Here is a 43,098-nt window from a genome sequence, read left to right as displayed (position 1 = left end):
GGATTGAGCACGGGGACTGGCTCTCCCGGCATTTATTTTTCTAATTTGTTTCTTGCTCAATAAAAAATAAGTGCCGGGGTGCCTGTCCCCACAAACATGAAAGCAAGGATTTTTAACAACCAACATGTTTGTTTGAAATTTCCACTAAGCGCCTAATAAAGGATTACAAATTGTTATATTTTAATATTTTTAGAAGATGGCGGAATGTTGTTGGTCTCATGGCGTTTTTTTTGCTTTTTCCAGTAGATGCAAAGACAGCTGTTGACCATTTTCATCCTGATATGTTGAGCTATAGTATGCAGATTGCATCGTTAAGTGACAGGGAAAAGGCTGTGAGTTACTATCAAGACCTTGAGCAGAAGCTTCCAGATGATCTGGTGGATGAGCTTCGTTTAGAGTTCATAGACCCTTACTACAGTCTAAGGATGGGTTTTGAAAAGAAAGAATCCACCCTGCAGGGCCTGGCGGAAAAGGTGCAACCTTTTTTTCCACAGGCAATACTTATAAGGTGTGCACTTATCCAGGAGCGCATCATTATGGCTTCTGCCAGAGTTAATGAGATACATGAAAGTAAGCTTTCAGTGACGTCAGATGCGCCTGAATATCAGAAGCAGCCTGCCAGGGCAATAAGCGATTTAGATTTTGCACAGGCAGATAATCATGGCCAGTTACCAGCGCAGACAAGTTCTACATTGAGCGCGGATGATTTTTTCATGGCAGAGCTTTACAGGGCCCGTGACGATCTTACTCGCAGGAAGCGTCCCTATGCCGGATTGCTGGGCGGTTACTTTACTGACAAAAATGATCTGTCAGTTATGCATGGGGGGGCATTTGGAAGAGTTGTTGTGTTTGACGGTCTTGATTTTACGGCCCGGGTTATGACTGGCATGATCAGCCAGAGCAGTGACGGGCAGCGCCCCAGAACCCGGCTGCGACGCAGCAGTTTTATGCTGGGTATAAATGATTACTTTCTTACTCCTGAGCTTATAGTTTGGGCTTCAGCCATGCTGGAGTCATTTAACATGCGCGACCATGGTAATGCGCCTGAGGGCAGTCGGCTGGGTCTGGATAAAGATTATGTCGCAGGGGGGCATATTGGCGGCAAATATGTATTTGAAGGCGGATCAGAGCTTGGCATTGAAGGAAGCAGGCAAAGTATATGGGCTGAACATGATCTGACAAACCCCAGGCTTTTTAACAGAATTACCGACCTTTCTCAAATGCATCCGGATCTGATTTTAAACCAGTTCAGCGCATTTGCTGATCTGGTTACTCGTCCTGAACATCGCCTGCGGGCAGAAGCAGGGTTTGCCGATTACAGCGATAATAACTCCAGGGTTTGGGGCTATGCCCATTACCAGCTTCCTTTTCCAGGAAGCAGAGATGCTCGCTGGGCGGTAATCAGGCCAAATATTTATCTTGAAAGGGTAAGAAAAGACAATGAGGCCTATTTTTCTCCGCGTTCGCACGTGACAGCCGGGATCATGCTTCATGCCATTCACCAGTATGAAAGATTTGAAGTGGAGGCGGAAATTAATCCGCAGCTTCTCTGGACTAAAGATGAAGACAAAGACAGATCCACAGAAGCTGGTATACATGGTCTGCTTAGAATTTCCTTTTTTGTGACAGATGATTTAAGCCTTGGTCTTTCAGGTTTTGGCTACGCTGATACTGACGATTACTGGTTGGCCAGGGGTATTATGTTTGTTCGGTATGTTTTTTAATGATTACCTTTTGGACAGATACCTGGTCCCGAATGCCATATTCAGCAGCCGAAAGAGTTTTTTGTAAAAATCTACAACAATTGAACGCTGGAGCAGATTATAGTGATGTTCAATAAAATAATTGTGTCTGTCCTGGGGTTGGTGCTGTTACTTATAATCCAGGGCTGCGGTTCAGGCAATAAGCCTGAAGTCCGTTCATCATTTCTGCAGGAATCCTGGACCACCTACAAAGATACCTTTATTCATGAAGATGGTTATGTGTGGGATCGCTTCCGTGATGGGGAGAAGTTACCAGTGAAGGGCAGTCATATGCATTATTGAGGGCTGCACTGTTAGAGGATGAGAATGCTTTCGACCGTATATTCAACTGGACAGAAAATAATCTGCTCAGAGATGACGGCATGTATTCCTGGCGCTGGCATCCAGGTGATGAAAGCCGTCCAGGGTGGATTGTTGATGAGAATACAGCTACAGATGCGGACCAGGATATTGCGCTGGCCCTGATAATAGCTGCCAGAGCATTCGACAGGCCCGAGCTTCTTTCAAGAGCAGCACAAATAATTACAGCTATTCGCACAGGTACAGGAATAAAAGTTGGAGACAGCTGGTTTCTGTCAGCCGGCAACTGGGCCAATGACCAGCGTATCATGAATATATCCTATTTCATGCCTTATTCATATCCCCTGTTTCATGAACTTGATCCTTCGGGCAACTGGTTGGAAGTCAGGAGTACAGGGTATGAAATATTATCTGCCCTGCTCAGGATGTCTCCCTCAAATCTTTTTCCTGACTTTAATTTTATTGATAAAAATGGGCACGTCAGTCCAATAATAGATTTAGATGGTCTTGACAGTGACTTTTCCTTTGATGCCATGCGCATATACTGGAGAGTTGCTTTGGACTGTATTCTCAGCCCTCATCTTAGAGCCTGCTCTGATTCGGCCAGGATAAGCACTATCCATGATATCATTGCTGAACATGGGCAGGTTTTCTCCAGATATGATATTTTTACAGGAGAGCCTCTAAATGATCTAGTTTCACTTAGCTTTTACGGCAGCTTTCTGCCAGGGATGAGACTGCATCATCCGGTACTGGCTGAGTCCATACTCAACTCAGAGCTTTCCATGGAAAGAATTAGTCCCATCCTCAACGATCCTGACAGATACTATGACTTGAACTGGATATGGTTTGGCCTGGCAGCAGACAATGGTCTGATTAAAGACATGACTCCAGACCCGCAATGGGTCCGTCAGGCTGTGGTCCATAACTGATAATTATTATTTCGCGCTAAGCCCCTATGATCTTGTGTTATCAGCTTGCATCATTCCTGCCTGAAAAGCTTTGAGATTTATTTCTACAAACCGTTTTTTTGTCTTTTCTTCAATAATACGACAGAACAGATCAGGTTCCATAGGCAGAATTCCTGTTCCGGCAAGTGCCCCCAGCATGGCCATGTTCACTGCAAGGGGGGAGCCTGCCTCGGTGGCAATCTTCAGGGCGTCGAGCATTATAAGATTTTGGACCCGGCTGGCCAGCTTTTTTAAGGATTCAGGCATTTGCGGATACTGAGCCTGTCCCATGGCAACAGTAAAAGGCGGCAGCGGTACTGTATTGGTTATGACTATACTGCTGGAGCTGCATTTTGCAGCAGCCCGGATGGTCTCTGATGGTTCGAACCCCAGAAGCACATCAGCTTCTCCGTCTGCAATGCAATAGCCGGTTCCGTCTCCGAGAAGTACCATGGATTCAACTACTCCGCCGCGTTGGGCCATGCCGTGAAATTCCGACATACGCACGTCAATACCGGCAGCAACAGCTGTTTCTCCCAACACCCTGGCTGCCAGTATGTTACCCTGTCCACCAACGGCTACAATCATGACACGAATGGTTTTCATCAGGCTTACTCCTTTCTCGGTATGGGCAAAATTGCGTTTTCCGGGCAGATCTGAGCGCATAGGGCGCAACCTGTGCAGCGGTCGGCATCAATGCGAATCTCCTGGCCATCAAGCAGAAATGCCGGGCAGGCGATCTTTTCAGTACATAGACGATGCTTGCTGCACTTTTCAGTTTTGACGAAAAATGGCCGCTTCTTTTTGAATCCGGGCAGGGTTTTGTCATAAAGAGGACAGGCTGCCTTGGCCACCAGAACTGATACGCCCCGGTAATCAGCAAGTTCCTGAATGGCATCAACTGTTTTACGGAAATGGAACGGATTTACTGCAATGGTCTTTTCCACCCCAAGGCCTTTCACTGCAGCCTCAATGGAAACAGTCTTTTTGTGCAGATGCATGTGGGTTAAATCCACGCCCGGGTGGGGCTGGTGACCGGTCATGCCTGTGGTACCGTTATCAAGGACCACCAGCATAAAGTCATGATTATTGTAGACGGCATTGGCAAGGGGGGACAGACCGCTGTGAAAAAAGGTAGAATCGCCGATAAAGGCAACAACTTTTTTGCCCGTGGCCTGGGAAAAACCGCCGGCTGTGCCAACACCGGCACCCATGGCAATGAGAAAATCACCCATTTTCAGCGGGGGCAGAAGCCCCAATGTGTAGCAGCCGATGTCCGTAGGGTATATGGCTTCATCTCCAAAGACCTCCCTTACTGCTGCATAGGTTGCACGGTGAGGGCATCCCGGGCACAAGTTGGGTGGTCTTGCCGGAACCTCTGGCATGTCAGGAGTTTGAACAGGAGTACTGGGTACGAAATCAATTCCGAAAAATACGGAAATGGCCTTTTTGACGATGGTGGGGTTGAATTCGTACAATCTGGAGAAAAGGCCTTCCTCTTTGCCCTGGATGGGTATTGTCAGCCCTGCACGCTGGGCAGCGGCATGGACAGCCTGTTGCAACCATGGCTCTCCTTCTTCCGCTACCAGAACTTTTTCGCACCCGTTTAAAAAACTCTGGACAAGTGATTCAGGAAATGGATGGGAAAATCCAATGCGCAGAATGCGGACGCTGTCTGCAATATTTAGCTCATCAACTGCATCTTTTACATAACCGTAGCTGACACCGTTACAGATGATTCCCCATTTTCCTTCGCCCTGGCTTCGGTTCCAGCTACTCTGGTCAGCAATGGAGGCAGCCTTGTCCATTTTTTCAAGCAGCCGGGGATGCAGGTTGCGCGATACAGAAGGAATACATACCAGGTTGAAGGGATCCTTTTTGAAATCTCCCCTGGTTACGCGCTTGGTGAGTGGGCCCAGAGTGACCACACCGCTGCTGTGATTAATTCTCGTTGTGGTGCGCAAAATTACCGGCAGCTTGAGATCTTCAGACAGTCCAAAGGCATACCTGGTCATTTCCTTGGCTTCGGCAACAGTGGAAGGCTCCAGCATGGGCAACCCACTCAAGCCAGCATAAAAGCGGCTGTCCTGCTCATTCTGGCTGGAGAACATGAAAGGATCATCTGCTACAACAAGTACCAGTGATCCAGTGATTCCGGTATAAGCAAGAGTCATGAGGGCGTCCGAGGCCACGTTGAGGCCCACATGTTTCATGGAAACCATGGTTTTAAGTCCGCACATGGCAGCTCCAGCAGCCATTTCGAGAGAAACCTTTTCATTGACGCTGTACTCAAAATACAGGTCAGTCTCAAGGGATATCCGGAAAAATTGAAGGGCGATTTCAGAAGACGGAGTGCCTGGATAGGCCGCAGCAAAAGCGACTCCTGCTTCCAGGGCACCACGGGCTATGGCTTCATTTCCCAGCATGAGCATTTTTTTGTTTTCTTGTTCCAGCAGCAGCGGATGCATACTTTTTTCTCCTCAATTGAGATGCGCCTGCAGAAAATAATGCGTGCAGTTTTATGTTTTAAGTTTTAAGATTTAGGTTCTAACCTATAAGTTCAATATTGTCTGTTACTGGGCAGTCAAAAGTTATCATGCAACATCTTGGATTTATGGCAATTATTTCTCAAGGCAGTTATATTTTCAGCTTTTCCCAGGTAAGGATATAGGCAATAACAATACCGGCAACAAACCCCACAGCCAGGTTGGAAGCAAGAGTAATACTGACTACGAGTATGGAAACAAACATTTCTTTGCGGGTCTTGATGTCTAAGATAGTCAGGGCAAGCTGAGTGCCGGCAAAAATAAGCAACACTCCAAGAACTGACAGGGGGATTAAGTTTATCACCGCAAGCATGCCAGATCCAAGAGAAAGAGCAAGAATCAGGAATATGCTTCCTATAATCAGATTTGAACCACCTGTCCGAGCTCCAAAGCGATATCTTGAAGCAAGGCCGCCGGCACCGTGACACATGGCCATGCCTCCGAATAAAAAGCTTGCAAGGTTGGCAAATGCCATGCTTAATGTCAGGCTGCGAGGAGAAACTCTATTGCTTTGTTTTGGAAAATACTGCGTATATAAATCATTGGTAGCTATAACGGCATTGCCGAGTGTCATGGGCACCTGAGGCATGACCAGCATGAGCAGGGCAAAAGAATAGTCAGGCCCGGATGGAAGGCCATAAGGAAAGAATGCGGGTAGATGAAATCCGGGAATAAGTTCTGCAAATCCCTGTCTGGTCCCGAGCAGCAGTCCTATCAAAATTCCAGTTCCAAGAACAACCAGGGCAGCAGGTAAACGCTTGTTATCCAGCAAAAAAAGAGTCAATATACCGAGAATGATGCCAATGGCTAATCCCAGAGGTAGTGGTCCAATATTCTGAATGGTTAGATATGGTTCAGCTGCCTGACTGAGTTCTTGAAACGCACTGGTGCCCACCATGAGCTTAACCCCCTGGCTGACCAGTAAAAGCCCGGTGGAAAGCTGAACCCCTCTGATGACTGCCTTGGGAACATATTTACTGATTAATGAGATAAGACCAGTGGCGCCAAAAAATAAAAGCATTACAAAGGTCAGCAGGCATGAGGCCTGAATTTCAGTTGCAGTCACTCCTGTAGCTATGGCATAGGCAGCTATGACTTTCATGGGCTCTACAGGACAGGTCAGACGGAAATATAGTCCTGAAAAAAAATAAAAAAAAGCAACTGAGAAGAAAATTGCAGCAGGACTAAGGCCGTTGATGAGAATCATTCCTATAGCCAGGGGAAGTAAAGTTCCCAAGTCGCCAAGAGAACCTGCCATTTCCATGCGGTTGAACCGATGTGGCTGTAAAGAAGGGCTTTGTAAAGAGTCCCTGCCTGGTAATACTGATTCATTAAGTGACATAGGTTGTAAATTATCCGATTTAGAAAAATTGTCAACAGATTTACAAGTAACTAAAACAAAATTAACAATAAATTCAGGGCGTTATGGCTTTACCATGCTGATTGCTTCGGTCGCTCAGGCTCCCTTGTAGGTGACAGGTTTTCAGCAACCACTTCCCTGACATCTCAGGTGTCATTGCGAGCGAGTCTTTTTGCCCCGTTGAACATACGCAGTGTAGGCGCAGCCATTCAACTGGGGCGAGCGCGGCAATCCTTGTTGCGAGCAAGGCCAAGCAATCTCGCGTTAAGGTTATTACACCTTTTTTTGTGGCTTCAGCCACACTTTGAAGAAGCGGCTGGAGCCGCAAGAACTAAACGATCCCAGGCTGGAGCCTGGGAACGAGGGGGATAAGTTACTCACAGGTTAGGTCCCGGTCCGCCCAGGTGAGGAGCTTCTAAGTAACTAAAACAAAATTATCAACAAAATCAGACGTTTACAGTTTTCATATTTTTACGATTTTTGCTTATGATTGATGCACATTTGCCAGAAAAGTTCCGTCAAAGATAAGAGCTTTGCGCCTGGCACAGCTTCCTGCCCGGAGGCTTACAGCCCGGAGGGGGACTGTCCCAATTTCCAAATATGGGACTGTTCTTCAAGGTGGAGGCGGCTTCCAGCCGCCTGGAATTACATAGCCTGCAGGATGCAGGCTCCACTTTAAAGACAGTTACTCACAAGTTCGGTCCCGGGCCGCCCGGGTGAGGAGCTTACAAGTAACTACAACTTTTATTTGCCTGTCACTACAATTTGATAAAGATGTGACTGATTTGTAACATTTTTGATATATTTGATAAATTGCAGCTGTTAAGCGCGTTTATAGCTCATATAAACATTTTTATAAGAGCTCCACCTGGGTTGTCCGGAACTTTGCCCTTGAGCAACTTTACTTGGCGGTTTTTACTGCTTAAGCTCGCCAGAAGTGACTTTTATCAGTGGCCGAGGCAATAAGTAATAAAAATATCGCTGTAGTGGCAGTAATTACGGCAAAGCATGCCATTGACTTAATCAGGAAGTGTATATGCAAACAAACAAAGTGCTGGTCATAGAGGATGAAGAGGACATTCAAAATCTGTTGCTTTTGAATCTTGAGGCAGCAGGGTATAAAGTCTTTGTCACAGACAATGGATACGACGGCCTGAGGATAGCTCAGGAAGAAATGCCTCAGGTCATTCTGCTGGATCTGATGCTTCCCCATATGGATGGTCTTGAGATTTGTCGTCGGCTCAAGAGCAGTGCCAAGCTGAAGCATATCAGGGTGATCATGGTCACAGCCAAAGGTGAGGAAGTTGACAGGATTGTCGGTTTTGAACTGGGGGCTGATGATTATGTTGTTAAGCCGTTCAGTATCAGGGAACTGCTTTTAAGGGTCAAGGCCATAATCAGGCGGGATGAGGTAGAAGAAGAGAAATCCAGTAAACAAATCTGGAAGCATGAGGGGCTTGAGTTTGACTTTGCAGCCATGCAATTCAAGCTTGACGGACAGAGTATCAACCTGACCGCTACTGAACTGAAGCTGCTGGCCGAGTTTATTCAGAATCAGGGGAAGGTTTTATCCAGGGAGCGTCTGTTGAACAATGTATGGGGATATGAATTTGAAGGTTACAACAGAACAGTGGACACTCACATCCGAAGACTAAGGGTCAAGCTTGGAAAGTATTCGGATATTATCCACACCTCCAGAGGGTTGGGATACAAGTTTGATCCTGAGTCGTGATAATTGGTGTGGTAAATGAAAAACAGGTATTCCCTTAAAATCAAGCTTATTATTTCCTTTTGGGTGGCCTTGATCATAGCGCTGGCCATTCCATCCTATTATTTCATGAATACTGTTGAAAAGGAAATAAAAAAAGAGACCATAATAAGTGCCAGGGACAGAATGTCTATTCTTGTGTGGGCATTATCGGGAAGGGAATACCACGACCTCAGCCAGCTTGACCGGGTCATAAGGGAAGTCACCCAGTCTGGTCAGGACAGGATAACAGTTATTGACAGCCAGGGTGTGGTTCTTGTGGACTCCATGGTTGATTTTGATGATATGGGCAGTGTAGAAAATCATGCTTCAAGGCAGGAGTTCAGGGCATCAATGCGTGAGGGTTCAGGCTATAGCGTCAGGCTCAGCTCCACTGTTGATCGCTATCTGATATACTATGCTCGAAAGATTGAGCTTGATCCCTTTGGAACTGTAGTACTCCGGCTGGCCACACCTTCTGCCACCATGGATTCATTTTTTGAAAGAGTGAGTACCGGCCTCTGGCAGATGATGCTTTTGTCACTGCTTTTTACAGGACTTCTTGTATTTATCCTGGTCAGACGACTGACCCTTAAGCTGCAGCCCATGATCAGTCTGGCCCAGTCTATTGGGAAAGGCCACTATGAAAAGAGAATAACCTCATCTCCGGGACGTGAGTTTGATCCTCTAATGGAAGCAATCAATGAAATGGCGCAGAGCATAGAAAATAATATTGAGATTGTATCATCACAGAAGACTGAGCTGGAAACCATACTCAATGGAGTTAAAGACAGTCTCGTGGCCTTGGACAATACTGGACGGATAATGAGTTTTAACCAGGCTTTCAAGGATAATTTCAATCACTTCAGTCATTTTTTCGGCAAAAGGCCCCTTGAGGTATTTCATGACAGCAGACTTCAGGAGTATTCTGAAGAAGTCATTTCAAGCGATATTATTCGCAATAAGAGCCTGGAGGTTATGTTCAAGGACAGATGTTATGACGTAAATATTGTTTCTCCGGAGGACCGCAGACGTATCGGCGCAGTTCTGGTGTTTCATGATATTACCAATATTAAAAGGCTGGAAAGTATTCGCAAGGACTTTGTGGCCAATGCCTCCCACGAGCTTCGCACTCCCCTGACTTCCATCAAGGGCTATACAGAGACCCTTATTGATAATAAAGAGCTTATGGCAACAAAGGGCAGGGATTTTCTGGAAGTTATCATTAAGAATACCAACAACATGATCAGACTTCTTGATGATATTCTGCAGCTGTCCAAGATTGAGTCTGAGCCTGAGAAGATTGTTGTCAGCGATACCCCTTTGCACCCGGTGGTTGAAAAGGCCTGGTATAACTGCAGTCATTACATTCAGGATAAAAAGGTCAACTTCAGTATGGAGCTTGAGGACATCTGCCTGACAGTTAAAGGAGAGAGCGAATATCTGGGGCATGTTTTTCAGAACCTTTTTGAAAACAGCATTAAGTTTGTTCCTGATGAGGGAGAAATCAGGGTTTTGTGCCGTTTGCATGACAAGATGGTCCACATCGGGGTTCAGGATAATGGGCCAGGCATTCCCAGGGATGAGCAGAAGAGGGTTTTTGAGCGGTTTTACCGGGTTAAAAAATTCAAGAACCAGGTTAAAGGTACTGGACTGGGACTGGCCATCTGCAGGAATATATTAATGAATCTGGGCGGGGAGATATGGGTGGAAAGCCCGGTTAAGGGAACCAATTCCGGATGCATAATCTGGTTTTCCCTGCGCAGGGCCGATGCTGACGTATAAAAAAAATATTAAACTGTTGTAACTGTTCAGCAAAATAGAATATGAAGACCTGGACCCCGGATCCGTCATCCCGGACTCGATCCGGGACCGGGGTGACGGTTAAATCAGATCCTTGCCCCTTTCCGTCATTCCGGAGAAAGCCGGAATCCAGGATATTTTAATAGCCTTATAGCAAATGTGGTTAACAGTTACCAAATGTTAACCATTAACTGATAACTCTTAACTCTCAAGGTAATAATCAGGAGACAGTATGGCTCACTTACTTGAAGAATTAGATCGGCTGAACATGAAGATTATGCAAATGGTGGTTCAGACAGAACAGGCCCTTAGCAAAACCGTCAATGCTTTTTCCCGGATGGATTCTGATATGGCCCAGCAGGTTGTGGATAATGATAAAAAAATCAATGAACTGGAAGTTCAAGTTTATGATTTGTGCTTAAGGCTTCTGGCCTTAGAGCAGCCTGTGGCCAAAGACCTGCGTTTTATTCTTGGCTGCATGCGCGTTTGTCAGGATCTGGAAAGAATTGGTGATGAATCAGCCAACATATCTGATGCAACTATTTATCTCAGCCTTAATCCACCCATGGAATTTTATGATAAGATTCTGCTTATGGGCCAGAAAAGCTATGATATGCTTCAGGAGGCCATTATTGCGTTTTCATCACCTGATGTGGAAAGGGCTGTAGATGTATGCAGGATGGATTTTGAGGTGGATGAACTGAACTCAGCAGTACTTAAAGAAATTATCCAGTATATGTCTCAGAAAAGTGACACCATTGAGCCATGCGTGCAGACCATAAATATTGCCCGCCGGTTTGAGAGAATTGCTGACATGGCCACAAACATAGCTGAAACAACCATGTTTATTGTCAAGGGAACCAGCCTTAAGCATTCATGCCAGTTTGATGATCGGGTGTGATTAATGTTATTGAGATATAAGTAAATAAAAGTCATTATTTACTGCATACGGCATATGCCTGTTCATTAATCCTGGATTCCGGATCCCGTTTCAAGCTTCGCCAGAAATGACGGAAAAGGGCAACTATCTGATTTAACCGTCACCCCGGAGTCCAGGTTTTCTTATTGATCTTGCTGAACAGTTTCAAATGTTTTATCGAATTTTTCCAGTGAACATGTGAAAGCCTGGCCATCAAGATACCTGCATATCCAGTTTTTTAAAACCAACCATTTCAGTTTGAGGTATGGCGATATTCTCAATAAGTTTATAGCCGCATTCAGCAAGGTAATCTTCAAGGGTGCCCATTCGGTTCATTTCTTCAAACTGAACTTCAACAACCTCCCTTAAGTTGTCCTGAGCTTCCTGCCTGGTCCTGCCTTGGGATACAAAGTCCAGTTCCGGACACTTGGCCAGGTACCAGTCATTTTTTCCATATTTGAATTGAGAGCTGCAGTCTCATGTTTTGGCCTCACAATAATTAAATTATCCTTTTTGTATAAAATCTTCATCGGAAACCGGGGAACTGACAACACCCGACGATGGAAAAAAACGTTTTCTATTCAAGGCTGACAGTCTGTGCAGCTTAGTGAACAGGTACTAAAATTTAACTTTGTTTGATAAGGCCTGTCAATTGGTCATCTAATGACCATTAGCAGCTTGTTGTTGCGCTGAAAAAAATGGCATGATATGGCACAAAAGCACGCAATCTGGTAGCCGAAGACAACATAGTAAACAAGCAGGTGGCCCTGGGCAGTCTCAAAAAAAATGGGCTTGCGTGCTGATGCCGTAAAGATTTCATTACAAGAATTGGACATGACAGTGAGATGGCCAGTGAGATCATGAGCATTTACCTGGAATCCATACCCAAAAACATAGAAGCGCTCAAAAAATTTATTGAACAGGGTCAAAAAGAAGGAGCAACCCGGGAGGCTCATTCCATCAAGGGCAATTCAGGTAATGTCAGCTGTCTGGCCATGGCTGAGATTGCTGGAATGCTGGAAAAAGCCGGTCATAGCGGGAACCTCAAGCATATGAAGCAACATATGCCCGAACTTGAAAGGCAGTTTGAAATATGTATGGCGGAGATAAAAAAACAATGCCGCCGAAAGATTAACCAGAGGCTCAACAAATTACCACCCCCGGAAAACTATGAATAGATATATCTACATCCAGGCTCTGGCAGGGGCTTTGCTCGCCGCAGGCATACTTACAATTGTCTCTGTACTTTTTTTTAGAGAAATAAAACCCGAGTTCCCTGTTCATGCGGTCATGATTATTGAAGGTCTTTTAACCTTGCTGACTGGTTCTGCTTTGCTTGCTGTAGCATGCTTTGCAAAAAAGTGGACCAAGGCTGGGCAGGATAGAATATGGACGATGCTGACTTTGGGGATCGGGTTGATTTTTGTTTATTCGGCAGCAGACGTTGCAGACAATTTTCTGGTTGTTCATCATGGTGATGGGCTGCTGGAACTTTATAAAGAGATTTCCTTGCTGGTTGGGGCCACAGTTCTGGTGAGTGGATCTTTTATCTGGATCAGGGATCTGCTGCGAACCCGGGAGAGTCTTTTGATCAGAGAGCAGAAGCTCAAAGATAGCGAGTCAAAATTCAGGACATTGTTTGATTTGTATCCGGATGCAACACTGCTTATCGACGCTGAAACACAGCTTCCTGAATATTATAATCATGTGGCTCATGAGCAGCTGGGTTATACTGCTGAGGAGTTTTCGCGAATAAAGATCGCAGATTATGAGGCCCTGGAAACTCCTGATGATATTGCCCGGCATATTGAAAATATCTCAAAGCACGGACGTGATGACTTTGAAACCCTGCACCGCTGCAAAGACGGCAGTCTAATTGATGTTAACGTCACGGTCATCCTGCTGCAGATGGAATCCAGGCCCTATCTTTTGTGTGTTTTCAGAAATATTTCAGATAAAAAGCAAGTTATCCGATCCCTGGAGGAGAGTGAGCAGCTCTTCCGGGATGTTGCCGACGCTGCAGGGGAATACATCTGGGAGATTGACCCCAGCGGCACTTACAGCTTTTTGACATCCAGAGTGGAGGAAGTCCTTGGCCGCAGTGTGGATGAAATACTTGGCAGTTCACCTTTTGAGTTTATGCCCTCTGAAGAGGCATCCAGAGTTGAAAAAATGCTGGCTGGATGGGCTGAAAAAGGTGAGTCATGGCAGGGCCTGGAGCACATGTCTGTTCGGCCTGACGGCAGAATAGTCTGGCAGCGGGTAAGTGGTATGCCCATAAAGAATTCAGACGGTGAGCTTACAGGTTTCAGGGGAACGGGACTGGATATAACTGCTGAAAAAGAAGCCATGCAGGTCCAGCAGCAGTTGTCCGAACGGTTGCGTCTCGCTACTGAAGCGGCGGATCTCGGTATATGGGACCTTAGAATGGCTGACGGATTTTTGGAATGGGATGAGGGTATGTTTCGTATTTACAGGATTCCCAGTGAAGAATTTAATAATTCTCTGGAAGACTGGACCAATGCCCTTTTGCCTGAATACCGGGAAAAGGCAGAGCAGGATTTTAATGCAGGCATTGCCGGCCAGGGTGCTTATCGATCTGAGTTCATGATCCGGAGAAAAGACGGCGATATCCGGCATATAAGGGCTATGGCTCAGGCTATCCATGACGAAAAGGGCAATCCGGTGCGGGTGGTTGGCATCAATGAGGATGTGACGGAGCACAAGCTGGCTGAAGAGCGTCTTCATGAACAGGAACGCCTTTACCGGGGACTTGTGGAATCCCAGCAGGATCTTATTGTCCGTGTAGACAGCCAGGGTAATTTTACCTACGTCAATGATGCATACTGTAATAAATTCGGCAAGGTTAGAGAAGATCTGCTGGGAAAATCTTTTACCCCTCTGGTACATGATGATGACATTGAGCCCACCATGGAAGCCATGAAAGACCTTTACCAATCACCCTACAGGACCTATCTGGAGCAGCGCGCCAAAACCGTTGACGGCTGGAGATGGCTGGCCTGGGAGGACAGCTCAGTCCAGGATGATGACGGAAACGTGATCGAAATCCAGGGAGTGGGCCGGGATATAACTGATCTCAAGGAGGCCCAGATCAAGGCTGAATCAGCCAGCCTGGCCAAGAGCGAGTTTCTGGCCAATATGAGCCACGAAATCCGTACTCCCATGAATGCTGTCATTGGTCTAAGCCAGTTGCTTCTGCAGACCTCCCTAAATGACCGGCAGCGAGATTCTCTTATTAAAATCAGCAATTCTTCGCGGATGCTGCTGGGCATTATCAACGATATTTTAGATTACTCCAAGATTGAGGCTGGTAAGCTGGAGCTGGACATACACACTTTCAGGCTGGATGAGCTCCTGGACCAGATGAAGACCTTGTTCGGTTCCACTGCAGAGGACAAAGGGCTGGAGCTTGTATTCAATATTCCTCCGGATGTCCCCAGGGTACTTAAGGGAGATTCATTGCGTCTGGGCCAGGTCTTTACCAACATTCTGGGCAATGCTGTCAAGTTTACGGAAAAAGGACATGTGGAACTGGCTGTTCAGGAGACAGAAGACAGGGGGCAGGAGACAGGAGACAGGAGTCAGGAGTCAGGGGACAGGAGGCAGAGGTCAGAGGTCAGAGATCAGATGTCAGAGGGCAGAAGTCAGGATCTGGGACAGGGGGCAGGGGACAGGGGGCAGGAGTTAGAATCTGAAACAGTTCGGCTGCTCTTTGAGGTCAAGGACACCGGTATCGGTATGGATGAGGAACAGGTTAAGAAGCTTTTCCAGGCATTTTCCCAGGCTGATACTTCCACTACCCGCAAGTATGGGGGCACGGGCCTGGGCTTGGTCATCAGCCGCAATCTTGTGCAGCGTATGGGAGGGGAACTTAAGGTTGAGTCCGTACCGGGCCAGGGAAGCAGGTTTTATTTTGAGATTGAACTGCCCCTGACCCCGGATACTGAAAAAATTGATGAGTGCGCGGGATTTGACGGGAACAGGGTATTGGTGGTGGACGACCATGAAGCAGCAAGGAGCGTTCTTCGAAATATTCTGGAAAGCTGCATGTTTCAGGTAAATGAGGCTCATGATGGAAGATCAGCATTAGATGCTGTGCTGTCCGCAGATAAAGCAGGCGATCCTTATGACTTTGTTTTTATGGACTGGAAGATGCCTGGCGAGCTGGACGGGATTCAGGCTGCCCGGGAGATTGAAAGGCTGCATGCTCAGGGAGTGCTGAAAGGCGGTAAACCCCCTTTTATAATTGTCAGTGCTTACCAGCGTGATGAGATGCCGGATCAGAATGCGGAGTGTTTCAATTGTTATTTGAGTAAGCCGGTGACTGCATCATCTATTTTTAATGCCATTGCAGAAGCTGCTGGTCAAGCTCCATCACATACCAGTCATTCTCATGAGTTAACAATACCTTCTTTTGAGGGGTACTCTGTTCTCATTGCTGAAGATAATTCCTTGAACCAGGAAGTGGCCTTGCAGATGTTGGAAAAGACAGGGGCTGCCCTGAGCCTGGCCAACAACGGTGCTGAGGCTTTGGAAATGGTTAAGGCCGGCAGCTTTGATCTGGTCTTGATGGATCTGCAGATGCCGGTCATGGATGGCTATGAAGCTACAAGAAAAATACTTGAGTTCTTCCCGGATTTGCCGGTTATTGCCTTGTCCGCGGCTGTAATGGAGGAGGACAGAAAAAAATCTGAGCAAGCCGGAATGAGGGCTCATCTGCCCAAACCCATAGACAGCACCCAGCTTTATCGTACAATGGCAAAATGGCTCCAGGCTGGCGAGGCTGTCAAGGTCCAAAAGGTTGTGCCTGAGCATAGATCATCTCTTTTGCCAGGGTCCCTGGAAGGTTTCGACCTGGAGCAGGGGCTTAAAGCATCAGATGGGGACTCCCGTTTCTATCACAAGATGCTGCATCGTTTCAGGGAAATGCTGGCCGGAGAGTTTGCCTGCATTGATGAAGAGCTGGATAAAAGTCAATCCGGGGATGCTCCCAGGCTTGTGCATACCCTCAAGGGTTTGGCTGGAACAATGGGGGCTGTACGTATAGCTGAAGCTGCTGTTTCCATTGATCTGGCTTTTAAGGAAAACAGGACGGTAACCCCGGAAATGCGCCTGGAATTGTCCCAGGCCATGGAACAGGGTCGGACCCAGTTAAACGGCCTGGAAAAAAAATCCAGTCAGTCCAGGGAGGTGGATTATGAACAGGGTATAGCTGCCATGTCCAGCATGCTGCAAATGCTTAAAAAAAGCGAGATGATTGAGGACGATCTTCTGGAAACGGTAACATCCTTCCTGCAGGGAATAGTTGGTGAGCAGGAGGTTACCGAGCTTACCGGTCTTGTGGAAAATTTTGAGCATGATGCTGCTGCACAGAAGTTGCTGGAGCTGGCTTCAGGGATCAACCGCAATCTTTGGCGGTAAAGCCATGCAACATAAGGGCATCAACCATATCTTCCAGTGATATAGTCTTCAGTCTCCTTTTCTCCGGGATTGGTGAACAAAGTTATGGTGTCCCTGTATTCAATAAGCTTGCCCAGATACATATATGCTGTGTAATCTGATACACGCGCTGCCTGCTGCATGTTATGGGTAACTATGACAATGCTGTAATTTTCTTTGAGCTGAAAAATCAGTTCTTCAATTTTGGCTGTGGAAATAGGATCCAGGGCAGAGCAGGGTTCATCAAGCAGGATTACTTCCGGCTCAATGGCAATGGCTCTGGCAATGACCAGCCTCTGCTGCTGACCCCCTGACAGACCCAGCGCATTCTGATTTAGCCTGTCTTTGACTTCATCCCATAATGCTGCACCTTTCAAAGATTTTTCCACCACTTCAGCAAGCACCTTCTTGTTGCTCACGCCTTGCAGCCTTAGTCCATAAGCAATATTTTCAAATATAGACTTGGGAAAGGGATTGGGCTTCTGGAATACCATGCCCACTCTTCTGCGCAGCTCTGCCACATCAACCATGGGGTCATAAATATTATTGCCATCAAGAAGAATTTTTCCTTCAACCCGGCAGATGTCAATGAGGTCGTTAAGTCTGTTGAAGCAGCGTAAAAGTGTGGACTTGCCACATCCGCTGGGGCCTATAAAGGCAGTAACTCTTTTGGCAGGAATCTTCATCTGAATAGATTTCAACGCTTGCTCCTGACCGTAAAAAAGTTTCAAGTCTTCAACTTCAATGCAAATGTTTTCCTTATCAAGGTTCATATCCTGGCGGGAATCATTTTGGGCAAACATGCCGTTGGTCACTGCATGATTGGAGGCCATAGAAGTTTTGGTCATTTATATCTCCATATTTTGTATCAGTTTAGCTGTGCCTGACTTTGAGGTTAAACTAATCGCCCTGGCTTTTGTATTTTTCCCGCAGATAGTTTCTGATGGTGATGGCAGTAAGGTTCAGGACCACTATTATGAAGACCAGGACCAGTGAAGTTGCATAGACCAGAGGCCTTGCAGCTTCTACATTGGGACTTTGAAAGCCGACATCAAAGATATGAAAACCCAGGTGCATAAATTTTCTTTCAAGGTGAATAAAGGGAAAGATACTATCCACAGGCAGGCTTGGTGCAAGCTTGACTACACCCACCAGCATGAGTGGAGCTACTTCTCCGGCAGCCCTGGCAACAGCAAGGATCAATCCGGTCATCATGGCTGGAGTTGCCAGGGGAATCACTGTTCTCCAAAGAGTTTCGGCCTTGGTAGCCCCGAGAGCCAGGCTGCCTTCACGAATGGATCTGGGTATTCTGGTCAATCCTTCCTCAGTGGCTACGATTACTACAGGCAGGGTCAGCAGGGCAAGGGTCAGGGATGACCACAAAAGCCCTGGCGTGCCAAAAGTAGGTGCGGGCAGAGCTTCAGGATAAAATATCTGATCAATATTTCCTCCAAGGAAGTAGATAAAAAAGCCCAGTCCGAAAACACCGAAAACTATTGATGGAACGCCTGCCAGATTGTTTACAGATATCCTGATTATTCTCACAAATGTTCCCTGTTTGGCGTATTCGCGCAGATAAATGGCAGCTAAAACGCCCAGAGGGGTCACAACAATGGACATGATAATAACCATGATTACAGTGCCGAAAATGGCTGGAAAGATCCCCCCTTCAGTATTTGCTTCCCTGGGGAATCCCGTAATGAAGTTCCAGAAATTGGAAATATAGTGTCTGGTCTTTTCCAAAAAGCTCATGTCGTTGGGGCGGAAGGCACTGACAATCAAGGACATGCTAATGTCAACCATTCTGCCTTCCATGGTCTCTGCTGTAAGGGAATCCCTGCGCATTTGATCAGCAAGCTCCAGACGTTTGGAGTTCAGTTGATCATATTCATGGGACAATCTTTCTCTTTCCAGCTGCAGCTCATTCCAGGCTTCTTCTCTGGCCTCATCATCCATGGAGGTATCAAGCTCAAGTCTTCGTTCTCCCAGCCTGACCCTTTCCATGAGCCTGTTGATTCTTCCTATTTCAAAGCGCTCAATATGCTCAATCTGATCAAACAGGCTTGAAGCGCGTGCTGCCCTTGGGTACAGCTCTTTCCAGGCATCCTCGCCTTCTGCTATGACCTTCCCGTTTTCCTTGATGTTCATCAGGTAACCGATAAAATCTCCCCACTCTCGTCTTTCAAGAACAAGTACATTTTTGGGATATTTCCATTCAGTCATCAAAGGCTGAGCAAACCACTGAAAGTCACGTCCATGCACGTCTCTGTTGCCGACCTTGAACAGATGTCTTTCAGCAAGTTCCGGATATTCAGGGATGTTGAAGCCTGCTTCGCGCATCAATTGCGCTGCAACTGTTTCAGATCTTCTGAGCTTGCCAAGAATGCGAATCTTTTCATCTTCACTTTGCTGGTAGTACGCTTCAATTACAGGCTTGGGCCAGAAGTGACCAAGGCCTCTGCTGGCTATAAGCAGCAACAGCCCAAAAACCATGATCATGCTTATGGACACCATTCCTGCGGTAAGCCATATCCAGGGATTTCCTGATTTAAACCATTCTTTGATAAACATAAGTTATTTCCTGATTAAAGGGAGCTGTATTTTTTTCGAAGTCTCTGTCTGACAATCTCCGCAGCAGTGTTCAGGATAAACGTCAGAATAAACAGAACAAGGGCCGATAAAAAGAGAATGCGGTAGTGGGTCCCGCCCACAGCTGTTTCTGTAAGTTCCACAGCAATGTTCGCTGAAAGGGTGCGCATACCTTCGAAAATATTGAAGTTTGTGACCGGACTGTTGCCAGTGGCCATAAGCACGATCATGGTTTCGCCCACAGCTCGTCCAAACCCGATCATGACTGCGGAAAAAATACCTGGGCTGGCAGTCAGCAGAACCACCTTGGTTACTGTTTGCCAGCGAGTAGCGCCCAGCGCCAGAGATCCTTCGGTCAAATGCTTGGGGACACTGAATATGGCATCTTCAGCAATGGAAAAGATGGTAGGAATGACTGCGAAACCCATGGCCAGGCCGACAACCAAAGCATTTCGCTGGTCATAGGTTATGCCTACATCCGTCAGCCATTGTCTGGCGCTGCCGTTGAAAAACCATAATTCAATATAAGGGCTCATGAATATACAAAACCAGCCCATGAAAATTATTATTGGTATAAGGAATGCTGCTTCCCAGCCTGATGTTATTCTTTTACGTATCCGGGCAGGTATTTTAGACCATAGAAAAGCAAAGGCCAGAATGGCCAGGGGCATGAAAATTATGATTGAAAATATGGCTGGAAGATGATTTTCCACAAATGGGGCCAGCCAGAGACCAGCAAGGAATCCCAGAATGACTGTGGGCAATGCCTCCATGATTTCAATGGATGGTTTGACCAGTCTTCTCATTCTGGAGGTCATAAAGTAAGCTGTATAGATTGCCCCCATGATGGCCAGGGGCATGGCCAGAAGCATGGCATAAAAGGCAGCCTTTATGGTCCCCAGCGTCAAGGGGACCTGACTGAACTTGGGTTCAAAGTCATCGGTTGCAGATGATGACTGCCAGATGTAATCAGGTTTTGACCTTCCTTCATACCATACTTTCTGCCACAAGGCCTTCATAGAGACTTCAGGATGAGCATTAAACACGTGAAGCAGGTTTATCTGATCACTCTTGTCTTTTGCAAAAATCAGGCGCTGTACTGGAGACAGGGCAATGTTTGTAATGGGGCTGTCAGATATATTCTGCATAAATACAGTACGGTGGGAGGCTGGATAGTGACCAGCCAGATTACCACTTGCATCGGCAGTATAAAAACCCTTGCGATAGTATTCTGAAGTGAAGGCGGTAACTGCAGAAGGATGAGGTTCAAAGTCTCTGATTCTTTTAAGTCTGTTTATATTGTCATCATCCCTGACAACAAAGTACTGACTTATAGTGCCATCAGATCTGCCAACAATTATGGAAGTGGTACCAAGGACAAAGCCAGCGGTGGTAATTTGTACACTCTGGTCTGGAACTGCCGGCAGCGACTGGACCAGCTTATAGTCTGCAGGACGGGTTATGTTGTAAAAGTGAATGTATCCTCGAGAATCAATGGTATAAAGACTGAAATGATTGGCTGATATCAGAAGATGTTCAATGTTTTCTTTAGATTTTCCTAAAGGAAATTTTTGGATTTCAACTTCAGTCTCACCGGTCATGAAAGACACTCTCGTAGCAAATTTGATGAGCAGCAGCCGGTTGTCTTCAGTGGTTGCAGCCACTGCAGTCCCTCGACTTCCTCTCTGGACCCCGATTGATGTCAGTGGTCCTCTGTTTTCATCAACAACAAAAGGTTCCTCACCGTAGGGAAAAAGAACATGTGGAGTAATGGTCCTGATTCCTTCTGAGTGTCTGGCTTGAAAATCATGCTCCAAAACCATAGCAGTGCCATCACTTAGTCCGATTACTTTAATGTTGGTCCGGGGTTCTCCAGCTGCATGACTGGTGATGGTTACATCCTGTGGAAGATTGAGCGAAACTGTTTTGATGTGAGTTCCATCCCATAGATCGAAAAAAATGACTCTTCCATCGCTGTGATAGCTGACTCCAATTTCATGGTACCGATCCATGTCCATAAACATCAGTTGGCTATTTCTTGCTGGTGAGTAAAAGCTTGTTTCCGGTTCAACCGATGAACCTTTGAGCATGGGCAGGACTTCAATGAACAGGAATATAAAGATTAAGGCCAGGGCAATGATGACATTTACACCGCCGATGCTGACTCCAAATTTGGATATAAAATCTTTAACAGCTCTATACTTACGGAGTTTGTTTCTTCTTTCTTCACCAGGAAGATAGGTTTTGGAATGGTTTTTTTCAGTCATTTAATTGTCCTGAATATATCTTGTCGTGAGGGTTGCCTTACCTGTTAAAATAACTTTAACCACATAGATCACAGAAAACACAGAAGATCATAATCGGGAAAAGGGGAGTCACTATTTCTGTGCTTTTTGTGACGTTTGTGGTTGAAACGGGTAATGCTCCCTGTGGTTGCAACTGAAATAATATCAGCAGCAAACCATAAGTCAGGATTGCTGCTGATAATTTTAGTCTAAACTACAGGCCAAGCTGCTCACGAACATTTTTGGCAACTGACTCAGGCAGAGGAAGAAAGCCATCTCGAACAACTACGTCCTGACCCTGCTTTGAAAGAACCATCCTCAGAAACTCTCTCTCAACAGGTGGCAGGTCTCTTTCAGGATGCTTGTTGACGTAAACAAAAAGATATCTGGCCAGTGGATAATTGCCTGAAGCTGCATTTTCGCCAGTTGCTTCATAGCAGGTGCCGCCGTGCTCAGGAGCCAGGGCAACGACTTTTACCCCGGATGTTCTGTATCCGATTCCAGAGTATCCAATGCCATTAATGGATTCGCTAACACCCTGAACAACAGAAGCAGAACCTGGCTGCTCATTGATTGACGGACTGAAATCTCCGTCACAAAGAGCGTGCTGCCTGAAGAATCCATATGTGCCTGAAACTGCGTTACGGCTGTAAAGTGTAAAGTCCCGGTTAGCCCATGCGCCAGTCAGACCTACCTGACCCCAGCGGGTGATGCTTTCGCCAAGACCACACCGACGTGTATCAGAGAAAATGGCATCAACTTCAGGAATGGAAAGACATTCAATGGGATTGTCTCTGTTTACGAATACAGCAATGGTGTCAATACCAACTGGAACCATGGTGGGAGGGTAACCGTAGCGGTTTTCAAAGGCTTCAATTTCTGAAGCTCTCATTTCACGGCTCATGGGTCCAAAGTTTACAGTTGCTTCAGTCAAAGCTGGCGGTGCAGTTCCTGATCCGGCACCTTGAATTTCAATGTTAACATTAGGATAAAAACCTCTGAATGTTTCAGCCCATAAGGTCATAAGGTTGTTCAAAGTGTCTGAACCCATACTGGCCAAGTTTCCGGATACGCCGCTTGTAGGCTTATATTCAGGCAATTTGGGGTCAACCTGGGCTGTGGCGCTGCCTGCGAAAAGCATGGACAGCAAAAGTGTGAGAAAAACAAACTTTTTCATAATAAAATCCTCCGTTAAAACGATTTAATTGGATGACAAAACATATCTGTCGTTGACATGAACAGTGTATATAAATCCTCTGTTACAGATTTATGACACAAATATGTCTTTTCAACGAAGGGTGATGAATGAATGGTGATGAACTGGGAATGATGAGGTGTTCAGAGTTGATGTCAGGCGCATACTAACTTACTCCTGAAACCCTGTCATAAAAAACTGGAAAGAAAGTGTTCCGGTCAGGATCCAGGCTGAGCGATAGGCAATGGGACTGTCCTGGTTTTCAGCAAAGTACTTCTGCATGCTGGGTGCGGAAGTATCACGCATCAGGGAATGGAGATAGTTGCATGGCGCTAACTCCCTTTGTTACGCCACATGCCCCTGTTTGTTCTTCGGGCATCTTCTTCAAGACCGAACCAGTACATGCATATTTCATGGCGGCAATAGTCTCTTGAAACAGCTGCAAGTCCATTTCTGATCAGCTCCTCGCTGAAATTTCGTCCATGAACAGATGAGTGGACATTGGCAATCAGTCTTCCTCGCTGGTCTTCCCTGAAAGGAATAATTATCACCTGGTCCTGATTAATCATTTCAGCCACAAGCCTGACGGATTCACGATAAGAGGTATTATTTTCGGGTGGACCTTCAACTCCATACAACCTGATGATTATTTTTTCTCCGTGGGGTGATAATACAGTCAGAGTATGGGGATTGACGACCTCCTGCACATGGGCCTGCCAGTTTTCTATCAGCAGGTAGGAAGGCAGTGAGCCTTTGTCTTGTCTCGCTGGTTGTGATGAAAAGAAAAAACCTTTGGCCAGGTAAGCCACAATGAGCAAAATGATCACCAAAAGCAGAAACTTGTTTCCTCGTTTCATTCTGCTGATTGACAGAGGGTTGGATAGTCTGGTCATGATCACTACTCTTTTAGAATTTGATAACACTCTTGAGCTGCTTTATAAAAATTTACTCCGCCGGAGAGTTCATACACATGACAATGTGAAAACAGGTCAAGATATTTTTCCCTGTCAGGTTCGAGATATTCAGCAGGGTCTACACTCAGATAAAAAAGACCGGGCGATTTCATTACAGCACTTAGAAGTTCCTGTCTTTGTCGGAGGTCAATTTTTTTACACTTGAATGGTTCGTCAGTATGATGCCAGTTAAGAAGAACTAACGCCTTTACATTGGAAGTCAGATTAAACTTATCTGGTCCGAAACACTGATCAATAAAAACGTCATATTTTTGTTCCAGATCCCATATGTCTTCAGATTTGATTTTCTGGAACTGATTTATTTCCTCAATGGATAAAATGCCGGTTAAACTGGGATTGTTGAGGATGGTGCCGGGATTGACTCTTGGCAATTTGGCCACACCGTACATTTTTAGTTCTGCACCCTTTTTTTCTACCATGAGCCGGTCATTGCTTATGAAGGTCAAATCTTTATTCATAAGATGTAAAGCAAGGGTTGACTTGCCCATGCCTGAAAACCCCGCCAGAATCAGTCCGCTTCCATTTTTGCATACAGCTGCAGCGTGACACAACAGACAGCCCTGATCCAGTTTCCATTGGATAAACCTGTTGTTGACAAAGTTTATTACCTGATTGTCATTGACTGAGCATGGGCCAAGAGCCAGGTTTAGCCTGTCATTAAAATAGAAAACCATTCCTGATATTGTTTTTCTGACCACCCTGCCGTTACCAACATGGCAATACTCTTCCTTGATTTTCTCCTTGCCAGGCTCGGGCTCCTTTAATGTAAGCTGGAGCCGGGTATCAACGCAAGGGCATTCAACAGCCTTGACAATAAAATCAGGCGCTGTCTTTTCCTGACTTGAGAATGGCTGAAAGTAATGGTCCAGTTTTTCCAGAAGTGGACCGGAATTGGTCTGGACTTCTATAAGGCAGTCATCAAGTCTTACCCTGATATTTTTATTAAGTTCTTGTTTATCAAGAATTTCCTGTACGATATGCTTAAATGTGCAATTGTCTGTCATGCTGTTTCCTGTTAAATAGTTAACTATTCCTTTGTACTTATGCTTGTGCTTCAAGCAGTTTCCTGTCGTCTCGGTTCCGGGCGGTTAGTGGCTTGGCGGAAATTTCAAACAAACATGTTGTTTCATTTTCAAAGAAAGCCAAGAGGTTTTGCCCACGGAACACATGGAAGGACACGGAAAGTGTCTCTTTTCTTTATTCAGTGTTTTTCCGAGTATTCCGTGGGCAGTCTCTTTTGCCCGGAAACCTTATTCTTCAGTCTTCAGCCTCCAGTCTGAAAAGAACGGTTATCGCCCCAACTTAAAGATCCTTGTTTAAACTGGGTTGCGGGTACAATCCGCTAATTTATACACATCATGTTACAGCTGTATGACCGAAAAGGATAATGTTGAACTCTGGGCGCTATTCAATGAGGCCGGGATTGAGTCCTGGGCTGGTATTATGATTTTTTGGGCTCGCGTGAAAATTTCATGTTAGGCTTGAGTAATCGTTCATCTTTTCCCAGCCATGCATAGACAAGAAGACAGGGTTCACGATCACCCACAGTGATTCGGTGCTGATGGCCTGAGCGGTTGAGGATAAGTGAGCCTGGCGCAAAAACAGCTGCATCGTTTTCCGACCAGGCTCCAGCCACCGAGATATAACTTTCTTCAATTTCATGATGGGCATGCTGTGGATAGACCGTGCCTGGCGCAAACAAAACCAGTCCAATTATGATGTTGCTGGACGGAACCGGGCCAGAGGGGCTGACAATTTCAGTAAATGCGTAGCATTGAGACAGCTTGCGAGGAATTTTGTCGTATCCATATTCCCATGTGAACAATGGTGCAACACGTCCGATGGTTTGCGCCATTTGGGTTAGAGGTCCCCTTGCTCCGATCTCTAAAGCGCGAGGCAGATGAATTGTTACGGGTTTGCTTTCAGGATTTTTAAGAAGAAGATGTTCATCTGCTTCAATAATTCTGGATAATCGTTTGCGCACCTGGTGCTGGTGTGAACGGATCATTTTGCTGCCGCCCGCGGAACTGCGCCGATACACTTCATCCACATCTCTCAGAAGATACAGAAGGTCAGCCTTGTGGCTCAGTCTAAGAGGTGTGTAATTGTCTTGATTACAATGCATATGTTATTTGCAGGTAGTTTTGTGGCCGATATCAGAGCCGTTGGTTTCCTCAGGGTAATATGGCGATATATCCTGATCAGTATTGTTCAACAAGAAAATTTTATTTACATGATTAGTGGAGTGCTTTGCAAGTGGTGGGAGTCATTACTGCTTTTTCATTTTAAAAATCCTAATCCTGGATTTGGTCCAGCTGTGAAGCAGCCAGACAATAGCTGATAAACATTAGTCATGTGCAAAAAAGCGGACCTGGAATGTGCTGAGATAAATTGGGGCAATCCAGAAGCCAGGGACATCCTCTGTGTCAAGCTGTCACAATTGGGTTTTACTTAGAAGCTCCTCACCTGGACGGACCAGGACCGAACTTGTGAGTAACTTTACGAGTCTGTCACTTTTCTGAAAATTGAGACAGTCCCCGCGAGGTGCTACAAACAAGACTGATGCTGCATTGGTTCCTGGTAGAAATTTGATTTAATGATAAAATTTACACAGCGAGGGACAGTCCCCCTCCGGGCTGTAAGCCTCCGGGCAGGAAGCTGTGCCAGGCGCAAAGTTCCCATCTTTGACAGAAATTTTCTGGCAAATGTTCATGTATCATAGGCAAAAATCGTAAAAATGTGAAAACTGTAACCGTTTGATTTTATTTGAAAAACGACTTTAGTTGCTTGTAATCTCTCCACCCGGGCGGACCAGGTCCGAACTTGTGAGTAATTTTACTTTTTCATCAACTCGTTATGCTCCCTTTAAGCATCATCCTGTTGTTCATTTTGGGAGATTGCAAGCCTGGATGTGACATATTATGTGACGCTAAAATGAATCGTGCCACATAAACCATTGCAAGTATCGTGATTTGTGAGTAAATTTACCATCACGGAAAAGAGCATGCCGAGATATATTCCCACAGGTGAACTTGATGCAATTTTTCATGAGGTTTCAATGCATCCAGCTGGAACTACCTTTTAAGTAACTAAAATCGTATATACAATAAAATCAGGGCATTAAGCTTTTGCCATACAGATTGCTTCGGTCGCTTAGGCTCCTTCGTAGGTGACATGTTTTCAGCAACTACATTCCTGACATCTCATGTGTCATTGCGAGCGAGTCTTCGAGCGCGGCAATCTCAAACGTGTTGAGGCTGATTTTTTAGTTACTCACAAGTTCGGTCCCGGTCCCCCAGGTGAGGAGCTTACAAGCAACTATAATTTTATGTCAATTTACATATGAACGGAGAAGATAAATTGGTTTCTCGCAGTACAATGTATTCGGCGGACGATAAGCCAGGATGGGGGCTGTCTTTTATTCTTGGCCTTACTCATGTTTCACTTATTTTTGACGGGATAATCTTCCTGCCTAATATGATCGGCAAGGCCACCAGTACCCCTTCTGATCAGGTGGCCTTTGTTACTTTTGCTACATTGATAGTGGCAGCCCTGGGAACATTGTTTCAGGCTTTAAGAGTTGGGAAAATCGGCTGCGGGTTTGTATTGTTCATGGGATCTTATTCAGCCTTTCTGGCCTGCACACTCATGGCTGTTCAAATGGGAGGCCTGGAACTTATGGCTACCATGACCCTTCTTTGTGCCCCAGTAGTGATCTTTTATTCTTATTTTCTTCGTTTTCTGCGCCATATTGTAACACCCCCAGTTGGTGGAGTGCTGATTATTCTCGTTGCCTTAAGCCTGATGCCCATAGCCATAGACCTCTGGCAGGGGGGAGGTCCAAGTATGCCGCATTTCGGTACTTATCGCAACTACCTGGCCGGCCTGATTACCATGGCGGTTCTTGTTTTATTAATGTTGTTCGGAAATAACACCATCAGGTTATGGACTCCCATCCTGGGCATTGGAGCTGGTTGCCTGACAGCATGGTTTATGGGACTTTTTACTTTTGAACAATTTCACAGTTCTCCCTTATTTGGTTTTCCCCGAGGTGAATGGCCCGGGCTGACCCTGAACTTTGAATGGACATACCTTCCTCTTGCGGGTGCTTTTTTCATGGCTGCTCTTGTAAGTGCCATGGAAGGTACAGGAAATATCATGCTTCTTCAGCAGCTATCCATTAAAAAATTCAGAAAGGTTGACTATTCCCGAATTCAGGGAGGGTTGTACTGCGATGGTTTATGCAAAGGCCTTTCAGGAATCGCAGGTGGAACTCCTGTGGCCACTTTTTGTGATAATTTGCCCCTGATAAAAATGACCAGGGTTGCTGCCACAAGGGTTGGGATAATGGGGGCAGCTATTTTGATCTGTCTTGCTTTTATGCCCAAGGTATCAGGCTTTTTCTTAGATATTCCCCATGCTGTTATAGGCGGCGTGCTTGTAGTAATATGCGCCATGCTTTTTTATTCCGGTCTGGAACTGGTCATGCGCTCAGGGCTTACTTTTCAAATGGGTATGGTTCTGGGACTATCTCTTTGCGCAGGTCTTGTGGCTGAGACAAGGAACTTTTTCCCGGATATTATGCCGGTAAACCTTGCTCCTATTTTGCAGAATGGTGTGGCTATGGGTGGTTTTACAGCTATTTTTCTCAGTACCATTCTTTACCTTTTTCCCAAGCCTGGAATTACTTTTCAGATACTGCCAACACAAGATCGAATGAAAGAGTTGATGAGCAGAGTAAAGATGCTTAAAAACAGACTGAAACTTGATGACAACACCTATAACCGCCTTCGCCTGTCATGCGAAGAAAGTTTTATTTATCTGACAAGTTTTGTTGATGAGAATCAAAAGAAATGTCTGTTCAACATCAGAAAAAAAGAAGAAGGTATCTTTGTTGAGATCATATATGGAGAAGAGGTTGAAGATGTGGATCAGGCAGTGCGACCTTTTAATGTCATGAGTGCAAACAATCATGAGTTGTCTAAGCTTGGCCTGCTTATTTTATCCAAAACAGCCAGTGATATTCAGCATATACACATTTCTGGATTTACATATATATCCTTTGTTGTCGAATTTGATGCAGCATAGCTGCTGAGCAGGAGGAAATTGTAAGCGTCCCACCCGGGTGCCCCGGGACCGAACCTGTGAGTAACTGCATTTAAAGTGGAGCCTGCATCCTGCAGGCTATTAAAGTCCAGGCGGCTGGAAGCCGCCTCCACACTGAAGAACGGAATATGCGATGCTTCGCAACACTGTAAAACCTTCCGTGCCTTTCAGTATGTTCCGTTGGCAAAGGCTCCTGGCTTTCTTTGAAAATGAAACAACATGCTGGTTTGAAATTTCCAATAAGTGCCTAAAGCACTCTTTGCATTCTCAGGAGTCAAGCAGACATGAAGACCATAAACTTTTACTTTCTCAGAAACTTTGTTCTTGAACACAGGCAGTCAAAAATGCATGCAGAGGTGATACTGTGACTCTGCTTACTCTGCAAAGCGCCCTTGGCCTGCCGGCTTTTATCCTGATTGCCCTTGCCCTGTCTGAAAATCGCCGGGCAGTCAGTTTTCGTCTAATAGCAACCGGGATTGGTCTGCAACTGGGTTTGGCCCTGATCCTGCTGAAGATTCCAGTGTTCACCGACTTTTTTCTAATTTTAAACAAGGCAGTGGAGGCTCTGGAAAGCGGTACTCGGGCCGGAACCACCTTTGTCTTTGGTTATCTTGGCGGCGGTGATCTGCCTTTTGAAGAGCCATATGGAGGAGCCTCCTATATCTTTGCCTTTCGGGCCCTGCCTGTGATTATTGTTACCGGAGCTTTGACAGCCCTTCTTTATCACTGGAAAGTCATCCCTGTTCTGGTCAGGGCCTTTTCTGCCATGCTTAGAAAGACCCTGAACATTGGGGGAGCCCTGGGAGTTGGCACTGCAGCCAATGTTTTTGCCGGTATGGTTGAATCACCGCTTTTTATCCGGCCATATGTTGCATCATTAACCCGCAGTGAGCTTTTTGCCCTGATGACCTGCGGTATGGCCACCATTGCCGGAACCGTGCTTGTCCTTTATGCCGGGATTGTGGGAGCTGTTGTGCCTGGGGCCCTTGGGCATATTATGGCTGCATCCCTCATCAGTGCTCCAGCCGCAATCCTGATTTCAGGAATCATGATTCCTGAAACAAAACCTCAAACCATGGGCGAAGTAGTGCCCCCGGTGGAGACAGTTTCATCCATGGATGCAGTGGTCAAAGGAACCGGATTCGGACTGCATATGTACCTGCACATTGTAGCTTTGCTGATTGTTCTTGTAGCACTGGTCAGTATGTTTAACGCAGGCTTAGGGACGTTGCCTGATTTTCGCGGGGAATCCCTGACTTTACAGGGTATCATGGGATACGTGATGATGCCTCTGGTCTGGCTGGCCGGTATACCCTGGAACGAAGCCCACACCGCCGGAGGGCTGATGGGCGTGAAAGTGGTTCTAAACGAACTCCTGGCATACTTAGAAATGGCTGCGCTGCCGGAAGGGACATTATCCCAGCGCAGTACCCTTATAATGACCTATGCCATGTGCGGATTTGCCAACATAGGCAGTCTCGGCATCCTCATTGGAGGACTGATCAGCATTGCCCCGGAACGCAGCAGGGAAATCACAGCTCTGGGGCCACGCTCCATCCTTTCAGGCGTACTGGCCACCCTGATGACCGGGTCTGTGGTGGGTATTCTGTATTAATCTCTTGTCCCGGTAGATGTTCAAATGAAGAATAATTTGTCACTGTTTCTTTCCGGTCCTGGTAGATAATAATCAGCTGGAGCTGCCATCCAAATTATATGCTGGCCCTGGAGTCCCAGCCGCATGTTGTAGTTTAAGCGCTTATTGATGAACTGAAACTTTTGTTTTGCATGTCACTTAATTGTTGTTAATTTTACATAAAAGGAGTACTAAAATACCAGCTGTTGTCAGGGTATGGTTTTTGCCGCTACGGAGGGGTTTCCGTGAATGTAAAATGAAAGCTGGCCGCAGAGAAATTCATGTCTGCTGCTGTGAGTAATCAGAACCTGACTGGCTTAAGGAATAAAATAGATGGACAGCATACTACCAGCCTTGATTTCGCTGGCTCAGAATACGGCTCTGCTTCTGGCAACTGCACTGCTTATCGATATTTTCGGTACAAAATGGCGAACTGATTCAACCTATTTCCAGCAGGCTGCAGCAGGCCTTACTCTAAGCATGATCTGCATTCTGGTAATGCTTACTCCCTGGACGTTAATCCCCGGGGTGGTATTTGATACCCGTTCCATCCTTATTGGCGTGTCAGGTCTTTTTTTTGGGGCAATACCCACGGCCATTACCATGGTCATGGCCTCCTTATTCAGGATCTTTCAGAGTGGTGCCGGGATGTGGACAGGAGTGATGGTCATCATGACATCCGGTCTTATCGGTCTCGCCTGGAGGAGCAGGCGCAAAGATGCACTGCATCTGATTTCTCTCAAAGAACTGATTTTTTTTGGTCTGGTCATACATATAGTCATGCTGGGCATGATGCTGACTCTGCCAGGAGGTATTTCCGGAGTGGTCATCTCCAGCGTGGCCCTGCCAGTGCTGTTAATATATCCTCTCGGAACAGCATTGCTTGGAACTTTGATAGTCAGGAGGCTTTCCAGGGAAAAATTCAGTCAGCAGCTTCAGGAGTCTGAGGAAAAATACAAAAATTATATTGAAAAAGCACCATACGGAGTTTTCATAGTCAATGACAGCGGACAGTGTGTTGACGCCAATCCGGCAGCCTGCCGCATGACGGGCTATTCCAAACAGCAACTGCTGGGTATGAGTGTTAATGATTTTATTCCGTCTCCTGCTTCGCGCGAAAATGACAGCCGAAGTTTTGCTTCTCTGAAATCCACAGGCTCTAAGGACACTGAGCTGACCCTCCGGACCAGGGACGGGCGGGACATAAGTGTGGCCATGAGGACTGCTTCCCTGCCCGGCGCTGGCTTAGACGGAGCTTTGGTATTTGTGAGGGATATTTCGGCACGCAAGGAAGCGCAGGAACATATCAGGCGCGAATCTGATGTCAACCAGGGGCTTGCTGAGATTGCCAGAGCTATTACTTTGCCGGAAGCAACCATTGCCAGTCTGTCACAGGAAGTACACAAGCATGCCTTGAAACTTACATCCAGTGCTTATGGTTTTGTATCTTCCATTGACCCTGAAAGCGGTGACAATGTTGGTCATACTTTGTCCTTTATGATGGGCAAAGAACTGTGTCAGGTTGAAAGTGAGCGCATCTCCTTTCCCAAGGGTTCTGATGGATATAACGGGCTTCACGGTCACGCGCTGAATACTCATAAACCTTTTTTCACCAATAAGCCTGCAGAGCATCCCTCTTCAAGAGGCCTTCCTGACGGACATGTTCCAGTGAACAGGTTTCTGGCAGTACCGGCAGTTTTTAATGGAGAGCTTTTTGGCCAGATTGCCCTTGCCAATGCCGAGCGAGAATATAGTGACGCAGATATGAGGGTGGTGGAAGCTCTGGCTGATCTTTTTGCTACGGCTGTTTACAGGATGCGCTCTGTTCAGGATATCATTGAAGCCAGAGATGCAGCCCAGGCAGCCAGTGAGGCCAAGGATGAATTCATGGCCAATATGAGCCATGAAATCAGGACTCCACTCAACGGCATAATGGGTATGATGCAGCTCCTTGAAATGACGGAGCTGGCTGAAAACCAGAAGGAATATGTGGACTTAAGCATAAAATCAGGAGACAGGCTTACTAAATTGTTGTCGGATATTCTGGATATGTCAGCTCTTGAGTCGGGAAAAATTGAAATCCTCGAAGAAGAATTTGTTTTATGCAGTCTTGGGCATGAAATGGTTGATCTGTTTTCAGCAGTCTGCCGGGAAAGAAATATTATTTTTGATTATCTTCCATGTTCAGATGTACCTGATGTGCTCATTGGTGATGAGGCGAGAGTCAGACAGATACTTTATAATATTGTGAGTAATGCTGTTAAGTTTTCTGATCAGGGCCGGATTACCTTAGAGATGGGAATGGTTCGGTCTAAAGACAAAAATCTGGTGAACATGTATTTTTGTGTCAGTGATACAGGAATGGGTATGGATGAAGAAACAGTTGATGAATTGTTCAAACCTTTTGCCCAGGCTGATTCATCGTTTACGAGGAAGAGTCAGGGCCCTGGTCTGGGCCTGGCCATAGTTTGCCGTCTGGTGGAACTGATGCAGGGCAGCATCTCTGTAGAAAGCGTTCCTGGTCAGGGAAGCGTTTTTGAGATTGTCCTGCCTTTGAGTGCCAAACAGGCTGATAAGGAACTTATTTCGTAACTTCTAAAAAACTCCGGGCAGTATTCCTGGATACCGGCTTCTGCCGGTATGACATCACAATGCTATGATCTGTTCTCATTCGTCATTCCGGCGAAAGCAGGAATCCAGGTCTTTTCTTGGGTTACGATTGCCGGAGTTTTTGAGAAGTTACCTTATTTCGCAAAATATTCAACATACAGATTAATCCAAAGATGATTACTCCTGCCAGGTTTTCCATCAAAAGCGCTTTGCTGGCTGCTTTTTTCTTTATCGCACTGATAATGAGTGTGGTCATTGTCATTTCTTTTTACAGCAGCCGCAACTCTGTCAATGAGGTGGCACTGCATCTGCGCCTGGAAATTGTTTCTCATATTGAAGAACATATTCGTAATTTTCTGCATCTGCCCCATGAAATTAACAGCATCAATGTCAGAGCCATGCAGGATGGCCGGGTAGATTTGGAAGATATGAATTATCTCGCTGGAAGATTTGCTGAGCAGATCAGTATGTTTCCCTTAGTTTCCAGCGTATATTTCGGCAATATTCATGGCGGTCTGATCAACAGCGGCAGAGAATTCCCTGGTGATGAGAGATACATGATTATGACAGAGGGCTTTGAGGCTGGTGAGTTTCGCAAGTATCTGCTGGACAGCAAAGGCGAACCCCTTGGAAGACCTCAGATTATTTCCAGCTTTGATGCCCGGACAAGGCCATGGTTTATGAAGGCCGTTGCAGCAGGCGGACCTGTGTGGAGTGATGCGTACATCCTTTTTACCGGTCAGGATATGGCTCTGGCAGCCAGTCAGCCAGTATATGATCAAGGAGGTGAGCTGTCAGGGGTTGTTGCTGTGGATGTTTTTCTGTCCAATATTTCTGTTTTTCTCCAGAAAATTGGGGTGGGGAAAACAGGGAAGGCTTTTATTCTGGAACATTCCGGTCTTCTAATTGCTTCTTCTGAAAATGAACCCATGATTAAACGAAAGTCTGATGAACAGGTATACCAGAGGATACATGGGCTGGAGTCATCCAATCCGATTATTCAGAGTGCTGTTGGCAAGCTGCTGGATGAAAAGGGCGAGATCAGGGCTGTGGAGCACAAAGAAATTTTAGAGTTCTACCTGGAAGGCAAAAAGATTTTTCTGCATGTCTTGCCTCTGAAGGATAAGCGGGGCATTGACTGGCTTATTGTGGTGGCGGTTCCTGAAGAGGATTTTATGTCCAGCGTGACTGCGGGCAACAGGTTTTCACAGGTGGTCATGGTCTTGAGTCTGCTGCTTGCCCTTATGTCCGGTGCCCTAGTAACCCACGGGATAATAAGGCCTATAAGAATGCTGGATCTGGCAGCAGGAAAGATAGCCTCTGGAGCCGGGCATAAGAGGATTATGGAAAGTTCGTATTTTGTGGAGATTAGCAATCTGATAGCTTCTTTCAACATCATGGTCATGAAACTGCAAGTCAGTCTGGATAAGATGGAATATGAACTTATGGAGCGCAGACAGATTGAAGCAGCACTGCGCGAAGCCCATGACCGGCTGCTTATTGTCATGGATAGTGTGGATGCCATGATTTATATTGCAGATCTTCAGACTTATGAAATTCTTTTTGTCAACAGTTATGGGTGCAGGGTGTGGGGAGAAAATATTGAAGGTACAAAGTGCTGGCAGAGTATTCAGCAGGGACAGGATGGTCCATGTTCTTTCTGCACAAACCCGAAGCTTCTCAATGCAGATGGCACTCCTTCCGGAATATATCGCTGGGAATTCAGAAGCACGTTCAATGACAAGTGGTATGAGTGCCATGACCGGGCAATCAAATGGACTGATGGGCGAATGGTCAGGATGGAACTGGCCAGAGATATTACCGAGCGAAAGCTGGCTGAAGAAAACATCAGCAAAGCTAAGCATGAGCTGGAAAAGGCTGCTCAGGAAAAAGACAGGTTCTATTCCATCCTGGCCCACGACCTCAGGTCACCTCTGGCAGGGGTGATCAGCCTGTCAGAAATGCTGTCCGACAGCGTGGACGATTTGTCTGAAAAGGATATCCGGTTCGCTGCAAAGGAAATGCATAAAAGCCTGAGCAATATTCATGCACTGCTGGATGACCTTCTTGAATGGTCGCAGTTAAGCCAGGGGCTTATGGAGTACGCTCCAGAGCGTCTGAATCTGCTTGATCTTGCGGTTTCATGTTTGAGTACAGTTAAAGACTGGGCTGAACGCAAGGATATTCAAATCAGCATAGATGTGCCTGAATCTGTTGAGATCTATGCTGATGAATCCATGATGAAGGCTGTCATTCGCAACCTTGCATCCAATGCTGTTAAGTTCACTCAGCGTCACGGAAGCATTGCAGTGTCATTTTCTATTAATGATGATCAGCAGGGTACTTTATTTGTCAAAGATGATGGGGTGGGAATAGCGCCAGAACATCTGGAACAGGTTTTTTCTCTTGGCAAAGTCAGAAAAACTTTTGGCACAGAAGGTGAAAAAGGAACCGGACTTGGCCTTGTAATGTGCCGGGATCTTGTTGAAAAGCATGGCAGCAGGCTGAAGATTGAAAGTGAACCCGGAAAAGGAACTACAGTGTCATTTTTGTTGAATCTATTCCAACCACGCCCAACCCTTCGTTGAAAAAGAGGGGAGCATTTCGTGCCATATACCTATTGATTGTTCCTCGCGGGGACAGTCCCATTGGCCACCCTGATGACCGGGTCTGTGGTGGGTATTCTGTATTGAAAATGTTAAAGCCAGGATAATTCTGGGTAGCTATCCTAAGGGGCGCAAGCCGGCTTTGGGGTTGTCTGTTTGCCGGCAATCAACAGAGCACGTCCTGAATAAATGTGTTAAAGGAGATTGAAATCTATGAGATACTTAATCAACACGAAAAGTTTTGTTTTCATGAAAGCTTTGTTTACATTATGTTGTTGCGTTTTAGTTGTGCTTTATTCCATGTGCGTAATGGCCCAAGACAAAAGAACACTGATCATTGGAGCTGCTTCTGATATCCATACCCTGGACCCTGCAGTTTCAATGGACAATTCCGACTGGAGGCAAACTTATCCCGCTTATGACCGGCTGGTCAGATATGAAGTGGTTAAAGGCCAGGGCACAACCCGGGCGGAGCCCTTTGCAGCCAGAGCATGGTCAGTCTCAGGAGACGGTTTGACCTGGAACTTTTACATTCGTCCTGGAATCAGTTTTGCTGATGGTACAGCTCTTGATGCTGAAGCGGTACGTTTTTCCCTGCAGAGAGCCCTGGACATTGGCAAGGGACCAGCTCAAAATTTTAATGTCATAGAATCGATGCGCGTCATTGATCCATTAACTCTGGAGATTAAATTGGCACGGCCCTTTGGACCTTTTCTGCAGACCATGGCCACCAATGCAGCGTCAATAATAAATCCAGCAGTGCTTGAACATGATGCCCGCAACGATCTGGGACAGGACTGGCTCAGAACCAACACCGATGGCAGCGGCCCCTTTTCCCTGAAAGAATTGGTTCCTGGGAAGTATGCTGTTCTGCAGGCCGTTAAAGATTATTGGGATGGTACGCCATGGCTGGATCAAGTGGTTGTTAAGTTTATCCCGGACCCTGATGAACGAATGGCAGCCCTTGAGAGCGGCCGCATTCATATTGCTGAAAATCTGCTCATGGAGCAGTTGATCCGTTTAGAGGATAACCAGGACATTAAAGTGCACCGTTACCCGTCCCAGCTGGTGGAGTATGTCTATATCAATACTCAACGTCCCCATCTCAGTGATCCCCGGGTACGCCGCGCCTTAAATTTTGCAGTGGACTACCAGGCAATTATTGAAAATGTTATTCACGGCAATGCTGTCCAGATGAAAGGCCCCATTCCCCAAGGCATGTGGGGACATAATCCTTATGCTTATCAGTATGAATACAACCCACAAAAAGCTGCTGACCTGCTCAGTGAAGCTGGTGTTGAAGATTTGAGGCTGACATTAAAATATTCTGAGCGCCGCTCCGAATGGAAAGAGATTGCTAAAGAACTGCAGACCAGTTTTTCCCGGGCAGGAATAATATTGGAACTTGAATTTGTACCCAACCCGGTCTTGCGGGAACAATTAGACAAGGGAGATTTTGATCTGTGTCTCGGGGTCTGGAGTCCAGACTTTGCTGATCCTTACATGTTCATGAATTTCTGGTTTGATTCAACATACTGGGGTCTGCCGGGAAACAGGAGTTTTTACAAAAATGTGGTCGTAGATGAGCTTTTGCGCCACGCTGCAGAAAGTTCAAGTGTGGCTGGTCGGACCAAACTTTACTCCAGGGTCCAGGATATTGTCATTTCAGATGCACCGTATATTTTTCTGCACCAGATTGAGGCTGCTGTTGCCATGCACAAAAGCGTCCAGGGCTTTGTCTACAATCCCATGCTGGAGTCAATATACAATATTGAATCAATCTGGATAAAATGAGTGCCGGGTGCCTGTCCCCGATGACCGAGGCAATAATTAACACAAAGTGTCGCTGCAGTGTTAAAAGAGTTGCTGAAAACAATGTAAAGATAACAGTGACTTAGCTCGTTTCGTGCAATTTAAAGGGCACGGATGGTACGGCCTCATTTTAAGTTATTTATCTTATCAGAAAGTTATCCGAATGTGGAGGGCTTTTTTTATGCATTTTGGAGTTGAGAATATTCATAAAATCCACTTAGCACCTTGTCCAGTTTTTGGGGGGAACTTCAGAGGTACACATGAGTCAAGATCAACAAGGTCAACAACATGGTGAACAGTTACATTACAATTTTTCATCATCATGACTGTCCAAAGTATTAGCGGAAGCTGAGTTTCAGCAGCCTGGTGGACTGTAGCTCCTTATCATATATTAAGGTATGATCTCATGCACTATCAGCAACTTTAAACACAGGGAGAAAGACTATGAAAAAGACCTTTATTAAAAGCGCTGGCTTAACGGCACTGACAATGATACTTGCAGCTTTCATGCTGGCGGGAACCGTTCAAGCTCAGTTGTTTGTTGACAATAAGGATCAAACCGTCACCGACACAAGAACCGGACTTATCTGGACCAAAAGCGCTGATCCCCTTGCCGGGCTTGGCAAGCTTGACTGGCAGGAAGCCATGTTCCAGGCAAAAGCTTTCAATCTTGCAGGGCATACTAACTGGCGGGTGCCCACCAAGGAAGAATTTAGTGCCTTTGTTCCTTCTTTTTTTTCTGATCAGCAGGAAGCTGTTCAAATGGCTGAAACATTTGTTGATCTGCCTGCAGAACCGCGCAGTTACTGGACAAGTACTCTGGCTTTTAACCATGAACAGGCCTACCTATATCGATACAATTTAACAGTAGAGCGTGATAAACACTCAACCAGAATCACCATTGGCATGTCCAGCCTGACGGCACCGCAAGACCAGAAAATGGGCACAGCCTGGCTGGTTCGGGATGGACATCCTGAGAACCCGACTACCCGTGAAAGAGCAGACTTTTTATTTGACTGGCTTGAAGCCATGTTTCCTGAAATCCTTTATACTGCCCCCCAGCCAACTCAGGAAGCAGGGGATGATTTTTACAGATACTACCAGGAAGCTGATGTATCCATCAAAACATTTAACAATAACTTATACTTCACTGATAACCTTGGAGTATCTCATGACCTGGGCAGCTTTATGTACTGGGTAGGCTATTCCAAAGCAGAGACAATTTTTAACTGGCTTGAGTCTCAGCCCTCCCTGGAAGAATTAATGTCTCCTGCACCTCAGGCAACCCAGGTAGAGGAGGATACATTCTTAAGAATGTATCCTGATACAGGCTTTATTGTTTATACTAAACAGGGAAGGCTCAGATATACAACTGACAACTATGCCACGTCTTATGATGTTGGAAGTGTTAATGACTGGCTGAAACTTGTTAATTAATTAGCAGCATACTGAACTGATTGTCCAAAACAGCAGGCCGCCCATGACCAGTAAACCCGTCATGGACGGCCTGTTTTATCTTTTCTTCAGCCGCTCCTTAAGCCCAAAATTTCCACACCCTCTTTCAAAAATCCAACCCCTTCTTATCCTGCATCCCGCCAACCCTCAGATCAAAAACCACCCCCCTCATCCTTTCCGGAGGCAGCACACCGTCCAGCAAAGCCTGATTCTTAACCGTAGTGATGGGGTTGCCTTTAGCAACGGTGCTAGGGCAATGAAGGTGGTCGGGAGTAGTTTTTTACATTTCTTAACCCCAGTTTCCGCATGTTTAGGCTGAATTCTATGTTATTTCAGAATGTTACCTTATTTCCGGCTTATTTTTTCGGCACTACTTTTATTACGTCATTTTTTTTCTCGGCTTTGTTGGAATGCTGCTTATCCCAAGTGCAGAATAAACTTTTTGTTGTTCAATGATCGGGCTAGTACAGTTTCTGACTGAGATAACACATCCTTCATCGTTAGCCCATGTTTCCGCATGTTTTAGCGGAATAAAGCATAGTTTGTCTGTCTCTTATATTGCGAGTTTATTGGCTATGCACTAAGGGCCTTGCCCCAATTGTTGCTGGCTATTGTCAGCCTGATGGCCCTATGCGGCTCAGCAGCCTGGATGCTGACCGTCTGGGCCGGTGTGGACCCTTTGACCGCCTACCTCGCTACCAGTCCTGGAGGATTGGACTCGGTGGCAATTATAGCTGCTGACAGTGGCAGTGATATTGCTTTTGTGCTTTCCCTGCAGACTTTGCGCCTGTTTGCTGTTGTGCTCATCGGACCGGTGATTGCCCGGCTGATCTGCCGGATCAGCAGATGCAATGTCCAAGAATCTGGATCTTAATCTTATTTTAATCCCATTGCCCGGTCCATCTCCTTGCCAACGTACTGTGCCAGTTCATTTGAAAAGTCTGAATGCAGCTGCAGAGTGTTCATGTCCATTGGGGCTGGCAGACGGATGAGTCGCAGCATGTCCCCGTCTTCCGCAGCATGGGGCCACACTCCGGCAAAAAAGAAACCAGCAGCTTCAGCCAACTCACAAAGATCAGCTGTAGATGGCTGGGAAAGAGGAAGGTCCAGATTAACTGCTTCAGCACCGGCAATGTTTAGAAGGTCTTCAGTTGCCCGCCTGATCTCCGGCCATTGCCGCTCATCTGCCGCCTTGACCCGTACCACGCCCTTTAGCAGGCCGCGATCAAAGGATACAGTGTAAAACCCCTCCTGCCTCTGTTCAAGCCCCTGATCCGAGCTTGTCAAGTCTTTGGCTGAAGCAGGATAACGGCCCAGATTCTCATAAATAAGTCTAATGATGCGCTGGTGCCTTTTGGGGACATAGGCTACAGCAGGGGGGGCTTCTTTTAAATATAAAAAGCAGTGCAGAAACGATTCACGGGGACGGGGACCATCTTCCAGTGCCATAGCCTTAAACTGGCGCGGAGGGCATGAGCCCAGGTCCAGGCCACAGGGGCATCCGCCGCTTTTGATTATTTTGCGCTGGCTTACGGGGTGACTGGTGACTGAGTTAAAGGAAAGGCCGAACAGCTCCATTTCATTGGCCTGGGTAGTGAGGGCAGAAAAAAACGGCTGCATCAGGCCTTGACCTCGATACAGAGGAGAAACAACCAGCAATGCCATTTCAGCCATAGGCACTGGTTCAGGCCGTAAGAGTCCGGCGTGACCAGCCACCTCGCCGCCCTGGGTTACAGCTACATAGCTCATGAGCACGCCTTTGGTGACTAAATCCAGAAGACCTTCTGGTCTGTAAAATGCCTCGTTTTTATAGGAGTATCCGTAAGTAAGCCAGAACAGCCGGGCTACCTGCAGGGCATCCTCGGGCTGCAGGGGCCGAATTATAAAGGATTGTTTCTGAGTTACCGGGTGCCTGGACGCCTGGACCTGTTCAGATCTGGAATGGTGATCATCTGTGGGACTGAGGGCAGCAGTCTGGGTGTCGTTATAAGCTGCATCCTGGACAGGCATTTGTTTAACCAGGCACATGGCTTTGCCCTGTCTGCCGCGGTTCACCCAGCGGACTTCGTCCACAGAGTGGTGAATGAGCTTAAGTCCCAGACCAAAAGTCTCACTTTTCATCTGTTTGGGTTGGCTATTAAGTAGGGCCGGGTCAAAGGGCAGTCCTTCATCCATGAATTCCAGGCGCAGTTCGCCCTCTAACATTTCGCCGTTCACTACTATGTCACCCGGGGTGCCGTCTGGATAGGCATGGGTGCAAATATTCTGGAAGGCCTCTTCAGCAGCCAGTTCTAGAGCCAGAACGTCCTTGTCTGGAAAACCTGCTGCATGCGCCAAATCTCTAATATGTCCCTGTGCAAGATGAAGAAAACGTTCTTCTGCTGGAACCCTTAGCTGAGTGTGGAATGCTTTTCCCATAATTGTTCTAATGTGGTGAAAGGTTATAAGACCATGGCAGATCTTTCTTATTTCTCGTCACACGTAAAAGCGGTAAAAAAGGATTGTTCTGCGGATGAGCCACTGGCCAGGAAGGCCTGCGTACATGAGTATATAGGCCCTGCAGTTCAACGACAAATATAATCCCCGGCAGGTCACTATTGCTGAGTCCACTGCCTGTAATCCGGGATCATGTTTACACATCGCGTCAAACGCTAAATGTTCAACTTATTGATCTGTAGTTCATTATTCATCAAAGCCGGGCCGGACGAAAGACTGAGCACCAGGGAAAACATTCTCAATCTTTATTCTAAGTCTTTGCAGATAGAACAGTATTTCCTGTAACTGTGCATTGTCCCGGCCATGAAGACTTTGCAAAAGTCCCCAGGCTGCAATGGACTTTTCAATGCCGATCAGAGCAACTTTGGCCGAACCATTGGCATCATATTCTTCGTCTTCCAGGCTGTCTTCACCTGCCTGCTCCATTCCCGAGAGCGCTCTGTTTATCTTTACATAAATCAGATGCTGATACCAGCAGACTATTTCCAATGCTTCCTTTATATCAAAAGATTGCAGAGTGCTGACAGTACCAGGAATTTTTATCTGCGTATCCTGACATGCTGTTAAAGACTCATTGGCTTCAAGCCACTCGCCAGCCATCTTTGCGTATTTCCTGGACAGGATGGAACAAATATTCTTATCAGCTCTGTCCCTCTGCTTCTCTTCCTCTTCCATATCCACAGAGTCCATTGCCAGATCAAGGTCAATGCCCTTTTCTTCGGCAAGGTCATAGAGCAATTCCATAGTGACCTCAAAGACCCTGGACATGGCTTCCCAGAAATCTTCATTTCTGGCGTCACGGGATGCCTGATCAGGAAAAAACTTTTTTTCCATAGCGAAGTTCATGCATCGGGAAGTAAACGCACACTTCTCACACCACCGGTCACAATAGTTGTAAATGCCGGAGATAAAACCTGGATTCTGAGCCAGTTTTTTCAGCTTTTCCTTATCCATAACTGTTGGTTTCTCTGGTTTTAATCCCATCGGGAAGTTTCATGCAAAATGCCGGAACTGACCTCAGTAATACTGATTCTATTTGAAAAATTTTTTGTTGCAGTCCCTGCAGTAACTATCCGGGGCATTATCCCCCAGAAGACATCCACCTGGCTTAATCTTGCCTGATTCGGCCTGTTTTCCCAGCTCTGAATCCGGCATTCCCCAAACTATCGGCACTGTGTTAAGCGACCCGCACAAAGGACATTGCACCACCTTGATCACCTCAGTGTTCTGCAATTCATCAAGTTTGCTTTTTGCATCCTGGTCACCCTGGTCTGCTTTGGCCTGCAGCCTTGCAGCCCTTATCCAGTCTAAGTTGGCAGCATCTGTCCGCGCGTCTAAAATCATACAATTGCCCTGAGGTGACTTTTTGTCTTTCATGCTCCCTCCTGTTTTTGCTCATTAGCTGGTCGTTTACCATTTTCTGACGTTTCAGTGTCATGAGCAAGGCTTCCCTTGTTTTCTCAGTGATCTCGACAACAATGACTTCCAT

30 protein-coding genes are annotated in these 43,098 nt (G+C 46.3%); 16 read left to right on the top strand and 14 right to left on the bottom strand.

What is annotated here, in order from left to right:
• Positions 1–170 precede the first annotated feature (170 nt).
• The 3 genes from LZ23_RS06785 to LZ23_RS06775 all read left to right on the top strand — a co-directional run bounded on the left by LZ23_RS06785 (position 171) and on the right by LZ23_RS06775 (position 2,995).
• Positions 171–1,724: an SPOR domain-containing protein gene (locus LZ23_RS06785; RefSeq protein WP_045212701.1), complete on the top strand. Its 1,554-nt coding sequence runs from the start codon at positions 171–173 to the stop codon at positions 1,722–1,724.
• A gap of 105 nt (positions 1,725–1,829) precedes the next feature.
• A complete protein-coding gene (locus tag LZ23_RS06780; protein WP_045212698.1) occupies positions 1,830–2,045 on the top strand; it encodes a hypothetical protein in 216 nt (71 codons plus the stop codon).
• Complete coding sequence (locus LZ23_RS06775; RefSeq protein ID WP_045212696.1) at positions 2,042–2,995, top strand: glycosyl hydrolase family 8; 954 nt, start codon at positions 2,042–2,044, stop codon at positions 2,993–2,995. The genes LZ23_RS06780 and LZ23_RS06775 overlap by 4 nt, the downstream gene beginning before the upstream one ends.
• Before the next feature lie 24 nt (positions 2,996–3,019).
• On the opposite strand, the gene LZ23_RS06770 is transcribed toward LZ23_RS06775, so the two are convergent.
• The 3 genes from LZ23_RS06770 to LZ23_RS06760 form a co-directional block, all read right to left on the bottom strand.
• On the bottom strand, positions 3,020–3,619 hold the full coding sequence (locus LZ23_RS06770; protein ID WP_045212694.1) for an indolepyruvate oxidoreductase subunit beta: 600 nt from the start codon (positions 3,617–3,619) through the stop codon (positions 3,020–3,022).
• A 5-nt stretch (positions 3,620–3,624) separates the two neighbouring features.
• On the bottom strand, positions 3,625–5,481 hold the full coding sequence (gene iorA / locus LZ23_RS06765) for an indolepyruvate ferredoxin oxidoreductase subunit alpha (RefSeq protein WP_045212693.1): 1,857 nt from the start codon (positions 5,479–5,481) through the stop codon (positions 3,625–3,627).
• Positions 5,482–5,650: 169 nt separating this feature from the next.
• Entirely contained in the window at positions 5,651–6,901 is a 1,251-nt protein-coding gene (locus tag LZ23_RS06760; RefSeq protein ID WP_084590924.1) for a putative sulfate/molybdate transporter, read from the bottom strand.
• Between the two features lie 1,054 nt (positions 6,902–7,955).
• Between LZ23_RS06760 and LZ23_RS06755 the strand changes: the two genes are divergently transcribed.
• From LZ23_RS06755 to phoU, 3 genes are all read left to right on the top strand, one after another.
• Positions 7,956–8,651 carry a response regulator transcription factor gene (locus LZ23_RS06755; RefSeq protein ID WP_045212689.1) on the top strand — a complete coding sequence of 232 codons (696 nt, stop codon included), beginning with the start codon at positions 7,956–7,958 and terminating at the stop codon, positions 8,649–8,651.
• A gap of 15 nt (positions 8,652–8,666) precedes the next feature.
• Positions 8,667–10,451: a sensor histidine kinase gene (locus tag LZ23_RS06750; protein WP_045212688.1), complete on the top strand. Its 1,785-nt coding sequence runs from the start codon at positions 8,667–8,669 to the stop codon at positions 10,449–10,451.
• Positions 10,452–10,701: 250 nt separating this feature from the next.
• Complete coding sequence (phoU, locus tag LZ23_RS06745) at positions 10,702–11,370, top strand: phosphate signaling complex protein PhoU (protein WP_045212686.1); 669 nt, start codon at positions 10,702–10,704, stop codon at positions 11,368–11,370.
• A gap of 231 nt (positions 11,371–11,601) precedes the next feature.
• Here the strand turns inward: phoU and LZ23_RS25305 are convergent, their stop codons facing one another.
• Positions 11,602–11,724 (bottom strand): hypothetical protein, encoded by a 123-nt coding sequence (locus tag LZ23_RS25305; protein WP_269745165.1) that lies wholly within the window; start codon positions 11,722–11,724, stop codon positions 11,602–11,604.
• Positions 11,725–12,233: 509 nt separating this feature from the next.
• Here LZ23_RS25305 and LZ23_RS06735 point away from each other — a divergent pair.
• On the top strand, positions 12,234–12,566 hold the full coding sequence (locus LZ23_RS06735) for an Hpt domain-containing protein (RefSeq protein ID WP_045212682.1): 333 nt from the start codon (positions 12,234–12,236) through the stop codon (positions 12,564–12,566).
• On the top strand, positions 12,559–16,830 hold the full coding sequence (locus tag LZ23_RS06730) for a PAS domain-containing hybrid sensor histidine kinase/response regulator (RefSeq protein WP_045212680.1): 4,272 nt from the start codon (positions 12,559–12,561) through the stop codon (positions 16,828–16,830). The genes LZ23_RS06735 and LZ23_RS06730 overlap by 8 nt, the downstream gene beginning before the upstream one ends.
• A gap of 20 nt (positions 16,831–16,850) precedes the next feature.
• On the opposite strand, the gene pstB is transcribed toward LZ23_RS06730, so the two are convergent.
• From pstB to LZ23_RS06695, 7 genes are all read right to left on the bottom strand, one after another.
• Complete coding sequence (pstB, locus tag LZ23_RS06725; RefSeq protein ID WP_232300431.1) at positions 16,851–17,621, bottom strand: phosphate ABC transporter ATP-binding protein PstB; 771 nt, start codon at positions 17,619–17,621, stop codon at positions 16,851–16,853.
• Between the two features lie 127 nt (positions 17,622–17,748).
• Complete coding sequence (gene pstA, locus LZ23_RS06720; RefSeq protein ID WP_045212675.1) at positions 17,749–19,419, bottom strand: phosphate ABC transporter permease PstA; 1,671 nt, start codon at positions 19,417–19,419, stop codon at positions 17,749–17,751.
• A 14-nt stretch (positions 19,420–19,433) separates the two neighbouring features.
• On the bottom strand, positions 19,434–21,704 hold the full coding sequence (locus LZ23_RS06715) for an ABC transporter permease subunit (protein WP_045212673.1): 2,271 nt from the start codon (positions 21,702–21,704) through the stop codon (positions 19,434–19,436).
• Positions 21,705–21,936: 232 nt separating this feature from the next.
• Positions 21,937–22,899 (bottom strand): PstS family phosphate ABC transporter substrate-binding protein, encoded by a 963-nt coding sequence (locus LZ23_RS06710; protein ID WP_045212672.1) that lies wholly within the window; start codon positions 22,897–22,899, stop codon positions 21,937–21,939.
• 350 nt (positions 22,900–23,249) lie between these two features.
• The gene (locus LZ23_RS06705) at positions 23,250–23,810 is read right to left on the bottom strand and encodes a thermonuclease family protein (RefSeq protein ID WP_045212670.1); all 561 of its coding nucleotides are present in this window, start codon (positions 23,808–23,810) and stop codon (positions 23,250–23,252) included.
• Positions 23,811–23,815: 5 nt separating this feature from the next.
• Complete coding sequence (locus LZ23_RS06700) at positions 23,816–24,895, bottom strand: HprK-related kinase B (protein ID WP_045212669.1); 1,080 nt, start codon at positions 24,893–24,895, stop codon at positions 23,816–23,818.
• 437 nt (positions 24,896–25,332) lie between these two features.
• Positions 25,333–26,016: a dimethylsulfonioproprionate lyase family protein gene (locus LZ23_RS06695; RefSeq protein WP_045212667.1), complete on the bottom strand. Its 684-nt coding sequence runs from the start codon at positions 26,014–26,016 to the stop codon at positions 25,333–25,335.
• A 1,253-nt stretch (positions 26,017–27,269) separates the two neighbouring features.
• Between LZ23_RS06695 and LZ23_RS06685 the strand changes: the two genes are divergently transcribed.
• From LZ23_RS06685 to LZ23_RS06655, 8 genes are all read left to right on the top strand, one after another.
• On the top strand, positions 27,270–28,979 hold the full coding sequence (locus LZ23_RS06685; protein ID WP_198145925.1) for a uracil-xanthine permease family protein: 1,710 nt from the start codon (positions 27,270–27,272) through the stop codon (positions 28,977–28,979).
• Between the two features lie 382 nt (positions 28,980–29,361).
• Positions 29,362–30,612, top strand: a complete 1,251-nt coding sequence (locus LZ23_RS06680) for a NupC/NupG family nucleoside CNT transporter (RefSeq protein ID WP_157493120.1) — start codon at positions 29,362–29,364, stop codon at positions 30,610–30,612.
• 351 nt (positions 30,613–30,963) lie between these two features.
• Entirely contained in the window at positions 30,964–33,222 is a 2,259-nt protein-coding gene (locus LZ23_RS06675) for an ATP-binding protein (RefSeq protein ID WP_045212661.1), read from the top strand.
• 191 nt (positions 33,223–33,413) lie between these two features.
• Positions 33,414–35,828: an ATP-binding protein gene (locus LZ23_RS06670; protein WP_045212659.1), complete on the top strand. Its 2,415-nt coding sequence runs from the start codon at positions 33,414–33,416 to the stop codon at positions 35,826–35,828.
• Positions 35,829–36,059: 231 nt separating this feature from the next.
• A complete protein-coding gene (locus LZ23_RS06665; RefSeq protein WP_232300430.1) occupies positions 36,060–37,640 on the top strand; it encodes an ABC transporter substrate-binding protein in 1,581 nt (526 codons plus the stop codon).
• A gap of 462 nt (positions 37,641–38,102) precedes the next feature.
• Positions 38,103–39,095, top strand: coding sequence for an Lcl C-terminal domain-containing protein (locus LZ23_RS06660; protein WP_045212657.1), 993 nt, complete (start codon positions 38,103–38,105; stop codon positions 39,093–39,095).
• Between the two features lie 43 nt (positions 39,096–39,138).
• Positions 39,139–39,432, top strand: a complete 294-nt coding sequence (locus LZ23_RS23930) for a hypothetical protein (RefSeq protein WP_157493119.1) — start codon at positions 39,139–39,141, stop codon at positions 39,430–39,432.
• 249 nt (positions 39,433–39,681) lie between these two features.
• Positions 39,682–39,987: an AbrB family transcriptional regulator gene (locus tag LZ23_RS06655; RefSeq protein ID WP_084590923.1), complete on the top strand. Its 306-nt coding sequence runs from the start codon at positions 39,682–39,684 to the stop codon at positions 39,985–39,987.
• 2 nt (positions 39,988–39,989) lie between these two features.
• Here LZ23_RS06655 and LZ23_RS06650 read toward each other — a convergent pair whose 3' ends face one another.
• The 3 genes from LZ23_RS06650 to LZ23_RS22395 form a co-directional block, all read right to left on the bottom strand.
• A complete protein-coding gene (locus LZ23_RS06650) occupies positions 39,990–41,531 on the bottom strand; it encodes a GNAT family N-acetyltransferase (RefSeq protein ID WP_045212653.1) in 1,542 nt (513 codons plus the stop codon).
• A 264-nt stretch (positions 41,532–41,795) separates the two neighbouring features.
• Positions 41,796–42,593: a hypothetical protein gene (locus tag LZ23_RS06645; protein WP_045212651.1), complete on the bottom strand. Its 798-nt coding sequence runs from the start codon at positions 42,591–42,593 to the stop codon at positions 41,796–41,798.
• Positions 42,594–42,641: 48 nt separating this feature from the next.
• On the bottom strand, positions 42,642–42,986 hold the full coding sequence (locus tag LZ23_RS22395; RefSeq protein ID WP_052507165.1) for a hypothetical protein: 345 nt from the start codon (positions 42,984–42,986) through the stop codon (positions 42,642–42,644).
• Between the last annotated feature and the right edge of the window lie 112 nt (positions 42,987–43,098).

It is taken from the genome of Desulfonatronovibrio magnus (assembly GCF_000934755.1).
Lineage (GTDB): Bacteria > Desulfobacterota > Desulfovibrionia > Desulfovibrionales > Desulfonatronovibrionaceae > Desulfonatronovibrio > Desulfonatronovibrio magnus.
Note: the sequence above shows the minus strand (reverse complement) of the source record. Positions and strands in the feature narration are given on the sequence as shown.

Coding starts and splice junctions, on each gene's coding strand:
- LZ23_RS06755 (WP_045212689.1), top strand. CDS start 7,956: ATGCAAACAAACAAAGTGCTGGTCATAGAGGATGAAGAGGACATTCAA.
- LZ23_RS25305 (WP_269745165.1), bottom strand. CDS start 11,724: ATGAACCGAATGGGCACCCTTGAAGATTACCTTGCTGAATGCGGCTAT.
- LZ23_RS06705 (WP_045212670.1), bottom strand. CDS start 23,810: ATGACCAGACTATCCAACCCTCTGTCAATCAGCAGAATGAAACGAGGA.
- LZ23_RS23930 (WP_157493119.1), top strand. CDS start 39,139: ATGACCAGTAAACCCGTCATGGACGGCCTGTTTTATCTTTTCTTCAGC.
- phoU (WP_045212686.1), top strand. CDS start 10,702: ATGGCTCACTTACTTGAAGAATTAGATCGGCTGAACATGAAGATTATG.
- pstA (WP_045212675.1), bottom strand. CDS start 19,419: ATGTTTATCAAAGAATGGTTTAAATCAGGAAATCCCTGGATATGGCTT.
- LZ23_RS06770 (WP_045212694.1), bottom strand. CDS start 3,619: ATGAAAACCATTCGTGTCATGATTGTAGCCGTTGGTGGACAGGGTAAC.
- LZ23_RS06780 (WP_045212698.1), top strand. CDS start 1,830: ATGTTCAATAAAATAATTGTGTCTGTCCTGGGGTTGGTGCTGTTACTT.
- iorA (WP_045212693.1), bottom strand. CDS start 5,481: ATGCATCCGCTGCTGCTGGAACAAGAAAACAAAAAAATGCTCATGCTG.
- LZ23_RS06710 (WP_045212672.1), bottom strand. CDS start 22,899: ATGAAAAAGTTTGTTTTTCTCACACTTTTGCTGTCCATGCTTTTCGCA.
- LZ23_RS06675 (WP_045212661.1), top strand. CDS start 30,964: ATGGACAGCATACTACCAGCCTTGATTTCGCTGGCTCAGAATACGGCT.
- LZ23_RS06715 (WP_045212673.1), bottom strand. CDS start 21,704: ATGACTGAAAAAAACCATTCCAAAACCTATCTTCCTGGTGAAGAAAGA.
- LZ23_RS06750 (WP_045212688.1), top strand. CDS start 8,667: ATGAAAAACAGGTATTCCCTTAAAATCAAGCTTATTATTTCCTTTTGG.
- LZ23_RS06695 (WP_045212667.1), bottom strand. CDS start 26,016: ATGCATTGTAATCAAGACAATTACACACCTCTTAGACTGAGCCACAAG.
- LZ23_RS06700 (WP_045212669.1), bottom strand. CDS start 24,895: ATGACAGACAATTGCACATTTAAGCATATCGTACAGGAAATTCTTGAT.
- pstB (WP_232300431.1), bottom strand. CDS start 17,621: ATGAACCTTGATAAGGAAAACATTTGCATTGAAGTTGAAGACTTGAAA.
- LZ23_RS06670 (WP_045212659.1), top strand. CDS start 33,414: ATGATTACTCCTGCCAGGTTTTCCATCAAAAGCGCTTTGCTGGCTGCT.
- LZ23_RS06650 (WP_045212653.1), bottom strand. CDS start 41,531: ATGGGAAAAGCATTCCACACTCAGCTAAGGGTTCCAGCAGAAGAACGT.
- LZ23_RS06645 (WP_045212651.1), bottom strand. CDS start 42,593: ATGGGATTAAAACCAGAGAAACCAACAGTTATGGATAAGGAAAAGCTG.
- LZ23_RS06735 (WP_045212682.1), top strand. CDS start 12,234: ATGGCCAGTGAGATCATGAGCATTTACCTGGAATCCATACCCAAAAAC.
- LZ23_RS06730 (WP_045212680.1), top strand. CDS start 12,559: ATGAATAGATATATCTACATCCAGGCTCTGGCAGGGGCTTTGCTCGCC.
- LZ23_RS06665 (WP_232300430.1), top strand. CDS start 36,060: ATGAGATACTTAATCAACACGAAAAGTTTTGTTTTCATGAAAGCTTTG.
- LZ23_RS06660 (WP_045212657.1), top strand. CDS start 38,103: ATGAAAAAGACCTTTATTAAAAGCGCTGGCTTAACGGCACTGACAATG.
- LZ23_RS22395 (WP_052507165.1), bottom strand. CDS start 42,986: ATGAAAGACAAAAAGTCACCTCAGGGCAATTGTATGATTTTAGACGCG.
- LZ23_RS06685 (WP_198145925.1), top strand. CDS start 27,270: ATGTATTCGGCGGACGATAAGCCAGGATGGGGGCTGTCTTTTATTCTT.
- LZ23_RS06760 (WP_084590924.1), bottom strand. CDS start 6,901: ATGTCACTTAATGAATCAGTATTACCAGGCAGGGACTCTTTACAAAGC.